Source organism: Spirulina sp. CCNP1310 (assembly GCF_034932185.1).
In the GTDB taxonomy this organism is placed as follows: Bacteria; Cyanobacteriota; Cyanobacteriia; order Cyanobacteriales; family Spirulinaceae; genus Spirulina.
The window spans coordinates 1-55,345 of the sequence record NZ_JAYGHW010000042.1; the positions used below are offsets into that span (position 1 = coordinate 1).

A 55,345-nucleotide genomic window follows, 5' to 3' on the forward strand; every position below is an offset into this window, starting at 1 on the left:
CGCTGAATTGCTGGGGCTTTCCGTAGGCTTTAAACTCTAGTACAATCATGGCTATATCCTAGCACACAATATAAGCCGCCCTGCAAGGACGGCGACTAAAGTCGCCCTGTCGTCTTTCATCCCCGCGCTAAAGCGACGGGGCTTTCAGACTCCCGCACTATTTTCGTAACGACTTTAGTCGTTATCCGCCTCGACCGTGAGATTCACCAAGATTCCACAAATTAGGCAGCCCGCAGGAAAAAACCCTTGCCATAGGCCCGCTCTAAGCAATCGGGACACATCACCTCTTTTTGCGTTCCAGAGGCGATCAAGGTTTGATTGAGCAAGAGAAATTGATCATAGTGGGCGAGGTGATTGCCCAGATCATGGCTAATCACCAACAGGGTTTTGCCCTCCGCCTTGAGTTGGGCAAAAATATCAAAGAGAACTCGTTCCGTTTGGGGATCAATGCCCGTAAAGGGTTCATCAAAAAAGAAAATATCTGCTTCTTGGGCTAAAGCACGGGCAATAAAAACCCGTTGCTGTTGCCCTCCGGAAAGTTCCCCGATGGGGTGGCGGCGATAGTCGGCCATGCCAACCCGTTCTAGGGCTTGATGGGCGATCGCCTTCCCCTGGGGTGACAAATCCCGCAACCAACCCGTTTGCCGCACCCGCCCCAACCGCACCACATTTTCCACGGTAATCGGATAGTCCCAATCAATGGCACTGCGTTGGGGGACATAGGCGACGCGGCGCAGATGTTGCCGCAAGGGGGTTTTATGCCAAAAAACTGCACCACTGCGCAGGGGAATCAAGCCCAGTAAAGCCTTAAGCATTGTACTTTTCCCCGCCCCATTGGGCCCCAATAGGTTCGTCACCTGGCCCGGATGCAACACAAAGGAAACATCTTGGAGGGCTAAGTGGTTGCGATAACTGGCGGTGAGGTGACAGACTTCGAGCATGGTCAGTGTGGGAGGGTCAGTGTGAGAATGACTATCATTAATATAACCCGTGGTTGTGGCACAATCCTGGTTAAGCTAAAGTGATAACGATTCTCATTCTAATTTATCATGCCTCTATTCGCCTCTAATCCCACCAAAACCCCCCTTTTGAAGGGGGGCAGGGGGGATCATCGTCCCTTGCTCGCACTGATCCCGCTGCTTTTAGCCAGTTGCACCGCCACCTCCCCCACAGCGGAACAATCCCCAACAACGGAAAAAGCTCAAGTCATCGTCTCCAGCGATATTTTGTGTAATCTCACCCGTGAATTAGCAGCAGCAACGGTTGATCTCACCTGCTTGATGGATGCGGATCAAGATCCCCATACCTATCAGGCAACGCCATCGGATCGACGGGCGATCGCCCAAGCTTCCCTCTTCCTCTACGACGGCTACAACCTTTCAGCGGGGACGGCGGGATTGGCAGAAAGTGCCGAGGCGGGGGTGAAAACGCTGGCGGTTTATGAGCAAGCTGTTCCCGATCCCATTTTGGCGATACATCGCCATGATCATGATGATCATGACCATGATGATCCTGATGATCATGATCATGACCATGATGATCCTGATGATCATGACCACGACCATGATGATCCCGATGATCATAATGATCACGACGATGACCCTGATGAGGAAAAAGTCCCCGATCCCCATGTTTGGCATGATGTTGAACACATCATCTCTGCTGTCGAGATCATCGCCACCGAACTGGCCACCGTTGCCCCGGATCATGCCGCAACCTATCAAGAAAATGCCGCCAATTTAACCGCCACGTTGAGCGCGTTGGATGATTGGATTGGCCAACAGATCGAAACCATTCCCGCCGGCCAGCGGGTCTTAGTCACCACCCATGGTGCGTTTAATTACTTTGTCGCTGCCTATGGCCTAGAGTCCAGCGCCGCCCTCCAGGGGGTGAGTACCGAAGAAACCCCCAGTGCGGCCACGGTGAAAGCCACCGTCGAAAAAATTCAAGCCACCCAAGTACCGACGATTTTCACGGAATTGACCGCCTCCAATCGGGCGATCGCCACTGTGGCGCGGGAAGCGGGCGTTACCATCGCTGAAACCCCCCTATTCACCGAAACCACCGGCACAGCGGGGAGCTATGTCGGGATGATGGCGGCCAATACCTGCGCGATCGTCGATGGATTGGGGGGCAATTGTACGCCTTTTGAGGCAGAGTAGGCAGCAGAGCCGCCGGAATTCGTGGCCTTGGCTCTGCCAAGGCACGAGGTTAATCAAATCCAGCGGCGATCGCATTTCTTGATAGAATCGAACTCTGGAAATCTATCCCCCTGCCTCCATGACCTCCGTTTCTGAATGCTTCCGCGCCCTCCGCGCCCAAGGTCAATGCGCCCTGATCCCCTTCATTACTGCCGGTGATCCGGACTTGGCTACGACGGGGGAGGCATTGAAAGTATTGGATGCAGCGGGAGCAGATTTGATTGAATTGGGTGTACCCTATTCCGATCCCCTCGCGGATGGCCCGACGATTCAAGCAGCAGCCACCCGCGCTTTAAAACAGGGTGTCACCCTTCAGGGCGTGCTGGATGTGGTGCGATCGCACCATCACCAAATCAAAGCCCCGATCATCCTCTTCACCTACTACAACCCCATTTATCATCGCGGCGTGGATGCCTTTATGGCCCAGATTGCCGATGCGGGGGTGAAGGGTTTGGTGATCCCCGATTTGCCCCTCGAAGAAGCGGACGGGGTGCTAGAAACTGCGAGTCAGTACGGCATTGAGGTGATCCTCCTCGTTGCCCCCACCAGCCCCCCAGCGCGGATCGCCGCCATTGCTGCCAAATCCCAAGGCTTTATTTATCTGGTCAGTGTTACCGGGGTAACGGGGGCGAGAACTCAGGTGGCCAGCCAAGTCCAGGATTTATTGCCCCAATTGCGGCAATATACGGATAAACCTGTTGGGGTGGGGTTTGGCGTATCTGATGGGGAGCAGGCGCGACAGTTGCGGGCTTGGGGAGCCGATGGCGTGATTGTGGGGAGTGCGATCGTCAAGCGGTTGGCGACGGGGGAACCGGCGGCGGCCTTAGGGGAGATCGGCGCATTTTGCCAAACGTTGAAAGCGGCGATCGCCTAAATGGAGCAACCCCTCCCCCAGATTCCCGCTGCCTTTATTGATCCCAGGGGTGGCAATGTTGCCGAAGTTCAGGCCCTACTCCAGGAGGGCCTAGATTTGCTGCTCAAACTGATGAGCGAGGCCACAGGGCGATCGCCCCTCCCTCCTTTAGAGTTGGATTTAAAGGCGATCGCCACCCTCCCCGCCGATCCCCAAACCGATTGGCTTTCTAATCTTGAATCCCTCTGTCACGCCTCCATGAACGCCGCCCATCCCGGCTACATGGGCCACATGGATTCCTTGCCCACAACGGTTTCAATCATCGGCGATCTCCTCGTGGCGGCGTTGAACAATAACCTCCTTTCTGTGGAAATGTCGCCGGTTTTTTCCCGGCTGGAGGCGTTGCTCTTGGCAGAAGTAGCGGGTTTATTTAGCCTTGGCCCCCAAGGGGGGGGATTGCTCACCAGCGGCGGCACATTGGCGAATTTAGCGGCCCTCACCGCTGCCCGTAATCGTGCTTTTCCCGATGCTTTAACCAAGGGAATGATGGGCATGGGGCGGCCCGTGATCCTCGCTTCGGAGTTAGTGCATACCTCGATCCACAAGGCCGCGATGATTTTAGGGTTGGGAACTGAGGCGGTGATTGCCCTCAAAACCGATGAGCGGGGGCAGGTGGATTTAAACGATCTTCAGAACCAACTGAAAACCGCCCGCGCCCAAGGGCAAACCCCCTTCGCCCTGGTGGGGATTGCCGGAACGACGGTGACAGGGAATATTGATCCGTTAGGGGCGATGGGGGCGATCGCCCATGATCACGGCCTTTGGTTCCATATTGATGCCGCCTATGGGGGGGCGTTAGTTTTCTCCGAAGCCCAAAAGCATCGTCTGGAAGGAATTGAGCAAGCCGATTCGATCACGTTCAACCCGCAAAAATGGCTCTATGTGGCCAAAACCTGCGCCATGGTGCTGTTTCGGGCCTTTGATCGCCTCCCGGAACAGATCCAAATCCCCGCCCCCTATATGGATCACGCCCCCGACTGCCCCAATTTGGGAGAAATCTCGATCCAGGGAACGCGCCACGCCGATATTCTCAAACTTTGGTTATCGTTTCAACATTTGGGGCGATCGGCCTATGGGGCCTTAATTGACCGCAGCTATGATCTCACGGGCTACTTTTTAGATCACATCGCCCAACGACCGGATTTAACCCTGGCCACAATCCCGGATATGAATATCCTTTGTTTTCGCGCCACCCCCGCCCATCTACCCCCCACGGCTTGGGATGATTGGAACCGCCAACTTCAGCAATTTTTAACCGCTCAGGGGGATTTTTTCCTGTCCCTACCCCGCTATCAGGGCAATTTATGGCTCAAGGCGGTGTTATTGAATCCCTATACAGAGCGATCGCACCTTGACCACCTCTTTGCCCAAATCGATCAATTCACCACCCAGAACAAAAAGCCCCACTCCTAGGGGAATGGGGCATGAGCAGGGGGCTAACCTTAGAAGAGGCCGAGAACGCCTAAGCCAATGGTCAGGAGGTAGGCCACAAAAGCCCCACCAGAGCCGCCCACAAAAAAGCCTTTTTTGAAATCCTTCCAACCCGCTGCGGTGCTGAAGCATTCGGGAGGATTGGGGGTGGTGAAGGTGGCAATGGGTTTGCCCACACCGACGCGGCTATAGAGGCCAAGGCAGATTGTCAAGATCAAGACCAAGCCCAGCGTCGAAATCAAACCTACCCCCAAGGCTTGAGCCGTATCCCGCAACGGCCCCAACACCGTAAAGGGGCCATAGAGCAAATAACCATGGGCCATGCCCACTTCTAGGCCACGGCGTTTCGCCACCAGGCCGGGGCGATAGGCGGGAAGGTTATTAATCCAAGCCCGGACTAGGCCCGAGGAATTGATCGGCGTTGCCAGATTCCCCACTTGAGGATCACCGCCGGAACTCACGAATTGTAATGCCATGAAACACTCCTCTCTCTAGAGATGCAAAGTTTTTGCGCAATTGGGGAAAAACCCCCATGGTTAACAAACCACAATGTTGCCCATTATCGCTATATTTGCCGAGGATGGGACGCTGATGCGCTGAAATCGGTTGTTCATCGCCCTCAGGATCGAGGTTCTTCTCTGCTAGCGTCCCTTTGCGTCTTATAATCTATTGAAATTGCGTCATGGATGGGGCCACAGTTCCCTTGAGCCATCATCGGCGGGAGTGAGTTCGGTTACTCCCTTTGGTGAGGAGCGATCGCCCCGATCCTCGACCAACCTGCTGTATTGCTGAATCAATATTTTAAGACATGGATCACAAATCACTTTGGAGGAGAATGATGCGTCCTGTGAGATTAATCTTAGTGGCGATCGCCACCCTAGTTTTTAGCTGGCAACTGGCTGCGGCCCCAGCGGCTGCCGTTGATGTGGATGAAGCCTATCGGCTGATCAAAATTAACCCAGCCGGCGAAACAGCAGTGATCAGCAATGCTGATCTCGAACATGGTAAACGCCTCTTTAACGACACCTGCTCCCAATGTCACATGGCAGGCCGCACCAAAACCAACCCCAACATTACCCTCCGTTTAGAAGACCTCGAAGGGGCTGAACCCCCATTGGATAACGTGGCGGCTTTGGTGGACTATGCCAACAGCCCCACCAGCTACGACGGGGAACTCGATCTCAGTGATTTGCACCCCAGCACGAAACGAGCCGACCTCTGGCCGGAAATGCGCAGCTACACCCAAGATGATCTCCGGGATATTGCCGGTTACATTTTGGTGCAACCCAAGCTCCAAGGCTATATGTGGGGCGGTGGTAAAACCGTGAACTAGGGGATTTATGCCCTCATCCCCCTACCCCTTCTCCCAAAAAGGGAGAAGGGGAGCCAGATTCAAAGTCCCTCTCCCAAGTTGGGAGAGGGATTTAAGGCGAGGGGGGAGAGGGTCAATGGACAAAACCAAGGGGCATGATCCCCTTGGTTTTTCGCTGTTTGGGAAAAAGGGGGCGAATTTCGACGGCTTGTCTTGGTTTTCGCGGCGTGGCGTTATAGAATCGAGTACAGCAAAATTCGACGACCCGTAGAACCCCATGTTAAAAAAATTAGGTTTAATGCTTTCCGCTGTGCTGTTGGCGATCGCCTCCTTCGCCCTCACCGCTCAACCTGCCAACGCCGCCGAATACACCATTAAAATGGGTGCAGACAGTGGCCTGCTTAAGTTTGAACCCAGTGAACTGACGATCAGTACTGGGGACACCGTTAAGTTCCTGATGAATAAACTCGGCCCCCATAATGCTGTTTTTGATAAAGGCCCCGATGGCGCAGACTTAACCAAACTTTCAAAAAGTCAACTGCTGTTCTCCCCTGGTGAATCCTACACCGCTGATTTCGCAGGTGCGCCAGCAGGCGAATATGACTACTATTGCCAGCCCCACCGTGGCGCAGGCATGATTGCTAAAATCATCGTCGAATAATCCCAAGCCTTGTTAGAACTCCCAACTTTGGGAAAAATCCTGTCCTGAAAAGGGCAGGATTTTTCGATCCTTAGGGGCCAATGGAAGCAACTGCCCATCAGCGGCACGGTTGAGGGCGGGATCGGTTTGAATGGGTAATTATTGCTTTCCTTGGGTTCTATGCGATATTGGTTTGCCTTGCTCCTTGCCCTCAGCCTTTGGGTCATCACTCCAGCCCCTGCCTTTGCCGCAACGGTGACGCGGGAGGCGGCCATTGAGGTAATTAACGACCTCGAAGCCCGTGAGGTGATTACGCCACCCGTGGCCGCCCGCCAACGCCGTTACTATCAAACCCATGCCGATCCCGGTCTTTGGTCAAAATTGCGGGGGGTGGTGACATTTGCCAACGTGATTTGGGCGATCGCCTCTGTCCTCCTCCTCCTCGCCCTCGCCTGGTTGGGGGGAATTTATCTGATTGCCCTCCTCGCTCTCATTCCCCTTGTCGCCTATGAAGCCCTGGCCTATCTGATCTCAGGGGCGGCCATGGTTTTAAGTCCGGGGGAATTTGGCGCGTTGCCCGGTTGTTTGGGTTTAGCCGGTTGCCTCGCTTGGACGCACGGGGCGCACGAAAAAAGCTTAGAACCCCGCTACCAAAAACTCCGCCTCGATCCCTGGATGGTTTGCACATTCTTACTGACCCTCGCTTGGGGAGCCTGTGCCATTGGGCAAGAGAGCCAGGTTTTAGGCTTTATCACCGTGATCATGCTGGAGGCGTTTTTAGGGTTTGCGATCGCCTTTCTCCCCGGCCGCTATACCCTCGGTTTCACCTCAAAAACCGCCCTTCCCCGCGCTGTTTTCACCTCTTTTGCCCTGATCTGCTTCTATGTCCCACTCCATCAAAGCTGGTGGGTGATTCCCTTTGCCCCCCTGTTTCAGCCGGGGGTGTTATTTGTTGGCACATTTGTTTATTTTATTGGCCTACTGATTTGGTCTTCGCGATGGTATGGCCACAGTCGCCCCTGGGTTTATGTTGTCCTCCAAGGCTTAACGATTTTCTCTGGATTAGCAGCAGTATATGGGGGCGGAATCTTGCAAATTCAACAGTTTCAAGCAATCGGCGGCACATTTTTCGTGTTGTATTTATTAGAAAAATATGCCGAAATTCCTTGGCAAAAAGAATGGGCCGCTTGGGGTTTATTGGGGTTAGCCCTCTTATTGGGGGGCATTGCTTGGCTAATGCGAACCTATCCCCAATATTTCCTAATTTAATGCCGTGCCTGCTGCCTTTGGCACTGGTCTCTTAAAGTTGAATAACTGGTTTTTCGTTCACTGAAGCCCTTGTGCAGAAGACTTTTCAGAAATCATCCTACTCTAACAAGCCAGTGCCTTGCAGTGGTTCCGCCCCGTCGGGGATTGAAATCCCCACCTCATCAGAATTTTGTAGGGGCGAAAAATTTTTCGCCCTCCCCACTGAGAGATTAACGTGCTAATAAACCAGCTTGGATCGTACCGAGCCAATCGATTAAATTACTCAATTGTTGCTCCGGTTTTAATACCCCCAGCCCTCGCACCGTTACTTTTTTGGGAGCATAGACAAAGCGCGATCGCAAGTGTTGGGGGAGATGTTCAATTAAGAGCCGCCAAGCCGGTTCCTCCATCGGTGTTTCTAACACAATATGTTGGGGGCCATCAGGTTTGATGCGGGAAAAACCGAGGGATTTGGCGATTTGTTTGAGCTTCACCACTTGGATTAACTGTAAAGCCGGTTGGGGGATAGAACCGTAGCGATCGCCCCAAGCCTCTTCAATTTGTAACAATTCCCGCTCCGAAAGCGAGGAGGACACCGCCCGATAGGCCGCCATTTTTTGCTCCAGATCGGGGATATAGTCCGCCGGAATAAAGGCCGTGAGTTTGAGGTCGATCTGAGTATCCTCCACCTTGGGGATTTCCTGACCCCGTACCTCTTGGAGAGCCTCCTGCAACATTGACATATAGAGATCAAAACCAATCTCCAACATCTGCCCCGATTGTTCCGCCCCTAAAATATTGCCCACACCGCGAATTTCCATATCTCGCGTTGCCAACTGATACCCCGAACCCAATTGGGTAAATTCTTGAATGGCCCGCAGTCGTTTTTGAGCCGGTTCTGACAGAGATTGAGTCGCCGGATAAAGTAGCCAAGCATGGGCTTGCACCCCAGAACGCCCCACCCGCCCCCGCAATTGATACAACTGCGATAGCCCAAACCGTTGGGCATCTTCAATAATGATCGTGTTCACACGGGGAATATCTAAACCCGATTCAACAATCGTTGTACAGACAAGAATATCCGCCTCGCCATTGTTAAAGGCGAGCATTGTTGTTTCTAATTCCCCCTCTTCCATTTGGCCATGGGCGATCGCCACTCGCGCACTGGGTAACATCGTCTCCAACTGAGCCGAAACGGTTTCAATCCCCTCCACACGGGGAACCACATAAAACACCTGGCCACCGCGATCTAATTCATTACGGATCGCGGTGCGGATCACATCGGGATTGTAGGGGGAAAGGTGGGTTTGAATGGGCCGGCGCGAAGGGGGAGGCGTGGTGATCAGGCTCATTTCTCGAATGCCAGAGAGGGACATATAGAGCGTGCGGGGGATCGGTGTAGCGGTGAGTGTTAACACATCTACCTGAGTTTTTAACGCCTTAATTTTCTCCTTTTGATTCACCCCAAACCGCTGCTCTTCATCAATCACCAACAGCCCCAAATCGCGAAACTCGACCCCCTTACCTAAAATTTGTTGGGTTCCCACAATCACATCCAATTCGCCGGTTTTGAGTCGTTGGAGGAGTTCTTTCCGTTCCGATGCGGTGCGAAAGCGATTTAACAGGCCGATTTGAATGGGGTAGGGGGCAAAGCGTTCTTTGAGTGTGTGGTAATGTTGTTGGGTGAGGATGGTGGTGGGGGCGAGGAAAGCCACTTGCTTATTCCCCGCTGTAATCGCTTTAAAAATCGCCCGGATCGCCACCTCAGTTTTCCCAAAACCCACATCCCCACAAACGAGGCGATCCATGGGGCGATCGCTCTCCAAATCCCTTTTCACATCCTGGGTCGCCTTGAGTTGATCCGGCGTGGGTTGGTAGGGGAAAGAATCCTCAAGTTCCGCCTGCCAGGGTTCATCGGGGGGATAGGCAAAGCCGGTTTGTTGCGATCGCTTCGCATACAATGCCAACAAATCCACCGCCACCTTTTGAATCGCCTTTTGTACCCGTGCTTTGGTACGTTCCCAGGTTTTCCCCGCCATTTTGTTCAATTCTGGCGGCCGTTTTCCGGTTTGTTGGAAGCGTGACAAACTATCGACGGAATCAGCGGGGACGCGCAAAATGCCATCATCATATTTAATCGCTAAATAATCCCGCCCTTCTAAGGTTTCCAACTGCAAAAACTTACCAATCCCATGGTTGCGATGCACCACATAGTTACCGGGGGAAAGTTTATTGAGATCAACTTGTTTAGAAGCAGCGCGGCGGCGTTTGCGGATATAGGTGGGGCTGGCCAAACTATGCTGGCCAAAAAATTCCCGGTCTGTGACCACCACAATCCGATAGGTGGGCAGAATAAACCCCTCTAATTCCGCCAAACCGGAATATTTCAAACCCACAGCGCAATGCTGTTGGTGCGATCGCTCAATGGCGGGATAATCCTTCGGATTGGGGATAAATTGGGCGTTGCAGTCGTGTTCCTGAAGGAGGGAAACCGTGCGGGAGGGTTGGGCAGAAATCAGCCATTGGTGATAGTTTTGCAGGTTCAAACCGCTGGACACCTCCCGTTGACCCCGGAGAATTTCAGCCAGTTTGGGGAATTGGTGGGGGGTGGTGGGGATGGGACGGCTGGATAGATTAATCCCTTGGCCTTCAATCACCAATTCTGAGAGTAAAACCGTGGTGAATTCTGTCGTGATCGCGCTTTGAATCGTGGCAAAATCCTGATGCAAAGGGGGCAGGGATGGCTGGGCCTGCCATTGCACCGTGACATATTCCACCCAGCGGCTACAGTGGGCGCGGCATTGCTCCGGCTCATCAATGACAACGAGGGTATGAGCGGGGAGGTAATGGAGGAGATTGGCGGGTTCAGGATAGGCCAAGCCCAAATAGCGGCGTAGGCCGGCGGGCCATTCCCCCGCTGCGAGGGCGGCTTGTTCCGTTTCAGAAAGTTCTGCACAATCCTGAAGGGCGGCGGCTAGGAGGGGGGTGAAGGAGGTGGGGGTGAGCAGGCAGGTTTGAATCGTATCGAGCGATCGCTGGGTTGCCGGGTCAAATTCCCGCATTCGCTCAATGTCATCCCCATACCATTCCAACCGCAGGGGCAATTCTGTCGATACCGGGAAAATATCCACCAAATCGCCGCGACGGCTCCATTGCCCCTCACTTTCCACCAAGGCCACCCGCTCATACCCCAAACTGGCCAGGTGTCGATCCAAATCCTGGGGGGCGATGGTCATGCCGGTGCGGAGTTCCCGCAGTTGGGTTCCTAGGGCATCTGGGGGGGGGAGATGGGGCTGTAAACCGCGCTCGGTGGTGACGATCGCCCCTTTAAAATCGGGATTGCGTACCTGCTCACTGAGGATCGCCAACTGGCCCCAGACCATTTCTGATTCTGGTTCGAGGGCTTCATAGGGGGAGGCCTCGGAGGTGGGATAAAAGCGCACCGGCTCCCAACCCATCACTTCCAACTGGGCGGCCCAGCGGCCCGCTTCTTCGAGGGTGGGGCAGACCACCAACAAGGGCCGCTCTAGCTGTTGGGCGATCGCACTACTGACTAAACCCTTGGGGAGTCGTGCCACGCCCGTGAGGTGCAGCGGGGCAGCATGGTTAAGTTTTTGGATGAAATCCTGGGTCAAGGGCGAGCGGGAAAGCGATCGCACCACGGAAGAAAGAGCCATAGCCAACAAGGAAAAGCAGCGGTCAGTTGTTCCATCATACGCTGAATCTCGAAAGCCGGGGTCTTGGCCCCATCCGGATTGAGGGGAACGGAGCAGAATAAAATAATTTGGAGAGCGCCCTTACCAGCAGAAATGACGGCTTTTACCGATCACATCCAGCGCAACACTGAGTATAGTCACTCAGTTGAGGGACAGACTAAAGTTTGCACAATGAACCACAACTGTACCTCATCGTCAAGGCAAAGGCTGTATGCTGCAATGGTTTGGGAAAAGATGCAGTGATCTGTGGTTGGATTTGCAGTTTGGGTCAGCATTTTTTGATGGTATGCCTTCAATAGCGTTTTCTTAAATACAAATTTCACGGCATTCGTTCAATCTTTTGGAGTTACTTGGAGTTATGTTGAAAACGTGGAAATTTCGCCAAAAAATTCTCTTGGGGTATGCTTTGCCAATTATGGCATTGTTTGGGGCTTCAGGCTTTGGGTGGGTCACGGCTCAAAATATTTTACAAGCATTCAAAACCATTGAACAAGCTGAAGCAATTCTCGACAAATCTAATGACATTGAAGTTGCGAATATGGAGATGATCAAAACAGTGCGAGGCTATCTTATCTCTCCAGAAAATAGTTATTTACAGGAATATGAGCAAGCAAAGCAAGATTTTGAAGTGACGATGAACATGATTCGCAATGATTTTGAATTAACCACAAACCAGCAAGAACACTTGAAGGAAATTGAACGATATACCGATGAATATCAAGAATTGGCAGACCAGATGATTGCCCTGAAGCAGGCGGGAGAGACGGAACAGGTTTTAAGTTTATTTCGTCTTGATTCGGGGCGACAATTAAGTAAACGCTTTACCGAATTAGATCAGGAATTCGAGGCGGAAATTCGCAGTTTAATCTCGGAATATCAACGGGGAGCAACGGGAATTTTAAACCTGTTGATTATGGGGTTGTTGATCAGTGCTTTGGTGTTGGGTACGGTGGCGATCGCCCTTTCCCTGTGGATTACCAATAATGTCAGCCGTACCATTCAGCAGGCCACCCAGGCGATCGCCGCCTCCTCCAATGAAATTGCCGCCACCACGGAACAGCAGGAACGCACCGCCAGCCAGCAGGCCGCTTCGGTGAATGAAACCACCACCACGATGGATGAATTGGGGGCCTCCTCCCAACAATCCGCCCACCAAGCGGAACAGGCCACCCTCACCGCTCAAGATGTGCGCCAATTGGCGGATCAGGGTAATCAATCCGCTGCCCAAACCTTAAGGGAAATGCAGGCACTGCGGGAACAGGTGGGGGCGATCGCCATCCAAATTAGCAAACTCAATGATAAGGCTAATCAAATTGGTAGTATTTCCCAATTGGTGAGCGATATTGCCAACCAAACGAATTTATTAGCCCTCAATGCAGCGGTGGAAGCGGTGCGGGCGGGGGAGCAGGGGAAAGGGTTTAATGTGGTGGCGACGGAAATTCGCAAACTGGCAGATCAAAGTAAACAATCTGCTTCCCAAATCAATACCCTGGTTGCCGATATTCAAAACGCCGCTAACTCGACGGTGATTGTCACCCACACCGGCACGCAAACTGTGGAAAGTAGTATTACTATCACTCAAGCAACGGCAAATACATTTGTGCAAGTAGCGGAAGCAATTAATCAAATTGTGATGAATAATCAGCAGATTTCTTTAAATGTTAAACAACAGGCGATCGCCACCCAACAGGTTGCCGATGCCATGCTAACACTGAACAAGGGCGTACAGGAAACCGCCGCCGGAATTCGCCAAACGCAGGTAGGCACGCGGCAGTTAAATCAAGCGGCATTGGATTTGCAAGCTTTGGTTTAGGGGCAGGGGATTGTTGGGGTGTGCCGTAGGGAGAGTAATGGTATTGGGCAGTCGGCAGGGGCTTCTAGGGTATTTTATGCAGTGTTGGGTTTTCCGTCTCTAATCAGTCGGGGGTTTGCTCAATCCACTGTCGAACTTGAAGGGATGCGCCCTCTGCGTTTCAGAGCCTCGATCCCCCCTGCCCCTTTAGCTCACTTTCCGCAGGTTGACATTTTATTTTTATAGCAATCCGACGTGATTGCTGAACAAAAAGATAACTGAAAGCCTTGCCCAGTAACAATAGTTATTTCATGAATCAAATGGGATTGCTATACTACACATTACCAACTATAGCAATCCGACGTGATTGCTATACACTAATCACCTCAAATCCAGAAGAGGCCGAATATCTAGCTCTTGACCACGACCTCGTTCATCACTGAAGATATATTCACCCCGACCGATCATCACTTCTCGCAATGATTCCAGATTAGATTGAGCATTAAGCAGTTGCACAGCTTCTAAAATTGAAGTTTTGCCACTATTGTTAGTCCCCACAAGCAAATTTAACCTGCCAAGCTGCTGAAGCTCAAACTTTGGGAGACAACGAAAATTTTCAATTTTGAGTGACTTCAGCATAGTTGGCAATTGATAGTCCAGTGTTCAGTTCAATATCTAGCAGCCCATCCTCAGAGAGGGATGGAATTCAAATTAACCGCCCCAAAATCGTCCTAAAATCCCCTAACACGATCGCCCGATTCAATGGCGTTAACAATGGCACATGAACAAACAAACCAAAACAAGGCCAATCCAACTGGGGCAACACCTCTAAAACGCCATAATACAGCCCCTCACAGACAAACAGCCCCGCATCCTCACTAATCCCCGTCATCGCTAAACCTGTGATCAGTTTCGGTAAATCCAAAGCCGTCCAATGGCAAGCGGTTCCCTCCCGCGCCCGCGCTTCCACAGTGAGGAGCGATCGCCCCTCCGCCATCCCACAACACACCACCCCCGCCGGCCGCACCTGCGCCATCGTCGCCAACACCGCCCGCCGCGCCAAAGCCGTATCCACCGGCAACTGACGCAGCAAATGATAACGATCATCCGGGGGCAATAGCCCCAGGAGATCATCGGCAGCATTGGAGCGATGATGAGCCAACCAAGGCGCAAAGGAAGTCAGGAGTAGCTTACTCATCCTCATCAAAATCGGAATTCACCGCCGCACTACCGCCGCTGACGGTGACAAGATCAATTTGTTGACGGTAATAATCCACACTCTTCACCTGTACCTCAACGCGATCGCCCAAACGGTAAGCGGTGCGATTTTTGCGGCCCACAAGGCAACTATGGCGGGAACGGTATTCATACCAATCATCCTTGAGGGAAGAAACATGAACCAACCCCTCCACCATTAACTCCTCAATTTCCACAAAGAAACCATAGGACTGCACCCCCGTAATCCAACCCTTGAAGACATCCCCGGTGCGAGCCTTCATCTTCTCCGCTTTTTTCAACCCTTGCAGATCATTCTCGGCATCTTCCGCCAACTTGAGCCGCTCATTGAGATGATGAACCACCTCGTGCATATCCGCTTCCCATTGGCTTTGGGTTGCCGGAGCCAACACATTCCAAGTCAGTTCATCATAGGATTCACTACTGCCGAGATTCACCGCCTTGCGCGATCGCGTCGTGCGGCGATCGCGCCCCTCCGTAAACAGCGTATTTAACAACCGCTGCATCAACAAATCCCCATAGCGTTGCCCCGGAGCCAACACCTGACAATAACCATCATTATAGGCCAACCCAAAATGAGGCACAGGTTTTGTCGCATAATGCACCGGCTTAATCGTTTTCTTGAGGAACTCGGTGAGAATTTTCGGAGCAGGAGAATTGGCAATTTCCTGGGTAAAGGTTTGATAATCTCCCGGTGTCAATTCATCCTCAGAATCGAGATCCAAATTGAGATCTAAATTTGTCCCCAACTTGATAAAATCCTCCAACTCCATCACATCCGGCTCCACATGACCACAATAAAGCGCTGGTAACTCCAACTTGCGACAATGATCAGCGATCACCTTCCCCGCCAAAATCCCCACATCCATCAACATTGACCGTAGCGGCACAGTGGGATCCACCGTAATCACCCCTAAACGACTTTCATCCTTAAAGGCATGGGAAAGGGGCAAAGTATGGAGGTCAAACCCACCCCGCTGCAACCGTTGCGCCTTCACCAAAGGCGCAAGGGTGAAAAACAATTGCTCCAGCATCGCGTTCGCTTCCGCCAAGTCCGATGGCGTATCCTCTTGCTGGCCTAAATAGGCCTGTACCTGTTGATAACTGAGTTGATGATCCACCTTAATCACACTGGGTTGAATATCAAACTCAATCACCTGGCCTGTTTTATCCAATGTCAGCAAAATACTAATCGCCAACCGCTCATGATCCATCACCAACGAACAGCGACGGGTAATGATATCGGGAAACAACGGTACAACAAAATCATCCAAATAGACCGCTGTGCCGCGTTTTTTCGCCTCATTATCCAAGGGAGAGCCTGGCTCAATATAATGGGCAAAATCAGCGATGTGAATCCCGAGTAACCATTGGCCATCATCCAGGGGTTCTAAACTAAAGGCATTCTCGATCAATTCCGGCGGCTTGCTTTTGAGGCGCTCCTCATCTTCGAGGGTAATGGTCAACACCGATCGCAGGTCAAAGCGTTTATTAATTTCCGCCTTGGCGATTTTGCCATTGGGGGCCGGTTTGGGGGTCAATCTGGCAAATTCCTGTACCTTCTCGCTAAAGCCTTGGGGTAGGTCATGTTTACAGGCGACAATATCCGTATCCGCTGCGGTTTCGGCATCGGAGCCGAGGATTTTTGTCACCCGACCCAGGGGTAAACTCGTACCGATGGCATAGCGGAGAATTTCCACATGGACGAGGTGATCAATGGCTTCTGCCAGTTCCTCCCCTGTGGTTTGTAGTGCAATTTCAAACAGCAAGCGGTCATCGAGGGGAACGGCGCGATAGCCCTGAGCGGTGTGTTTAATCCGGGCAAGGAGGGAGGGATTAGCCCGGTCTAAAATCACCTGAACTGCCCCCTCCGGAGAGCGGCGACGGCTGCCTTCCTTGATGATTTTAACGAGGACGCGATCGCCATTCCAAGCATTGCTTAAATAGCTTTCCCGCACATAAATATCATCCGCCCCCTCTTCATCCTGAATCGCAAAACAAAAGCCCTTACTTGAGCAGCGTAGCTTTGCCTCCACCATCCCTTCCGGAATCACCCGCCGATACTTACCCAACTCCTTATTCAGCAGGCCAATTTTTTCCAAGGCATCCAGGATGATCTGGAGCTTTTCGATACACAATTCATCTTCACAATCCAGCTTTTTTTCTAAAAATTTGGCCGCAACCAATTTCTCTGGACTGAATTGAGCTAATAATGTAGCGATTGAAAATTCCATGTTTTTAAATGAGGAACCAAAGGTGAACAAGGGAAGGGAGAAAGCATCATGTCTTGTGGTGTAGCCATGATGGAGGTTGGGTCTGCATCAAGTCCGATTGCAATGGGAACTGTGTTTATCCCTCGGATCAGGTCAGGGGGGAAATGGCAACAGCGTTTTAGTCTCTTGACAAGCGAAGAAGACAACAGAGGCAGCAAACACCGGCAGCATTGCCACGATCACTGGACGGGGGAGGGCTGACGAGGATCAAACGCTGGGATGCGTAGATCATCAAAATCCGTGAAGGCAGATAACCCTGCCATCATTTTAGGTTTAATGGGAACTTTCGCAACGGATTCGGGCAAAAAAGGCTACAATATTGCCCTAAACTTGTTCTTTTTGAGCTGTTTCCCGGCTCGATTCAGCCGCATTTTTGCCCCTCAGCCCCGCTGCTCTCTTGACATCTTCCCCTGTTCATCCCCTCCAACGTTTGCTCCATTATGGTCGCCGCTATCGCTTGGCCATTGGGCAGGCCACCACTTGTTCTATCCTGAATAAACTCTTTGATCTCGCGCCCCCGGTCTTAATTGGGGCGGCGGTGGATGTGGTGGTGAAACAGCAGGATTCCCTGATTGCGGGCTGGGGTGTGCGGGATCCGGGGGCGCAATTGGTGCTGTTGAGCGTTTTATCGGCGGTGATTTGGGGATTAGAATCGCTGTTTGAATATGGCTACGATCGCCTCTGGCGCAATTTAGCCCAACGGATGCAGCATGATCTGCGCCTTGAAGCCTATGATCATGTCCAAAATTTGGAGATGCGTTTTTTTGAGGATCGCAGTACTGGCGGGCTGTTGGCAATTCTCAATGATGATATTAATCAGTTGGAGCGGTTCCTCGATATTGGGGCGAATGAAATTCTTCAGGTGACAACGACGGTGATTGTGGTTAGTGGTGGTTTCTTTCTGCTTGCGCCGGAGGTGGCTTGGCTGACGATGATCCCGATTCCGATCATTATTTGGGGATCGATCGCCTTTCAAAACCGTTTAGCTCCCCGCTATGCTGCGGTGCGGGAAAAGGTGAGTCTCCTGAGTACGCGCCTCGCTAATAACCTCAGCGGCATTGCGACGATTAAAAGTTTTACCACCGAAGCCTACGAACTCGATCGCCTCCGCCAAGATAGTGCCGCCTATGGCCACAGTAATCGCCATGCCATTGCCCTTAGTGCGGCCTTTGTGCCGTTAATCCGGTTCGTGATTTTTGGTGGGTTTATTGCGACGTTGTTGTTGGGGGGGCAGGAGGCGATCGCCGGTCGTCTCGCGGTGGGAACCTATAGCACCCTCGTATTCATGACCCAGCGGTTGCTCTGGCCCCTCACCCGTTTAGGGCAAACCTTGGATCAGTACCAGCGGGCCATGGCTTCCACCCAGCGGGTGATGAATCTGCTCGATACACCGATCCGTATTGCTTTGGGGGGCCGGGTTTTACCCCAGGTGCAGGGGGCGATCGCCTTTAGTCAAGTTCAGTTTAGTTATCAACCGGGCTATCCCATTCTGCGGGGCTTGAGTTTAACGATTCCCGCCGGCCAAACCATCGGCATTGCCGGGGCGACGGGTTCGGGGAAAAGTACGCTCGTGAAACTCCTGCTACGATTCTATGAAATTGAGGGGGGTAGTATTACCATTGATGGCCTGGATATTCGCGATATTCAGTTAGGAGATCTGCGGCGGGCCATGGGTTTGGTGAGTCAGGATGTGTTCCTGTTCCATGGCACAGTAGCGGAAAATATCGCCTACGGGAGTCCAGGGGCCAGCGTTGCGGAAATTGGCAATGCGGCCAAATTGGCCGAAGCAGAAGACTTTATCGCCCAACTACCCCAAGGCTATGAAACGATTGTGGGGGAGCGGGGGCAAAAGTTATCGGGGGGACAGCGACAACGGTTGGCCATCGCCCGGGCCATTTTGAAAAATCCCCCGATTCTGATCCTCGATGAGGCTACCTCGGCGGTGGACAACGAAACGGAAGCGGCCATTAGTCGCGCTTTGGCCCATATTACGGAAAACCGGACGACGATTGCGATCGCCCACCGTCTTTCCACGATCCGCCACGCCGATCGCATCTATGTCATGGATCAAGGCCACATTGCCGAAGCGGGGGATCATGATACGCTCCTTGCCCAAGGGGGGATTTATGCCAATTTGTGGCGCGTCCAAACGGGGGAATAGCCTTATTCTGGCGTTTCCGTTTGGCGACGTTGGGCGGCTAATTTGAGCATGATTTCACTGTGAACCGCGCCCAAAGCGCGATCGCGTCTGGTCACTCAACCACCCCACCACCGGATCCAGCACCCCATCCCACACCCGCGCAATCAATAACACCGAACCGGCCTGAACCGGGGGCAACCCGACGACATTGGTTAAGAAGTAGAGCCAAAAAAAGACGAGAATACTCCCGGTGATCTTGCTGCTCCTTCCCCAACGCCATAGCTGAGTTGGGTTTTGAGCGTCAGCGGCACAGTTGGCCCTAGGGGCTGGGACTCAGGATCAAAGGTGGGTTTAAGGCTCATAACACCATCCAAACAGGCGTTAGGTCATTATGTTGCCAATGGGGCGGCGTTGGGCGGGCTATCTGACAGAGGACGGAGATTTGATCGCGAGGCGATCGCCCTCCCGATCCCTTCCATTAAGAAAATGTAACGAAACACCAATTTTTGCCCCTGTAATGGGGATAAATCCCGCTACAGTCTTAATTAACCTTGATATAACCCCCATAGCGTAAATCCTATGCATCTGAGCGAAGTCACCCATCCGAACCAATTACATGGCCTCTCCATTCGCCAACTGGAGGAAATTGCCCGTCAAATCCGTGAAAAACACCTAGAAACCATTGCCGCCAGCGGTGGCCACCTGGGCCCAGGCTTAGGGGTGGTGGAATTGACCCTTGGCCTTTACCAAACCCTGGATTTGGATCGGGATAAAGTCGTCTGGGATGTGGGCCACCAAGCCTATCCCCATAAACTGATCACCGGCCGTTACCACGATTTCCACACGTTGCGGCAGAAAGATGGGGTGGCGGGGTATTTAAAGCGTAGTGAAAACCGCTTTGATCATTTTGGGGCGGGCCATGCTTCAACGAGTATTTCCGCTGCCTTGGGGATGGCGATCGCCCGCGACCTCGCCGGCGATGATTACAAATCCGTTGCCATCATCGGCGATGGCTCCCTCACCGGGGGGATGGCCCTAGAAGCCATCAACCATGCCGGCCACCTCCCCCACACCCGCCTCATGGTCGTCCTCAACGACAACGAAATGTCCATCTCCCCCAACGTCGGGGCCATTTCCCGCTACCTCAACAAAGTGCGCCTCTCCGACCCCATGCAATTCCTCTCCTCCAACATCGAGGAGCAACTGCGCCATCTGCCCTTCTTTGGCGATAGCCTCAGCCCCGACATGGAGCGCCTCAAGGAAAGTATGAAGCGGCTCACCGTTCCCAAAGTAGGGGCAGTCATTGAAGAATTGGGCTTTAAATACTTTGGCCCCGTCGATGGTCACAATCTCGAAGAACTAATCGACACCTTCAACCAAGCCCACAAAATGCCCGGCCCCGTCCTCGTCCATGTGGCCACCACCAAGGGCAAAGGCTACGAAATCGCCGAAAAAGACCAAGTGGGCTACCATGCCCAATCCCCCTTTGACCTCACCACCGGCAAAGCCTACCCCAAGAAAAAACCCACCCCCCCCAGCTACTCCAAAGTTTTCGCCCATACCCTCACCACCTTGGCGGCCAATAACCCCAAAATCGTCGGCATCACCGCCGCCATGGCCACAGGGACGGGCCTCGATAAGCTTCAGCAAAAACTGCCGAAACAATATATCGATGTCGGCATTGCCGAGCAGCACGCCGTCACCCTCGCCGCCGGTCTAGCCTGCGAAGGCGTGCGCCCCGTCGTCGCCATCTATTCCACATTCCTACAACGGGCCTACGATCAAGTGATCCATGATGTCTGCATTCAAAAACTGCCGGTGTTCTTCTGTATAGACCGGGCCGGCATTGTCGGAGCCGATGGCCCCACCCACCAAGGGATGTATGACATCGCCTATCTACGCTGTTTGCCTAATTTGGTGATTATGGCCCCCAAAGATGAATCGGAATTACAGCAAATGTTGGTGACAGGGGTAGATTATACCGATGGCCCCATTGCGATGCGCTATCCTCGCGGCAATGGTGTGGGTGTGCCTTTGATGGAAGACGGTTGGGAGCCGTTGGAAATTGGCAAAGGGGAAATTCTCCGTCATGGCGATGATCTGCTGCTGTTGGGCTATGGCTCGATGGTACAAACCGCGCTCCAAGTGGCGGAATTGCTGGGTGAGCATGGCATTGGCGTGACGGTAATTAATGCCCGCTTTGTGAAGCCCCTCGATACTGATCTGATTGCGCCTTTAGCGCGTCAGATCGGCAAAGTGGCAACCATTGAAGAGGGTTGTTTAATCGGCGGTTTTGGTGCTGCGGTATTAGAAGCCTTACAGGATCATGATGTCCATGTGCCGGTGAAACGTTTTGGTGTACCGGATATTCTGGTGGATCATGCCACACCGGATCAATCCAAAACTGATCTGGGCCTCACCGGCTCCCAAATCGCCGAGCAATTACGGGCCACATTCTTCGCGGCTCAACAGCCCTCTGCCGTCCTCTAAATTCCTCACCCGGCCACATCACTTGTGGCCGGGTCATTCATCCATAGATTGCTTTGTTTTGCCTTGATTAAGTGAGCATAGTTGTTGACAAAAAAATCTTCAATAACCGCTTTGATCACTGGCACAGAAACTCCGTTTCCCATTTGCATATACACTGCATTTTCATCACTGATTAACTGATAAGAATCAGGATATCCTTGCAATCGAGCGCACTCACGTGGGGTAAGTCTTCTCGCAATCCCATGATGAACAACACCAAGCCGGTTTGCATCTGATGCTGTCAGCGTAATTGAAATCCGATTGGGGTCTAAAAATTTAAAGACTTCAAAAGACATATTACCAGCAACTGGATTATATTTACCATCGTAACAGCTAATATATCCCTTTGATTCGAGCGAACACAATAATTCAGGCAAATCTTCATTGTTATAGAATGTTTTGATCTGATCAACTGTTAAGGCTTTTCCATCTTGATGGATTCCAAATTGTTTTTTTCTTCGGTTAGCAATGAGAAGATTCATAAAAGCAATTTCTTTCCTTGTACATTCTCCTTTCAGTCCCAATTCCCAGGAATGAATGGACTGACCACCCCGATAATCGATGAGTCTGTAGCCATGTAGCACTGACAGATCATTTCCAACAACCTTCTTAAGTTTTTTGACAAATGCTTCTGTACAGTAATACCTTTGATGCACATCTGTTTCAAGAATATCACGTACTAAAACTGTTTTTTGGGGCTGTTCAAATAAATTTCCCTGAATATGATTGGCATCGTATTTATGGGAATCAGCAGGCCCTGGATCAGAATATAAATTAGTCTTGATAGAACCCCAGCGAGAGCCGAGGATATAAATCCTTACTCGATTTTGAGGTACGCCAAAATTACTACTATTCAGCAATAAGTGATGGACTGAATAGCCGAGATCTATTAAGTGTGTTGTGATGGTTTCAAATGTTCGCCCTTGATCATGGGTGGTGAGTCCCCTGACATTTTCTAGTAAAAAAAATGATGGCTTATATAGCTTTAGAAGCCTTTCAACTTCAAAAAATAGTGTGCCACGAGTATCTCCAAAGCCTTTTTGTTTTCCAGCATAAGAAAATGCTTGGCAAGGAAAACCCGCTAAGAGAAAGTCAAATTGTGGCAATACTTCCAAATCACGAATATCGGATTTGGGATTAACTTCATAATTTAATTCATATGATTCACAAGCTTTTTGATCAATTTCACAGGAATACACACATTCAGTTTTGATGTCTTGTTCACTACAAGCCCATTCAAATCCAAGCCTAATTCCACCGGTTCCTGCAAATAAATCAACGAAACGCATTATAATTGACTCTCTATCCATTGTGACAGTACCTCAAACTCTTCTAAACTATAGGCAATCGTGCAATCACTATGAGTGCAAATGGTTGAAATGGCAGAAGACCGTTGGAAATTTCCCGCTCCATCTATGACATAAGCTATCCTATGTCCTTCTGCACTCATTAACCTCCTGCGGTCAGCAGCTTGTCCTGCTTTTCGCTCAATTGTGCTGTTAGTAGTAACCTGAAAACTGACTTCAATGCCAATCATTGTATTGCGTTTACTAACCACAATATCAAAAGGCATACCCTGGGAATTTTCGTGATTTTTGAGATGTATCGTTCCATTGTTCACCACAATAAATTCACTTCCCAGTCTCTTTTGTAAGAAATCTAGCAGTTCAGTTTGGGCAAGCTGCCCTAATTTGTTTGCAGTTGCTCCACCTGTTATACGACTAACTGTGATATAGCGCTGCTTTACAAAAGATTCTAGTGCCTCTGAATTTCCCAATAAAGAGCCAATATCACAAGCATCAAGTCTGGCTTGATTTGCCACATTAGATGTGGCTGCAAAAAGCAGAATTGCAATCATATCAGAAGTTAGATCATTAAGATCATTTTCTTTGGTGAGGCCATCTCCATCAATTTGTAGTCTCTTGTTGTTAAGATTTTTTACTGGCATCGCTTTAAATCGATATTCAAAGCTTTTTCCACGCCATATAAATTCAAAAAAATAGCCATCTTGATCTTTTGGGAAAATATCTGAAAATGATTTTCCTAAACGCTGAATAGGTTCTCCGCCATAATCTGCCAATACCACCAAATGCTTGAGAAAAAGGTTAGCTGGATAACCTGCGGATTTGATCAAGTCAAATAATTGAAATGGGTTTTTCTTGCTCAAATGCAGTAGACGAAGAAAGTCATCTTGGGTTCGTAAGAGCAAGGGCAGCACGTTGGCTAAAGCATTTTTTTCTTTGAGGCTTTCTGGCCACCAAAGGGTGGCATGGGTTTTAAGTTCTGATAGATCACGTTTGTAGTTCATGTCTTATTTCGTGGATAAAAATCCACACTCCGAACAATGAACATTTTACTGCGCTGCAGATTGTTGCATTTCCTGGCACAAGCGGCGGAAATGATCGCCTCTTTCCTCGAAGCTGCGGTATTGGTCGAAGCTGGCACAGGCAGGGGAGAGTAAAACGGTGGTGGCTCCGTTGGTTTGGGCGAGGGTGAGGCTGCGAGGGATGGCACAGTCGAGGGTTTCGACGATTTCGTAAGCGGTGTAGCCGACGCTGGCGAGGCGATCGCCAAATTGCGCAGCCGCATCACCAATCAGGAGGACAGCGGCGGCTTTGGTTTGGATCGCCTCGATCCAGGCGGTATCATCCCCCACTTTGGGATCGCCCCCAGCGATCAGGATCGTGGGGGTGGGGACGGCCATTAAGCCTACCCAGGCGGCATCGTAGTTGGTGGCTTTGCTGTCGTTGATGAATTGGATGCTTTGATGGGTGCAGATATATTCTAAACGGTGGGGTACGCCGGGAAATTGAGTTACGGCATGGGCGATCGCCTCTCCCCCCACCCCTGCTAATCGGGCCGCACCAATGGCCAGCAACAAATTCTGCTGATTGTGATCCCCCAACATTTTTAAATTCCCTAGGGGCATGATCCGTTCCCCAAAGGCGATCGCCTCTCCATTTTCCACATAAATGCCCCGCTCAGGAGGACAGGGTAAGGCATCACTGCCCCGAACAGAAGTCCAATAGGCATCGGGCCAATCGGCGGCACGACTGCGTAAATAGGGATCATCACTATTGAAAATTTGCTGCTGGCTGCGGTGGAGGAGGCTGGCTTTAATTTGGTAGTAGTTTTCGAGGGTGTAGTGGCGGGCTAAATGGTCGGGGGTGAAGGTTGTCCAGATGCCAATGTGGGGGGCGAGGGTGGCGGAGGCTTCAATTTGATAGCTACTGACTTCAGCAATCACCCAATCCGGCGCGGTGGGGTTGAGGGCTAATTCACAGGCGGCATTGCCGATATTGCCGCAGGCGGGGGCATTGTGGCCAGCGGTTTGGAAGATGGCGGCGGTGAGGGCGGTGGTGGTGGTTTTGCCGTTAGTGCCGGTAATACCGACCCAAGGACTATTCTGGAGTCGTTGCCAAGCCAGTTCCATCTCACCCATGATCACAACGCCCGCTGCACGGGCAGCCATGAGGAGGGGACTATCCCAAGGTACGCCGGGGCTGACAATGATTAAATCCGGGTGGCCTTGGCTGAGATCAAGTTCTGCCCCCAGTTGGACGGGGATATTGGCGGCGAGGAGTTGGGCTTGGAGGGGGTGGAGGGCGGGGTTGGTGCTGCGATCGCTCACCTCTACGGCATACCCCTGTGCTTTTAATACCCGTGCCGCTGCTACCCCAGAACGGCCCAGTCCGATAATATGTGCTTTTTTCATCCCACTACCTCAATTTCTGGTGTCCCTTCCCCATCCACCCAAGCCAAGCGACGGATGCTGCTGGCGCGGGCATAATCCCGGAGTTGGGCAGGCGATCGCCCCCCTAAATCCAACTCCACCCGGACTAAATGCTCCGATTGCCGCAACTGCTGGGCATAGGTGAAGGCCATGGCTTCCGCTGCGGGAGTTTTGGGAATCACGAGCCAATCATTGACGGGCATGGTTTGGGGCAGTTGGGGGGCGGCTAAGAGGGCGGCGTGGAGGTCTTCGAGGTTGAGGGCAAAGCCGATGCCTGCGCCCCCTTCCCCATTGGGATCGTAAAGGCCCAGCAGTTGATCATAACGCCCCCCCTTACCGACGACACGGGCATAATTTTGGCGAGAAGCGACCACTTCAAAGACAATACCCGTGTAGTAATCGATGGTTTCCAACAGGCTGAGATCGAGGATTAAGGGGAGTTCCTGGGGGGAACTGTGGCGCACCCGCTCGATTAAGGTTTTTAAATTTTCCACAGAGGCTTGGCCCGTGGCATCAAGGTCTAATTGGCTCACCCGTTGGAGGACATCCTCGGGCCGGCCCCGCAGGTTCAAGATCAGCAGGGCGCGATCGCGCAGTTCCGGCGTAAGGTCGAGGGCTTCAAGGCCAATGCGATCGAGATGGGCGATCGCCTCTCGCACCGCCCCCCGTTGTTCAGGGGGGAAAGGAGCCAGGAGCGATCGGGTCAATTCCGCCTGACCCAAGAGCAAATGCCAATCCTTTAACCCCAACGCTTGCAAACAATCCACCACCAACAGCAGAATTTCCGTATCTGCCAAACTGCCCCCGGTGTAGAGTAATTCCACCCCCATTTGGTAAAACTCCACCTGGCGGCCGTGGTGACTCTGGGCCGCCCGCCGAAAGACATTGGCATTGTAATAGAGCCGGAGGGGATGCTTATCCCCCGCCATCCGGGTGACAGCAGCACGGGCAATGGAAGCCGTAAGTTCCGGCCGCAGCCCTAGCCGTCCCTGGGCCGTTTCCCCCACCTCGATCACCGTATCCGGTTGAATGGCTCCCCCAGCGGTGAGAGTATCCAGCCATTCCAACGTTGAGGTAATAATGCGCTGATACCCCCAGCGCTGAAAAACAGCCTGTAAACGGTCAACAATCCAGCGTTTCTGCGACACCTCCAAGGGTAGAATGTCGCGGCTTCCGGCGGGGGGCTGGTGAATCATCATCAGGGGGGGTTAAAAGAGTTTATACAGAACAGTCCCAATCGGCGGGATCACACTACTTTTTTTTACCACCAAACAGCCCCCCAAACATACCACCCCCATCCGCCTTGGGATCGGATTTGCCTTTAGCTTTCTGCTTGGCATCTTCCGCCGCTTTGTGCTTGGCATTGGCCCCCCCACTGGAGTTGGAGCCAGCACTGTGGGCGGTGAGGGGCTGACCCAGTTTTTTCTCGATCACGGCCTTACATTGCAGGGCGATCGCCTCCTGGGGATTCGACTGGAGGGATTTGAGAATATGCACCTTGGCCATGCTGACCTGATTTTGCTTCAGGTAAGCCATCCCCAAAAGACCATGACAGGTACTATTCTTCGGATCTAGTTTTAGGCCATCCCGCAGTTCTAAAACCGCTTTGGCAAAATTATTTTTACCGATATATTCCTGGGCGCGGCGGACGTAGGTCAACACCGGCGAGGCTTCTTCTGGCGCTGCCGTGGGTTTGGCCGCTTGGCTGGATGTGGATGGGGCTACCGTGGGGGCTGGTTTCGCCGTCGGGGGGGTCTGCCGTAGCCCTTGGCCCGCTTTGAGCATCAAATAAACTAGGTTTAACTCGCTCAATTCGCCAATATTTTGCTCGCAAGCAGCAATGGATTTGTATTGGTTTTCTGTCAGAGCCTTGAGGGCTTGGGCATAGGCGAGGTCAACATTGCCCCCAGCCTTGAGGAGATTTTTCGCCATCTCGCTATGGAGGTTGGGCGTATTGCCTTCGCTGGCTAATCGTTTACCCGTTTGTTCCAGAACAATTTGATGCTCGTGGTGGGTTTTGCCCTTGAGGGTTTCGTAGGCGGGGTTAATCAATTTGGAAAGCAGTTCGCTGGCCTGTTGCCGCTCTGCATCACTGTTGACTTTCACCGTATCAGGATGGAGGAGCCGTGCCAGTTTAAGATACCGTTTACGCACGGTATTGGCATCCGCTGTGACAGGTATGCCCAGCACAGCATGGTGATCCGTCAAATCATATTTAAAGAGTCCATACTTAATGGTTAGGGACATAGTGCTTCACCGAAAACATCACTCATAATCTCTTAGTATCCTCTAGATTCCCCTGGATGAGGGCATTCTGCGACGGAGCTTAATGTTATTAATCATCAAGGCGATAACTGGGCCATTTGAGTGGCATCACTCCAAACGGCAATGGGGGGGGTTTGGGCGAGGGCCTGGCTCAGGGAGTGGTGGATCGCGCCGTTGGTGGCTAAAAGGCGACCTGATTCAATGTTAAAGGGGGTTTGATCGTAGGCAGTGACTCGGCCCCCCGCTTCCTGGACTAAGACAACCCCAGCGGCTAAATCCCAGGGTTTTAGGCCCCGCTCCCAATAGCCATCGAGGCGACCGCAAGCCACTAAGGCGAGATCGAGGGCGGCGGATCCCCCTCGGCGTACCCCTTGGGTGAGGTGGGTGAGGTAGCAGAATTCGGCGTAGTTATTGTCGGTGGTGGTGTGGCGATCGTAGGCGAAGCCGGTGACGAGGAGACTATTGCGCAGTTGGGCTGTGGTGGAAACTTGGATCGGTTGGCGGTTGCAGGTGGCTCCTAGGCCTTGGGCAGCACGGTAGAGGCGATCGCCCCCCGGATCATAAATCACCCCTAACACCGGCTCCCCCCCAATGAGCAGGCCAATGGAAACGGCGGAGGCGGGGTAACAGTGGGCGTAATTCGTCGTGCCATCGAGGGGATCAATCACCCAATGGTAGCGATCGCTCTTCCCCTGTTGAAACCCCGATTCTTCCGCCAAAATCGTATGATCCGGCAGGTGGCGGGCGAGGGTAGCCAGGATCACCGCTTCCGATTGTTTATCGGCTTCGGTGACTAAATCTCCAGGGCGGCCCTTTTCTTCAATGGTTTCTAGTTTGCCCCAATGGGCTTTGAGAATCGCACCAGCAGCTAAGGCCGCTTCAGTGGCAATATCGAGGAACGTTTGCAGCGGTTCGGCTTGGGCCATGGGTGAGGAAAGATTGCAACAACAAAAATGAACGGCGCGTTAACGGCGAAATTCTGCCGGAGTTTGGCGCAGGGGCTGATCCGGTTGCCAAATGCCCACACCTTTTATTCTTGCATAGTCTTGGGCATGGCTCAATCGCTGCTGAATCGGCGAGGGGCTATCACTCCCCTGAGCCAACACATAGCCCTCTGCCACCAACCACCGATTCATCCACAAATCCCCCTGCCACAGATGCCCCCAATAGCGATCGTATTGATCCGGTTCGGGGCGATCTAGGGCGAGGGTAACGGTGGGGCTTTGTTTCAATTGATTTTCGAGAGCGGTTTGAGCCGCTTCCCCCCAAGGAGCCTGTTCTAGATCCGGGGCATTAATCCCACTGAGGCGTAGGGTAATGGGAGCTTGGGGATCGTAGGGAAAGCCCCGCAACACAACAACTTGACCACTAATTACTCGGTCAATGGTCACGGTTAATCCTGGGGGGGGTGGGGGTTCCGGTTGGCAACTGCTGAGGAGGAGGAGGGCGAAAATCCATAAAATTTTGCTGATCTGGACAAACACCCTAAACACCCTAGGGGAATCAACAGGGCAGGAACGTTTAGGCATCACAGCCATAAACCCTTATCGCGTTAATCGTCATCCAGGGGGAGACCGATGCGCACCGGCCCCTTGCCAAAATAGCGACCAAATTGCAGTTCATAGACCTCATCTTCATCCTGAGTCTCCACCACCAGATCGGAGCGGGCATAGCTCACACAGAGGAGGGCATAGCCCTGGGCTTGGAGGTCGGGGGAAAGGCCCATCGCTTCCGGTTGCACTAAATCCCCCTGTTTGACGCGGACGGCGCAGGCAGTACAGGCCCCATTCCGGCAGGAGAAGGGAAGGATATACCCCTCAGCTTCGAGGCTGTGGAGAATATATTGATCATCAGGGACTTGGGCGGTGAAGGTTTGGCCCCGTTGGCGATCGTGGACTTGGATGGCGTAGTAATTGGGCATAGTTCCCCCGGCAACAGCCCCCCTATTGTACAAAAATTGGTGGAAATGTTGATCCCTGTTTTGACGATGTGCTCTTATGCTGCTACAATGGAAAACTGCAACGCACCTGGAGAGGTGGCCGAGTGGTCGAAGGCGCAGCACTGGAAATGCTGTAATGGGGTAACTCATTCGAGGGTTCGAATCCCTCCCTCTCCGTACCTACCGTTTATATACGTCTTAGTCCCTCCCTCCGCCGCAGTCGGCATGATCCCCCCGGCTACGCCGACCCCCTTGAAAAGGGGGTTTTTGGTTTAAACGGGTTTTTTGATTTTGGGACAAGGGTTTGGGGGCGAAAAATTTTTCGCCCCTACGGGGGGAGAGATTGGATTATATTGGCTTAGAGTTTGACTAGGCAAATGGTGATGAAAGCGTTGGTAACGGGGGCAAATGGCTTTACGGGTTCCCATTTGGTGCGGGCCTTGGTGGCCCGGGGTTTTGATGTGGTGGGATTGGTGCGGCGGACGAGTAATTGCGATCGCCTCGCTGACCTCCCCCTCACCTTCGCCTATGGGGATATCACCGATCGCCCCAGCCTTGATCCGGCCATGGCGGGGATAGATTGGCTGTTTCATACGGCGGCGGATGTGGATTTGGGGATTGTGGATGGCGATCGCATGGCCCGGGTCAATATTGAAGGGACACGCAACGTTCTCGCCGCAGCCCAAGCGGCTAACATCCAAAAAATGGTCTATTGCAGCACCATCGGCATCTATGGCGATACCCAAGGGGAAACCATTAACGAAACATTCCAACGCCGCCAACAGGGGTTTTCCTCCGCCTACGATCGCACCAAATATGAAGCTCAAGCATTAGTCAATCAAGCCGCAGCGGCAGGTTTTCCCGTTGTTAGTGTGATGCCGTCGGGGATTTTTGGCGTGGATGACCCCCATTTTGGCCCCGTGATTCAGTTATTTTTAAAGGGTAAACTGCCCTTTTGGGTGGGGGGCGATCGCATTACCGGCATTGTTCATGTGGATGATCTCGTTGAAGCGATGATTCTCGCCGCCGAAAAAAGCCAACCCGGTGAGCATTACATCATCTCCACCGCCGACCTTCCCACCCGCGAAATGTTCGCCTACCTAGGGCAAAAAGCCGGGATTCCCACCCCCAAGGAAGCTCCCAAACCCCTCGTTTACGCCCTCACCGCCCTCCTCGATCCCCTAGGGCATCTCTTCAACTGGAACCCCCCCTTGAGCCGCGAACGCCTCCACTACGTCTATGAACGCTGTGTGCGCGTCACGGGCCAAAAAGCCAAGGATCAACTGGGGTGGAATCCCCGCCCCCTCACCGCCATCTTTGATGAATTTCTCCCCTGAATCCATGCTTGATCTTGCCGGGTTAATGGCCCGCTACGGCCTTACCCGCCGTTCTCAACTCGATGAACGCCTTGAGGCGGTGGGGGAAACGCTCCACTACGATCCCCAAGTGGGCGACTATGCCGACGTTCCCCTAGTGCAACACCTGGATGATCTGGATCGTTGGTTAAGGCAAGGGAAAAGCTTGGGGGACTATACCGCCATGGGCAAAGTGCGGATCATTAGTTCTGTGGGGGAAGAAATGCGAGGCGGGGCGATCAATGTGGCTCCCGTTGCCGATCTGGTGAAAGAGCCAGAAAATCCGCTCACGCCCGTGGTGATCACGTTATCCGAAGCTTTAGCCGCCCAAACCCCCACCCCTGTTTCACCCCTGCAAGTGTGGCGAGAATTAGAAGAAGCCTGTAGTTGCGGTTGGATTCTCTCCACCTCCCAAATTCGCACCCTCACCGGCATTACACCCTATGGGGATGTTTATGAGTATGGTGCATTTCGTTTTAAGCGCAATGGCAAGATTGGCCGTGAGGCCGCTTGGGAAGTGTGGAAAAGTTCTTGAATGCCCTCACGCCTAGGGGGATCGAGAATTTTGGGCAAATTTTTGCCAAAAGACGACCTTTTTTGTAATGTTTCGTTACAAATATGACATAATGGGGCCATGGCAGTTGGTTCTGTTCTTGCCCAGATCAGCCTCAACGCCCCCCTGTTTAGCATTAGGAACATAAAAAATGCCCTATACCCAAGAAGAAGGCGGCCGGATCAACAACTTTGCCGTTGAGCCGAAAATGTATACTACTGAGCCTCCCACCACGACAGAAAAGCGCAATTACATTATCGCTGGGGTGGTTGCCCTCGCTTTTGTGACAGGGGTGGTGTTTGTGGCGTTCTCGGTGTCTTAGATTTCCTTGCTCTTGATCAACAAAGGGGGAGATGATTGCTCATTTCCCCCTTTATGGTTTTCTATTTTCAGCTTAGGGATCAGACTAAAGTCCGCACGACAGGCAACGGAGTTGAGGAGCCTAATATTGAGTGGTGGGAATATCCACCACTGGCCGGTCAATGGAAATGCTCAAATCTTTAACCATGGCCTCAGGGGCAAGGGGAATATCCACCACCGGCTGACTAACGGCAATCAGGAGACTGGTCGCGTCGGGTTCTGCTTCTGGGGTTTGGGCAAAGCGGGGAGCAAGGGGGGATTGGGGAGCGAGGAATGAGAGCGCACCAACCACCGTTGCGGCGATCGCCCCCCCACCCCAAGCCACCCAGCGGAAACGGCTATGGCGTTGCGCTTCATCGGCAAATACACCCGCTAACAGGTCATCAGCGGAGGTTTCCATCACGGGAATGGGGAGGGTTTGCAACCCGTAGCGCAGTTGCGTGAGGCGTTGGTGCAACTGTTGCATGGCGGGATCATGATCTAGCCAGTCCTGTACCTGCTGCCGCTCTGAGGGGCTAACTTCACCATCAAGGTAGGCACTGAGGAGTTCAAAGCGATCGCGTTGGTAAATGTCCATGGGTGAATCTAGATCCGATAAGTCAGAGAAATAGGTTTGATCCCCAAAGGAATCATCGAGATGGTGTGCGTGAGACTGATTGTGATTGAGTGTCATGATTCACCCCCTAGCGGCTTGACAAATCCCCAAAGTTGACTATTTTTTAAGTTTACATTCTAGCCCCTTTGATGAGCGATCGCTAGATCCTCCCGTCACAATCCGCGACGGAATTACTCATGGGTCAAATAGGGCGTTAACTCCTCTTGGAGTTTGAGACGGGCGCGGGCAATGCGAGACTTGACGGTTCCGAGGGAAACCCCCGTCATTTCGGCAATTTCCTCATAGGCTAGCCCTTGAATTTCCCGCAGGACAATCGTCGTGCGGAAGGCCTCGGGGAGATCGGCGATCGCCAACTGAAGCTTTTCATAAAACTCCCGCGTGGCCAACTGATCATCGGGGCGGGGCGCATCACAGGCGATTTCCCAGGTCATTTCCCCGTCATCCATGCGCCGAGGCGCATCGAGGGAGAGGGGAGGAGCATTCCGTTTCCGTTTCCGCAGTTCATCGTAAAACAGGTTGGTAGCAATGCGACCTAACCAGCCTTTGAACTTACTGGGTTCTTTCAAGCGGTTGATATTGCGATAGACCCGAATCCAAACCTCTTGCACCAAATCGGCACGATCTTGCCAATCGGGGGCGAGGTGGTAAAGGATTCGTTCCACATGGGGCTGATAACGACGCAGCAGTTCAGAGAATGCAGCGCGGTCCGGTTTAGCACCCTGTTGGCAACGCAAGATCAGGTCGTAGTTGGGTAATTTGTTAAACGACACCAAAGGCGAAGGTGAGTGAGCCTCAAGGGTTGACCAATGTGCAGAAACAGATTGACTCATGGGATCGTGCTGGAGAACGTTTTACCCTTCTTCCCGTTGGGACGCAGGGATTTCAGGAATGTTCCCCCCCCAACCCCCTAAGTTCAGCCAAACGACGGATCAACCCCAGCGGATGGATTACGGGAAATTAACTAGGATTGCTCGATTCATACTGGCGAGCATGGGATTGGAGCAAATGGTTCACCTGTCTAAGCACATCGCTACTCTTGAAGGCTTGGCGATCGGGATTGGGATCCGGCGCTTGTAAATTCCGGGAAATCGCCTCATTAATTTGCTCGCGAATTAAACCCTGTAACTCTTCTTTCGCTTTTTTGCGCTGATAGCTGGCCCCCTCTTCCGTCGTGGCATAGAGGGGAGGAAGACGATTGAGGGCATAGGCGGCGATATCCCCCACATCCAAGGGGGGATCAATGCTGGCATCTAGTTCCGCCACCCGGCCAATGGATTCACTTAACACCAGTTCCTCCATGACGTTAATAAATTGCTTGCGGGGAACGGCTACCACTTCCCCGGTGAGTAACGCCCCCATCAGACGATCCAACGCCATATATTCTTCAATGGACAATTCCGAAGCGGTATCACAAATCCGCCCCACCTCCGCCTCCATCGTGGGGGTCAGGTAGCCATCAGAAAGGGCTTGTTCAACAATTCGCTCTATGCTCATAACGTTACTTTATCGCTGTTGGGGCCGACGCAAGGGGGAGGTTTTCCTTCCTATCTTGCCGTAAAAACGGGACAAAGGGAAAGATTTTCCGTTCTCTAGAGGAGAATTCAGGGCGATTAATCCACGCCATCGTACCGCCAAGGGACAGGATCAATGGAGATGCCATTGACATATAAACCCCAATGGAGATGGGGGCCGGTGGATGCGCCGGTATTGCCCACCGTGCCAATGCGTTGCCCAGCTTGGACAAATTCCCCTTCGCGGACGGTGATCGTGTGGAGGTGGAGCATGATGCTTAATACCCCTTGGCCGTGGTCTATGCCGACGGTGTTGCCATGGATCCGGAAACCATTGGCTTCGCGATCCACCAGGCGGATATAGCCCGCAGCGGGGGCGACAACGGGTGTACCAGTCCCGGCGGCATAGTCTACGCCGCGATGATAGTAATCCTGGGCAAAGACCCCGTTATAGTACCGCCGGATGCCGTAGGTGGTGGAAACCCGGCCATTGGTGGGGCGGAGGAAGGGGCCGCGCCAATGTTTTTCGGGGGAGACGATCGCCTTAAAGGCAGCGACGCGCTCCAATTCGTAGGGGGTTGCGCCATTACCGCCGCCCCGGACGGTGATCCGTTGGGTGGGAAAGCTGCGGCTTTCAAGGGTAATAGGCAGGGTTTTGGTTTCGCCATCCCCTTGGACTTGGAGGTTCATTGTACCGGGGCGATCCAGGGGGGAGGTGGGGAGGAAGGCCCGGTAACGGCCGGGTTGGAGGGGAAAGGCGGGGAGGGTCGTGCCGTTGTGGGTGATGGTGGGGGCTTGGCTGGGGTTATTGACCTGGACGTTAATCGCAACCGTTTCCCCCAGTTTGGGACGGTTAGGATTGATTTGGACTTCGAGGGCGATCGCCGGGGCAATGGCCGTGAGTACCGTAACACAGGCAGTGGCGAGGGTAAATAGGGGAAAGGTGCGATTCAAAAGCATTTTAGATCATTCAAACAGGGCAGAGGGTTAGGCCGTGACCGCTTTGTGATAGGCGATCGCCTGCCGCCAGGCGACGATCTGTTGGCCACTGGCATCAGTGAGGCAAAGACAATGGGGATCTTGCCATAGTAGTGTTCCTACTAAAATATCCCCCGTCAGGAGTTTAATTTCCACCCCCTGTTTATCGGCAACCCATTGTTGGATTTGGCGCACACTGGGGAATCCAGTTTCAAATTCAGCCATAATGAAATACGCTCAATTGATTAAGAACGGCGAACCCCGCCACTGTTGGATTTAACGTCTGCAAGGATTCCCATGCCCATCGAGTTTAGCAAGTATCACGGCCTTGGCAATGATTTTATTCTCATCGACCATCGTCACAGCCCAGATTTAACCTTGACCCCGGCGCAGGCGGTGGCACTGTGCGATCGCCATTTTGGCATTGGGGCCGATGGCGTGATCTTCGCCCTACCGGGTCAGGGGGGAACGGATTACACAATGCGGATCCTCAACTCCGATGGTTCGGAGCCGGAAATGTGCGGCAATGGCATCCGTTGCCTGGCGCGGTTTTTAGCCCAATTGGAGGGACTGCCCCCCGAAGCAGATCAAACCTATCAAATTCATACCCTCGCGGGGGTGATTGCCCCCCAACTCCAACCCGATGGTCAGGTAACAGTGGATATGGGCCTGCCCCGTTTACAGGCGGAGGACATTCCCACGACGTTAGTGGCAGCGGGGGAAAAGGCGATCGCCCAACCCCTCAGCGTCAAGGATCAAACCTGGGAAGTTACCTGTGTGAGCATGGGCAATCCCCATTGCATCACCTTCGTTGCCGATGTCGCCGCCATCTCCCTCGCCACCCTCGGCCCCCACTTTGAACACCATCCCGCCTTTCCCCAACGGATCAATACAGAATTTATTGAAGTGGTGGCACAGGATTATCTCAAAATGCGCGTCTGGGAAAGGGGGGCGGGGATCACCCTCGCCTGTGGGACGGGAGCCTGTGCTGCTGTGGTGGCAGGGGTGTTAAATGGAAAATGCGATCGCACCACCACCGTTGAACTCCCCGGCGGCAACCTCGTCATCGATTGGAACCCCAACAATCAGCGGATCTACATGACCGGCCCCGCCCAAAACGTGTTTACGGGAACCTTCAACCTTTAAAATAGCTGCAAATCTCGTCGTCCACCACAAAAACTGCTAACCGATTCACTAACGGACACCAAACATTATGAGCGGTGGGATCTATCTTATTCAAGGCGACAATCAACTGGTTGCCATGGCTGAAAAACCCTACGATTCGGAAGCCCTGCTCCAAGAACTCTTGGAAAAATACCCCAATTTATTGGGGATTGACCACCATGATCAACGGTTTAACCAATGGTTGCTAATTAAACGCACCGGCACAATTCCCACCGATGACATGGGCATGGAGCGCTGGTCATTGAACCATCTTTTCCTTGATCACCAAGCCATTCCCACCCTCGTCGAGGTACAGCATGAGGGGGAATATCGCCCCCGGCGGGAAATCATCGGCCAAATGCTCGACTATGCCGCCAATGCCGTGCTCTATTGGCCCGTAGAATCAATTTTGGATCAGTTTGAAATCAACTGTCGTCGCCAGAACCGTGATCCAGAACAGGTTTTTGAGGATTTCCTTGGGGAAAATGCCGACGAAGAGCAGTTTTGGCAGCAGGTGAAAACCAATCTCCAAGCGGGGAAAATTCGCTTAATTTTTGTGGCGGATCACATTCCGGCGGCGATGCAGCGGGTGATTGAATTCCTCAATAAGCAGATGGATCCGGCGGAAGTGTTGGCGGTGGAAATTAAACAATACGTCAGTTTGGAAAATGGCTTAAAAACCCTCGTTTCCAATGTGATTGGCCAAACCGCCGAAGCTCAACAGAAAAAATCCAGCACTGCCCGGGAGCGGCGACAGTGGGATAAAACCTCCTTTCTGTTGGAGTATGCGGCCCGCTATGGCGAGGATGAAATGGTGCTGGTGCGGGAGTTGTATGACTGGATTGAATCCCATCCCAATGATCTCTATCTCCAATGGGGGACGGGGGATGTGTATGGCGGTTTTACGGCGCGGTTAAAATTTCCTTCCCCCTTGGTGGAATTGTTTGCGGTGGGGATTAATGGCACGTTGCAAATTGCTTCGGAGGGCTATGCGGCTAGCCCACCCTTTAATGAAGAGGAGGGTTGGTATGAACTGCGCAATCGCTTGAGTGGCATTGGTTTGGCCCTACCGACGAACCCCTTAGAGCGGCGTTTACCGAATTTTCAGCTTTCGACGTTGCCCGATGATAATGCCCTGGAGCCGGTGTTAGAGCGGTTTGATTGGGTGTTGCAGCAATTGCGGAAAGCAGCGGGGGTTTAATGGCCTGTTAACTTGGCTCTTTTAGAATGGGACTATTGCCTCCATGGATAGCCGGTCATGATTCAGCGATCGCCCTCATCTCAAATGCAAAAATTTTGGCGATCGCCCGCCATGCAGGCGGTGCTGGTCTGCCTTTTCCCCTTTTTGCTGGCCCTGTTTTTAGCCCTCTTGATTGATCGTCCCCCAATGCCCTCTGCGATTAACCCTGAGCAACTGCTCACCGACCCCTTTTTACAACTCCCCACCCAGGACTCGGTGCGGGTGGTGTGGTTTACGGAGTTTGCCGGCACCGAGCATCAGGTGTGGTATGGCGATCGCCTCCAACACCACCAAAAGGCTACCAGCCGCCCCCTCACCCGCCTCCGGGAAGATGCCAAATCCCCCATTGCCAACCCCCCCGCTACCCCCACATTTCGGACGGTGTGGCGACATGAAGCCCTGATTCCCGGTTTAACGCCGGATCAACGGGTTCCTTATCAGGTGCGGAGCCTGCGGGAAACTGGGGAATGGATCCAGAGCGATCGCTTTTCCCTCTCCCCCGCCCCTAGTCCTGGCCGGGGCTTAAAAATTTTACTCACTTCCGATCATCAACTAATGCCGATGACAGCGGCGAACCTGGAAAAAGTGGTGGAAACCCTGGGGGCTGTTGATGGTGTGTTTCTCGCGGGGGATTTGGTGAATATCCCCGATCGCGGCTCAGAATGGTTTGATAGTGCCAAGGGCAACGCCTTTTTTCCCTGTTTACAGGGGCGGGCGGGGTTTGCGATCGCCCAAGCCGCTGGTGGGGAAAAAGTCTATCGCGGTGGCCAAATTATTCAAAACGCCCCCCTCTTCCCCGCCCTGGGCAATCATGAAGTCATGGGCCGGTTTAGTCAGACCCTCACCCTTTCCGACCAATTCAGCGACCCCTATCCCCGGCCCCAGGCGGCGGAATTTTTCCCCGTACCGGGGGGCGATCGTACCCTTGATCCCGGCCTCCAAGCCGCTTGGCTCAAGGCCCACAGCTTCAACAGCGACACCTACGAAGAAATCTTTACCTTGCCCCAAAATAGTCCCGGCGGGAAACGCTACTACGCCGTCAGTTTTGGGGATATTCGCCTGATCAGCCTTTACGTCACCAATATTTGGCGCGTCCCCACCGTGGAGGATGGACGGGTGAGTCGTTACCGCGAACCCCAAGCCACCGCCGCTGATCCCAGTCAGTGGAGCTACGGCCAACATATTTTTGAACCCATCACCCCCGGTACTGCTCAATACGAATGGCTCAAGGCAGAACTGGCCAGCCCTGAATTTCAGCAGGCCAAATATAAAATCGTCATGTTCCACCATCCCGCCCATACCCTCGGGGGCAATATTGTCCCCGCCTACACCGACCCTCAGGCGGTCATTGAGCGGGATGGCACAGGGGCGATTACCGCTGTCCGCTACGAATACCCCCTCGATCAGGACTACATCCACAAATACCTCGAACCCCTCTGGGAGCAAGCAGGAGTGCAACTGGTGTATTACGGTCATTCCCATTTGTGGAATCGTTTTCGCAATACAGCGGGGGTCAATTTCCTCGAATCCTCCAATGTGGGCAATACCTACGGGGCCTATTGGAACGGCACAGAACCCCGCTTTGTCCCCCCTGGTTATCAGGAAACCTACGTCCCCCTGGGTGATCCCTATGGTTTGGAGCCGATCATGCCCACCCTCGCGCCTCTGGTGGATGAACAAAGTAACCAACCCCTGCCCTATATTGCCAGTAACAGTCTGACGGTCTTTAGCATTTTGGATACAGCGACGGGGAACGTCACCAGCTATCGTTTTGATACCACCATGGGTGAGAGTGAGGCGATCGCCTTTGATCAATTCTCCCTCCTTCCCTAACAACCCTCAACATCCCCCGTGGATCACCCCCTACCACTAGATTACAAAAGATGACAATTGAGGCATTTTTAGCCTTTTATTAAAAACATGGCAGGAATAGTACAGGGATGAATCACGATAATGTTATGGTGAGGGGTCTCTCTTTTTCATAAGAGTCGCAAGGATTAATGGTGATGGCATTTAAACAACACGATGATTCTAGCCATTCATTCCATCGGCTTGTTCCAGACCAGCGAGATTTACGGGATGCCCATGCCCTCGGCTTTAGTCGGGGTAGTATTTTTGGTGTGTTGCGGATTTTGCTCTTTATCATTCTGGATGCGGGAATGGTTATTTTAGCCTGGATAGCCGCCAAACGCATTCCAGCGATGATTCCGGGGTTACAAGTGGTGGATGGCTTTTACCTCCTGCCTCACTCCGAGCAGCACCCTGGATTTCTACTCCCGATTATCGTGATCAATACTGGCGTGTTAGTGGCAGCAAATCTCTATGGCCCTCGGTTTCAGCGGCGCAGTTATTTCAGCCTGATCACGAAATTGAGTTTGGCCCAAGCCATCTTAGTGATGATCACATTTTTGTATCAACCAGGGCTGAACTTTTCCCGTTCCACATTTATTTTGGGCTGGCTATTCACAATCCTATTTGTGCTCTTGGCCCGTCTGGGGGCAGAAGGGTTAATCACGCTGTTACGAGAAGAAGGGGCCGTTCGGCGCAAAATCATGCTGGTGGGCCATGGGCAAGATATGGAGCGGGCCCGCCTGTTAATAGAATTAATTAATAAAAAAGAATTCGATATTGTGGCCATGGTGTCCTTAGAAGCACTTGCTGATATGGAGCATTGGCAATCCCGATTAGATGAGGTTTATTTTCAGGGAGCCGGAGAAGTTTTTGTCTGTTCCTGGCAATCGATCAATCATCCCATGGAGTTTTATTGGAGTATTAAATCTTCTGGGCTAAATTTGCGCATTTTGCCCATTGATCTGGAAATTCCTGCCCAACGGCCGCAAATTGAAATGATTGGTGGTATGCCCAGTATTGTTTTTGTGCCGCCGACGTTGGTAGGCAGTGATTTTCTGCTGAAACGCTCCTTTGATGTGGTGATGTCGGCGTTGATTTTAATTTTGGCCAGTCCCCTCTATGTGGCGATCGCCCTCTTGATCCGCTTTGATTCCCCAGGGAAAATTTTCTATAAACAGCAACGGGCGGGCCTGCGGGGCAAAACCATCCAAGTTTGGAAATTTCGCACCATGGTAGAAAATGCCGATCAACTCCAAGCCCTACTAGAAGCCCACAATCAAACCGATGGGGTCTTATTTAAAATGAAAGATGATCCCCGCATTACCAAAGTGGGAAAATTTCTCCGCCGCTACAGTTTAGATGAAATTCCCCAAGTGATTAATGTCCTGTTTGGTACGATGAGTTTAGTGGGGCCGCGGCCCCTGCCCCTGCGGGATGTGGAGCGGTTTCAAGATCATCATCATTTGCGCCACAATGTCATGCCTGGCATTACCGGCCTTTGGCAGGTTTCCGGTCGCTCCGATATTACCGATTTTGATGAGGCATTTAAGTTAGATATTGCCTATATTCAAAACTGGTCCTTAGGGCTAGATTTTCAGATTTTATTGCGGACGATTAAAGTGGTGTTGGGGAAAGAAGGAGCCTATTAAGGGAGAAGGCAACTGTGGAGGGTTTTGAGGAGATCATGGGTGTGGATCGGTTTATCTAAAAAGGCGGCAAAGCCTTGGCGTTTGGCATTTTGGGCCGCTTCGCTGGCATTGAGGCCACTCATGGCGATCGCCTTCACCGCTGGATTAATTTGTTGCAGCAGGGGCAGCGTTGCCCCCCCATCCATAATCGGCATCATTAAATCCACAATCACCGCCGCAACTTCTTCCTTTTGCTCCGCATAGCGGGCAATGGCATCTAAACCATGGCTAGCAGTAATCACCCGGTATTGATAGGTCTCTAACATTGTTTTAATCACCTCCCGAATCGCCACCTCATCATCCACCACTAAAATTAACTCCCCTGCTCCAGAACAATGCTCCATCTCATCCGTGGGCAGAATTAAGGCAACGGTGGTGGCGGGTAAATAAATATGGAATTGGCTGCCGCCATGGATTTGACTTTGCACATCAATAAATCCCCCATGGCTTTTGACAATCCCTAACACGGCGGATAGGCCTAATCCTGTCCCCTTGCCAATTTCCTTAGTGGTGAAAAAGGGGTCAAAAATGCGCGGCAACAGGGCCGGCGCGATGCCCATGCCGGTATCGCTGATCGTGATTTCCACATGGGGGCCGGCGATCGCCTCTAAATGGTGTCGCGCTAAAACCTCATCCACCATCACATTCGCCGCCGTAATACTGAGGCTACCGCCGTGGGGCATGGCATCACGGGCATTAACACAGAGATTCATCAACACCTGATGCAATTGGGTGACATCCCCATGCACCATCCACAAATCCGGGTCTACTTCTACAAAAATATCAATGGATTTAGGCAGCGTTTGGCGAATAATATGGCGAATTTCCGTAATTAGGTGATTAACCTGTAAACAGACACGTTTCCCCTCAATCCCCCGCGCAAAGGAAAGGATTTGCTTAATTAAATCACTCCCTCGCCGCGCACTGGTTTCCAGGATGGTCAACAGGTTGCGGGTCTGTTCATTGAGGTCGGGAAACTTGAGGGGCAGCAATTGGGCAACGGAGAGAACGGGGGTGAGGATATTGTTAAGGTCGTGGGCAATGCCGCTGGCGAGGGTTCCTAAACTTTCGAGCCGCTGGGCCCGCAAAAATTGCGCCTCCAATTGCTTTTTCTCGGTGATATCCATATGCAGGCCGATCATCCGTTGGGGTTGCCCCTGCTCTGCTTTGAAAACCGTGCTGGTGATGGCAATCCAATGGAGTTGGCCATCGGGCCAAATAATCCGAAATTCCAAATTTAACCCTTGGCCATGGGTTAAGACCTCCTCAATGGCCCGCTCGACTTTGCTCCGGTCTTCGGGATAAATACGCTCTAACCAAGGGAAAGGGCGATCGCTAAAACTCCCCGGTGCTAATCCATAGAGGGCCTCTAACTCCGCCGTCCATAACACCCGATATCCCGGCAAAAGCCATTCAAAAGTACCAATCTTGCCCACCTGTTGCGCGAGGGCAAGGCGGTCTTGAATTTGTTGCCGCCAGGCAATTTCCTGACGGAGGGATTCATTGGCCGCCTTTAATTCCGCCGTGCGTTGTTGCACCCGCAACTCTAGGGTTTCATTGGCAATGCGCAGCGCTTCGGCGCTTTGCTTGCGCTCAATGGCATAGCGCAACGCCCGCACCAAAATTTCTGGGTTAATTTGGCGCTTAATCAGATAATCCTGCGCCCCATGGCGCACCGCCCGCACCGCCAATTCATCATCATTGGTATTGGTGAGGACGACAATGGGCAAATGGGGAGCCACTCCGGTGAGGCTATCGAGGGAAGCCAAACCATAGCTATCCGGGAGGGTCAGATCCAATAAAATAACGGCAAAATCTTCATTAGCCAAACGGGCCATGGCCGCCTGTAACCGCTGCACATGAACCAAATGGCTCTTTGTTAAAGCACTGCCCTTGAGCACTTCCTGTAAAAGTCTGGCATCGGCCAAACTATCCTCAATCAAAAGGATTGCCAATTGATCGGTGCTTAGGACTGACGGGGGGGTAGGGTGACAGTTTCTAACCAAAATGCCTCAATGCCCCGGACAATTTTGAACAATTCGCTCAAATTCCGGGATTTGGAAATGTAGCAGTTGACATGTAGATCATAACTTTTAATGATGTCATCATCATTGCGAGATGTGGTTAAAACCACGACGGGAATCCGTTTAAGTCGCGGATCGGCTTTGATTTCCGCCAAAACTTCCCGGCCATCCTTGCGGGGGAGGTTGAGATCCAACAGGATCAGATCCGGTAAGACCGCCGGTTGATCCCCTTCGCCCCGCAGGCAGGCCATGGCTTCCACCCCATCACGGGCGATCGCCACTTCATAATCGACAGCACTCCCCTTGAGAGCCTCTTGAATGAGGCGAATATCGCCCCAATTGTCCTCAACTAAAAAGATAATTTTGCGCTTTACGTCGGTTAACATGATGGCGATCGCGACCTCCCACTGGCAATGTGAAATAAAATGTAGCACCTTGCCCGAGTTCAGACTCTACCCAAATTCGGCCCCGGTGGCAATCAACAATTTTTTTGCAAATTGCCAAACCCATGCCAGAGCCATGATATTCATCACGGGTATGGAGACGTTGGAAAATTACAAAAATGCGATCGGCAAATTGGGGATCTAGGCCAATGCCATTATCTCGCACGGCAAACAGCCAATGATCATCGTGACGCTCCACGCCAATATGAATCTGGGGAGATACATCAGGGCGTTGAAACTTAATGCCATTGCCGATCAAGTTTTGGAACAGTTGCATCAGTTGTGTGGCATCGGCCACCACTGTGGGTAACTCATCCCAGGTGATTTCCGCTTGGGTTTCATGGATACGACTGCGCAAATTGCCCACCGCTCGGTTCACCGCCGTTTCTACTGCCGTTAACTCACAGTCAATCCCTTGGAGATCCACCTTAGAATAGGCCAACACATCATCAATCAAGGTTTGCATTAAGCTCACCCCATCGACAGCAAAATTAATAAACTCCTTGGCATCCTCATCTAAGGCATGGTCATAGCGCATTTCCAACAACTGCACATAGTTGGCCACTTGGTTCAAGGGTTCTTGAAGATCATGGGAAGCCACATAGGCAAACTTTTTCAACTCGGCATTAGAACGTTCTAAATCCTGGGCCAGGAGGGCTAAATCCTCCGCTTGTCGTAGGACAATATTGACAATTGCCTTACGCAATTCCAACGTTGAGCGAATTTCCACCTCTTGCCAAGGCAACGAGGTCAGTTGTACGGTTTCTTTCCAGAGGGCAAAGGACTGCCGGGGACAAAGCTTGATGTTACCGTCTTGATCTTCGAGATAATAAGCTTCACCGGGATTGCCCCCCCAATTCACCGTTTGCAACACTTCTGGCCGGAACCAGAGGAGAAAACTGTGTTTAGCAATGGGAATGGCCAATAAACCACTGGCTACGGCTTTAAACCGCTCCGCTTCAAAATACACCGAGGGTAAAGAATCGGTGACAAAAACTTCATCGGTGACGGTTTTCGTCAACCATTGCAGCAAATAGTTCAATTCTTGCTGATCGGGGGTTTTACCCAGGGTTGTCCAATGGCCGTTAAAGCAGATGGCGGCCCCGCTAGCATTGGCTAAATCTAACAGTGTGACCGGCCCAGTCACCAAACCTTGGATAAAATCATCGGCTTCGGACATCGCTTCAATGAGCGTTGTTTGTACCCGCGCCAACTTCATCCGGTAATGGTAATCTGCCTCTTCTTCACGGTTGGCAATTTCAGTGAAGACGACGCGACCGAGGAATTCGCAGGCTTTACGGAGTTCGTAGGGGACTTGTTTAGGGGTGCGGTGGTGGCAGGCGATTAACCCCCAAAGCCGCTGATCTTTAATCAAAGAAATAGTCAGAGATGCGCCCACCCCCATGTTTTGTAAATATTCCAAATGGCAGGGGAAGGGGCTGCGGAGGATCGAAAGGGTTAAATCCGTGGGTTGGTGCGATCGCGGATTAACATCGGGATACAGGCGCACTGGCTCGGCGGTGCTATCGGGGATCATCCGAATCCAGTTAGACAGGAAGAGATGACGAGCCGGGGCGGGAATATCCGACTCGGGGAAATGTAGGCCGAGGTAAGATTCTAGTTCAGAAACTTTCGCTTCAGCCAGAACTTCGCCGTGGTTATCCTGGTCAAAGCGGTAGAGCATGACCCGATCAAATTCGGTCATTTTTTGCACTTCCTGGACAATCACCTGACAAAAATCCTGAAGATTGGCGGTGGATTCAAGGCGGTGAATGGAGGCTTTGGCGAGATGGTAAAAACTTAAGAAGGGGATTTCTTCCTGAACAATGGCCGGTTCACATTCCATCACCAGTTGCTGATCCGCTGTGCGATGAAACACCGCATCAAACACTTGATAATCATCACCGTGACGACGTATCCAAATTTTACTGGGGTTAATGCTATCTAGGTTGGAGCCGTACAAGCCTGCTTTAATGCGATCCACTTGGAACGAATCGAGAATCACTTCTAAACTTTGGCCGAGGAGTTGCTCCGGGGCCATGCTGAGGAGCAACTGTGTATTTTGGCTCACTTGCAAAATCGTTAAGTCATCTTCCGCCAATACCAAAAGGATCCCATGGGGTTGGACTTGGGTGAGAGTATGAATAACCGGTTGCTTAAGCTGATTGAGATCGTAGTCTACGGTTGTAAAATTGAGGTTTCCCATAATCACCTGCTCCACACGGGATCGAGAATCATTGCGATCGCCCCCGTTTTGCTCATTTAGCCGAATTTGCCAAGATTGCAGCGAATTTCTAAGGGGTCTCTTCTTTGACGTTAATCGATTTTGTCGAAAAATGTCGCCAAAACAACATTAAATAAAGCCTCAATTTAAAGACTTTTGTGACGGAACGTCATGATTAATCACAGAAGAATACAAAACGTTAAAAGTCGCGATGGCTGCCAATCCTCTAAGGTGAGCTTTCTCGCTCCCCGGATTAAGATTTATTGCGGACAGCTTGCCCCCTTGGCCCAAGTCGGGGAAATCCATGGGCAGGGGAGAGGCGATCGCCCCCCATCACCCCCACAACATTCACCGTAATATTTCTTAATATTTCCCCTCCTCAGTGAATAATGGTAGTTCAGACTACAAAAAATCTGGAACTAGGGATCTACGATGATTGCTCTTAATCTTGCGGTTTCCCTGCCTACCTGCTCAGAAACTGCCGGAACCAACTTGTGAACGTGAGGTAACGAACGGAAATGGTACAACCTAACTTTGGGCGACGGAAATTCCTGCTCTACGGTACAGCCGCCCTAGGAACCAGCATTTTATTGAAAGCCTGTGGTGCTCCCCCCGAAGAAGGAGGCACCACAACTCCCGATGAGGGTGGCACAACATCCACCCCTAGCGGTGACGGAGACACGATTAAAGTCGGCATTCTCCATTCCCTCAGCGGCACAATGGCCATCAGTGAGACCACCGTCGTTGATGCTGAAAAGCTCGCCATTAAAGAAATCAACGCCGCTGGTGGTGTTTTAGGCAAGCAAATCGAAGCAATCATCGAAGATGGCGAATCCGATTGGCCCACCTTTGCGGAAAAAGCCGGCAAACTCATCGACCAAGACCAAGTTTCCGTCGTCTTTGGTTGCTGGACTTCCGCCAGCCGTAAAGCCGTCCTGGATGTGTTTGAGTCCAAAGACCATATGCTTTGGTATCCCGTCCAGTACGAAGGCCAAGAATGTTCTCAAAACGTCTTCTACACCGGAGCCGCCCCCAACCAGCAGATCGAGCCAGCGGTGGAATGGCTGCTGGAAAATAAAGGCAAGCAATTTTTCCTCGTCGGTTCGGACTATGTGTTCCCCCGTACCGCCAACACCGTCATTAAAGAGCAACTCAAAGCCCTCGGTGGCGAAACCGTTGGCGAAGACTACCTCCCCTTAGGCAATACGGAGGTTACACCGATCATCACCCGGATTCAGCAGGCCCTCCCCGATGGCGGCGTGATCTTCAACACGCTCAACGGCGATAGTAACGTCGCATTTTTCAAACAAATGCAGGGGGCAGGCCTTGGCCCCGATAAATACCCCGTCATGTCTGTGAGTGTGGCAGAAGAAGAAGTCCGGCAAATTGGCCCCGAATTCCTCAAGGGTCACTACGCCTCCTGGAACTATTTCCAAACCGTTGAAACCCCTGAAAATGAAAAATGGGTGGCGGATTTTAAAGCGGAATACGGCGACGATCGCGTCACCAACGACCCCATGGAAGCCGCCTACATCATGGTTTACCTTTGGAAGCAGGCCGTTGAAGAAGCGGGAAGCACCGATATTGAAGCCGTGCGAGCAGCAGCAGTGGGGCAAACCTTTGATGCTCCCGAAGGCAAAGTCACGATGAACGCCAATCATCACCTTTCCAAAACCGTGCGCATTGGTGAAATTCGTGAAGACGGGATGTTTGAAATCGTCTACGAAACCGATGGCCCCGTTGATCCTCAACCCTGGAACCAGTTTGTGCCGGATACCAAAGGGTATGGCTGCGACTGGACTGATCCCGCCAAGGGCGAACGTTACAAGGTGGAGGCATAACTAGAGGTTAACTCAACGGTCATCGCCCTGATGACCGTTGATTTGTCACTCTATTCAGGAAAACCCACTATGGCTGATTTTGCTCTGCAATTGTTCATTGGTGCGTTTAATGGCATCAGCATTGGTGCAGTTCTCTTGATCGCGGCCCTGGGCTTGGCGATCGTCTTTGGGTTAATGGGGGTGATTAATCTCGCCCATGGAGAACTGATGATGCTGGGGGCCTATGCCACCTTTTTTGTTCAAAATATTTTCAATAGCTGGGGCGACCCTTGGGCCCAGATGTATACGATCGCCGCCATTCCCGTCGCCTTTATCGTTGCGGCCTTGGTGGGGTTAATTCTTGAACGAGGGGTGATCCGCTTCCTCTACGGCCGGCCCTTGGAAACCCTCCTGGCCACCTGGGGGGTGAGTTTAATTCTGCGGCAATTTGTCCGTACCACCGTTAGCACTCGTAACGTCGATGTCACCGCGCCCGCCTGGTTACGAGGGGGGATCCAAATTCCCACGGGGGCCGTGCCGATTCAACTGCCCTATGCGCGGATTTTTATTATTATTCTGACGATTATTTGTGTGGTGGGGGTGTATTTCTTCCTCAACCGCTCTAGCTGGGGGCTGCGGATTCGCGCCGTCACCCAAAACCGGCCCATGAGTGCCTGCTTAGGGATTCCTACAGCCCAAGTAGATGCCCTCACCTTTGCCCTGGGTTCTGGTTTGGCAGGGGTAGCGGGTTGTGCGATTACGCTGTTGGGATCAGTGGGGCCGAATACGGGTCAAAACTATATCATTGATACGTTCATGGTGGTGGTTGTGGGCGGTGTGGGTAATCTGTTTGGGTCAATTATTTCCGCTATGGTGATTGGCATTGTCACCTACTTGATCGGTTCGGGAACCTTTGCCACCTTGCTTAACCCGGTGGAATGGTTGCAGCCCGTGGTAGGTTTTTTCAACTTTTTTGCCGATTCGAGTATGGCCAAAGTGATGGTTTTTGGTTTGATTATTGCCTTTCTCCAGATTCGGCCAGCGGGAATTTTTCCGCCCAAAGGCCGCGCTGTCGAGCTATAACCCTAATCCTCCCTTTGATCAGGGGGGCTAGGGGAGAATTTTTCCCCTCTTTACTTTCTAGATAAAAACGTTATGACCGCTGAGGGCTTGAGTTCCATTCAACAAAAAAAGGCGATCGCCACCCGCCGATTGCTGATCGAAGGGATTGCCATTGTCGTCTTTGGCATCGTCCTCATGGGGGTGATTCCTTCCCTGTTACCCGCTTTTCAACTGAAGCTGTTGGGGCGGTTTCTATCCTTGGCGATTGTAGCGTTGGGGGTTGATCTAATTTGGGGTTACACGGGCCTATTGAGTTTGGGCCAAGGGATTTTCTTCGCCCTAGGGGGCTATGGCTTGGCCATGCACCTGAGCTTGCAACTTCCTGAAGGCCAAATTCCCAGCTTCTTTAGCCTCTATGGGGTTGAGAAACTGCCGTTTTTTTGGTATCCCTACTATTCCTTTCCCCTGACGCTGATTCTGATCGTACTCGTGCCGGGGATTGTGGCAGGAATTTTAGGTTATGTGGTGTTTCGTAACCGGATTAAGGGGGTGTATTTTTCCATTCTCACCCAAGCGGCATTACTGGTCTTTTTCAACTTTTTTAATGGCCAGCAAAAGCTGATTAACGGCACCAATGGCTTAAAAACCGATACAGCAGAATTGTTTGGTCAGGTGGTGGGTTCTCCCCGCATGCAGTGGATGTTTTATCAGTACACCGTCCTAGCGTTGATTGCTGTTTACCTGCTTTGTCGGTGGCTCACCAGTGGCCGGTTTGGGCGGCTTTTGGTGGCGATCCGGGATGATGAAAACCGGGTGCGGTTTTCAGGGTACGATCCCACTTGGTTTAAGGTGTTGGTGTTCGCCGTTTCAGGGGCGATCACCGGCATCGCAGGTGCTTTATCCACAATTCAATCCGGGATTATTACCCCAAGTGAAATGGAGGTAGCCTTTTCCATCGAAATCGTGATCTGGGTAGCGGTGGGGGGCCGGGCAACCTTGGTGGGAGCGCTGATCGGTACATTATTGGTGCAATATGCCCGCGTTACGTTGAGTGCCAAATTTCCAGAAGCTTGGCTCTTTTTCCAAGGCTTTTTATTCCTGTTGGTGGTGACGGTGTTACCCGATGGGATTATCGGGTGGTTGACCGCGTTTGTCTGGCCAAAGGTGCGATCGCGCTTTGGTTTTGCGCCACCGCTGATGACCTATCCCAGTTTGGAAACGGATCCCGAAGTTTTGGCTGAACGGGAGCAATTAACCAAACCCAAATAACTCCTCAGAACTATCCTTTAAGACTGATGATCCCCCCGGCTACGCCGACCCCCTTAAAAAGGGGGTGAAAATTCAAAAACTCCCTGCAAGGCTGATGATCCCCCCGGCTACGCCGACCCCCTTAAAAAGGGGGTGAAAATTCAAAAACTCCCTGCAAGGCTGATGATCCCCCCGGCTATGCCGACCCCCTTAAAAAGGGGGTGAAAATTCAAAAACCCCCCTTTTTAAGGGGGGCGGGGGCAGGGGGGATCCCTTCCCATCTCTCAGTGATCAACCACCATGGCTGCCCCTATCCTTGAAATCGAAAATCTCACCGTCAGTTTTGACGGATTTAAAGCCCTCAATAACCTGACTTTTGCCATGCAACCCGGTGAATTGCGGGTGATCATTGGCCCCAATGGTGCCGGGAAAACCACATTTCTCGACATCATCACCGGCAAAGTCCAACCCACCAGCGGCACGGTGCGGTTTAAAGGTAAGGATCTGCGCAAAATTCCCGAACACCAGATTTCACGACTGGGCATTGGCCGCAAATTCCAAACCCCCCGCGTTTACCTCAACTTGACGGTGCGGGAAAATCTTGATCTGGCCACTAATCGACGGAAAAATGTCTTAGCAACGTTGTTGCGGAAACCCACGGGAGGCGATCGCCAAACCATCATTCGCCTCTTAGAAACGATCAGCCTCAGCAGCAAAGCCGATTTTCCTGCTAACCTCCTTTCTCACGGCGAAAAGCAGCGGCTAGAAATTGGGATGTTAGTGGCTCAATCTCCTGATTTACTCTTAGTAGATGAACCTGTAGCGGGTCTCACCGATGAAGAAACGGAACGAGTGGGGGATCTGCTCATTTCCCTCGCCCAAAGTCATTCGATCATTGTCATTGAACATGATATGGAGTTTGTGCGGCAAATTGCCCGCCAAGTGACGGTATTGCATCAGGGTTCTGTCCTCTGTGAAGGCACAATGGATGAGATCCAAGATGATCCCCGCGTCATTGAAGTGTATTTAGGTCAAGCTCCAACGGTGACACCGGATCAGATGCGGATCTTGCGGATTGCGGCGGCGATGGCTTGGGCCGATGGCAATTTTGCCCCGGAACAAATGCGGGTGATTTTAAACCGTCTCAGTCAACAGTTTTCTAATGATCCGGCCCATCAAGCGGAATTGCGGGAGGAGTTAAAAAATTATCTCGGCAAAGAAATTTCTCTCGAAACCTTAGTCCCTCAAATCACTACAGAAGAGGAGCGGGAAACAGTGCTGCGTCTCAGCTATGAAATTATTCGCTCGAACAGGATTAATGAGGCGGGTACTGTGGTTTATCAAAAACTGTTGGAATTCTTAAATCTGCCGCCGGCAATGGTTCAAACCATTGAGGCGGAAATTGAAGCCCAATATGCTGAAGTTGCTCCAGTACAAGACATGGCTTCATCCCAGGATACGCCTCCCGTAGAAACTGAAGATCTTCCCCCGTCCGAAACCCGCTAAAAACCTTCAAGTACAAAACCCCCCCCTTTTTAAGCAGGGGGGATCCCTCCCCCATTGCAAACTTTCACACCCTTTAAACCCATGACCCAAACGACCCCCCAATCCCCTACTACTGAACGGAGCGATCGCCAAATTCTCAACATCGCCGATTTAAACGTCTATTACGGTGAAAGTCACATTTTACGCAATGTGGATATGAGTGTCCGGCCGGGAGAAATGGTCTGTTTAATTGGTCGCAATGGGGTTGGTAAAACCACGCTGTTAAAAACCCTGATTGGCCTGTTAAAACCCCGTACCGGAACCATTCAATTTATGGGGGAATCTTTGGCGAAAAAAACACCGGATCAGCGGGCGCGGCTGGGTATTGGCTATGTGCCACAAGGTCGGGATGTGATTCCGAGGGTGACAGTGCGGGAAAATTTGCTTTTGGGTTTGGAGGCGCGACCAAAGGGGAGCCGCAAATTAAACACGATCCCAGAGGAGATTTTCGAGTTATTTCCGGTACTAAAGACGATGTTAAACCGGATGGGGGGGGATTTGAGTGGCGGGCAACAGCAACAGTTGGCGATCGCCCGTGCCTTAATGGGCAAACCCCAGTTATTGGTTTTGGATGAACCCACAGAGGGAATTCAACCGTCAATTATTTTGGAAATTGAAGCGGCGGTGAAAGGCATTATTGCCAATACCGGCATTTCGGTGCTGTTAGTGGAGCAGCATCTCCATTTTGTCCGCCAAGCGGATCGGTATTACGCCATGCAAAAGGGAGGCATTGTCGCCTCAGGACGCACCCAAGACCTCAGCCAAGAAGTGATTCAACAATTCTTAGCCGTTTAATTAAAAATGGAGCTAAGCGGATTCGAACCGCTGACCCCCTGCATGCCATGCAGGTGCTCTACCAACTGAGCTATAACCCCTTATTGTGCATTATTGATTATGCCGGACGGTTGCCAGGGTTGTCAAGGGGATTGGTACAAATAGGCGGGATAGTGACTGGTGGTGAGGTACGTGATGCAGTTATTCATCAGAAAGTAGACCACCATTAAGGCCGCCGCAGATAGGGACACGAGGGTTCCTGCCAGCATGAGGGAAAATTCCTGTTTCTGCACAGCCTCCTGCATGAGGTGAAGTGACCATGCAACGAGGGCCACATCAAAGATGAGAATAGGAATGAGCATATCTTACGATTTGTAACAATCTACTCCATTCTAATACAGAAAATTAAGAACGGTAAGGTGAATTTACCAGGGCAAGGGGGGATAACCCTACCGCCGTACCGGGATCCGGCATTCCTGAAGATAATCTTTAATTTCTGTAACAGTCAATTGGCCGTAGTGCAAAAGAGATGCTAGCAGGGCCGCTTCGGCTTTACCCTCGCTAAAAGCTTCGTAAATATGCTGAGTCGTCCCCGCGCCCCCGGAGGCAATCACCGGCACTTCCACCGCTTCAGCGACTTGGCGCGTTAGCTCCAGATCGTAGCCTGCCTGAGTGCCGTCAGCATCCATACTGGTGAGCAAAATTTCCCCCGCGCCATATTCTGTAACTTGCTTGGCCCAGGTGAGGGCATCTAAGCCCGTATTTTCCCGCCCGCCGCGAATATAGACATCCCAGCCGGGATTTTGGGGATCGGTGCGGCGTTTGGCATCGATCGCCACCACAATACATTGCGACCCAAAGCGATCGCTCGCCGCTTTAATAAAATCGGGATCCCGTACAGCGGGGGAGTTCATGCTCACTTTATCGGCCCCAGCCCGCAATAATTCTTTAATTTTCTCTAAGGAGCTAATCCCACCCCCCACGGTGAGGGGAATAAACACCTGTTCAGCGGTACGGTAAACCACATCCAGGATAATATCCCGGTCTTCATGGGTGGCGGTGATATCCAAAAACACCAATTCATCGGCCCCTGCTTCGTTATACACCTGGGCTAACTCGACGGGATCGCCGGCATCTTGGAGGTTGACAAAGTTCACGCCTTTGACGACGCGGCCCGATTGCACATCTAAACAGGGGAGAATGCGTTTCGCTAACATGATGGCTTGGCTAGAAAAGGATTAGGGTCTCTTTTAATGTACCGGAGATTGAGGCGGGAGGCGATCGCATCGGTGCGGTCTACAATTTGTTAGGAGAAAAAAGCCAAGCACGGGAGTCTTTAAACCAAGCCTTGCCCCCTGATCGGGTGGTGAGCGATCGCGCCAACTCCACCCCAAACAATTGAGCTAAACCGACAAACCCAATGGACAACCCCCTGAGCGCCCAATATCTTTGTTACATACATTTGTATCTATTCGTCCTCAGTTCAAAAAATCCGACATATTGACAATGCTGTAATAATCTGGCTGTGAACCGTGAAAATTGAGATAAAATCTGCTCCATAGACCCGGGGAGAGAGACAATGATTATAACGTGGCTATTCAATCGAAAAATCGGGACAAAATTGGCAATATTGGGCATGACGGTCATTGTGCTAATTTTCATGAATATTGTCGGGATGATAGAAATCGGTAAAACCGGATATTTTCAATTTTTAGAACGTGAACATATTGAGTTTGTCTTGTTAATGCAGACTAAGCTCGGACAAATACAAGACACCATACAACAGACTAATGGGGTAGACAAGAGGCTAATTAATGCTCCCTCAACCGAACGCCTAGAAATGGGTTTACAACCTCTCCTCAACAACACATTAGCTCTACCGATTGCCTGTCTTGATGCCGTCAATGGCTTTGAACGATCTGCATTTACGTTGCTTGGTTTTGGTGAGGTGTTTGAACTTTGCGAAAATGATATTGTTGATCTCACCGAAGCTAACGAGATCATTGAAAACTACTTAGATGAAAATCTGTCACCCATGTCCTTTGTCGCGGCCTTTCAAGATTATCTAAGCACGATTCAAAAGAATTCCCGTCGATTCTCGATCCTCGTTCCTAAAGCCCGCAATACTGTCACCCATCTGATTTTGATTGCTACCACAATTCTATCTTTTTTCGTTTTGGGTTTATTTGTGGTCGTTGCAAATATGTTAAGAGCACCAATCATGGCGATGGCTGCAAGGATTAAGGAGATTGCTAGGGGTGAGGGGGATTTAACCCGACGATTTAACATCACCTCACAGGATGAGATCGGAGATGTGGCCTATTGGTTTAACCTGTTCATCGAAAAACTCCAGGGGGTGATGATCAATGTTAAGAATGTGACTCGCCATCTGGCGGAAGGAAGTGATGGGATGCGTGTTAATGCAGCGGCGATGTCAGTGGGGGTAGGCTCCCAGGCGGCGGCGGCTGAACAGGTTTCTACCTCGATGAAAGAGATGGCGGCCACGATTCGTCAAAACACCGAAAATGCCCGCCAAACTGAGCAATTGGCCCTCCAGGCGGCTGCGGATGCGAGAGACAGTGGGCAGGCGGTTGCTGAAGCGGTGCTGGCGATCCAGCAAATTGCTCAAAAAATTTCCGTGATTGAGGATATTACGCGCCAAACCCAGATGCTTTCATTCAATGCTTCTATTGAGGCGGTTCGAGATCAGGTCAATGGCCGAGGATTTGGGGTGGTGGCATCGGAGGTGCGGAGATTGGCGGAACGAAGCCAAACTGCGGCGATCGCCATTACAGATCTGGCCAATACTGCTGTAATTGTGGTGGAAAAAGCGGGGGCAATGTTGCGGCGACTGGTGCCAGATATTCAAAAAACTGCTGAGTTAGTCCAGGCAATTAGTGCAGCAAGCACAGCCCAAAATACGGAAACTGAACAAATTAACCGAGCGATTCAGCAATTAAACAATGTCACTCAACAGAATGCGGCAACCTCGCAACAATTGGCCTTAACAGCGGCAGAACTTTCTACCCAATCGGAACAACTCCAGCAAACGATCGCCTTTTTTAACACCGAGGGAACTCGCCAAAAGCGTTACGAAAATAGTGCGAGAGTCTGAAAGCCCCGTCGCTGTCTTCGCGGGGATGAAAGACGACAGGGCGACTTTAGTCGCCGTCCTTGCAGGGCAGCTTATATTGTGTGCTAGGATATAGTCATGATTGTACTAGAGTTTAAAGCCTACGGAAAGCCCCAGCAATTCAGCGCCATAGACGAGGCGGTGAGAACAGTCCAGTTCATCCGAAACAAAGCCATCCGTTATTGGATGGACAACCGGGGAACTGGACAGAACGATCTGCAAAAGCTATGCGCTCAACTGGCTCAGGAATTCCCTTTCGCTGCTGAACTCAACAGCATGGCTCGCCAAGCATCCGCAGAAAGAGCCTGGAGTACAATCTCGCGATTCTACGAAAACTGCAAGCAGGGTATCCCCGGAAAAAAGGGATTCCCCTCCTTCAAGAAAAATA

At 51.9% G+C, this 55,345-nt stretch carries 48 protein-coding genes, 2 tRNA genes and 2 pseudogenes; 24 read left to right on the forward strand and 28 right to left on the reverse strand.

Going from position 1 to position 55,345, the window contains the following annotated elements; translation table 11 throughout:
* Window positions 1–221: 221 nt before the first annotated feature.
* Complete coding sequence (locus tag VB712_RS09020) at window positions 222–941, reverse strand: metal ABC transporter ATP-binding protein (RefSeq protein WP_323254231.1); 720 nt, start codon at window positions 939–941, stop codon at window positions 222–224.
* Between the two features lie 177 nt (window positions 942–1,118).
* On the opposite strand from VB712_RS09020, the gene VB712_RS09025 reads away from it, so the two are divergent.
* The 3 genes from VB712_RS09025 (at window position 1,119) to VB712_RS09035 (ending at window position 4,527) form a co-directional block, all read left to right on the forward strand.
* Complete coding sequence (locus VB712_RS09025) at window positions 1,119–2,162, forward strand: metal ABC transporter solute-binding protein, Zn/Mn family (protein WP_323254232.1); 1,044 nt, start codon at window positions 1,119–1,121, stop codon at window positions 2,160–2,162.
* A 118-nt stretch (window positions 2,163–2,280) separates the two neighbouring features.
* On the forward strand, window positions 2,281–3,075 hold the full coding sequence (gene trpA, locus VB712_RS09030) for a tryptophan synthase subunit alpha (protein WP_323254233.1): 795 nt from the start codon (window positions 2,281–2,283) through the stop codon (window positions 3,073–3,075).
* Window positions 3,076–4,527 carry a pyridoxal phosphate-dependent decarboxylase family protein gene (locus VB712_RS09035; protein ID WP_323254234.1) on the forward strand — a complete coding sequence of 484 codons (1,452 nt, stop codon included), beginning with the start codon at window positions 3,076–3,078 and terminating at the stop codon, window positions 4,525–4,527.
* A 29-nt stretch (window positions 4,528–4,556) separates the two neighbouring features.
* On the opposite strand, the gene VB712_RS09040 is transcribed toward VB712_RS09035, so the two are convergent.
* Window positions 4,557–5,021 carry a photosystem I reaction center subunit XI gene (locus VB712_RS09040; protein WP_323254235.1) on the reverse strand — a complete coding sequence of 155 codons (465 nt, stop codon included), beginning with the start codon at window positions 5,019–5,021 and terminating at the stop codon, window positions 4,557–4,559.
* Between the two features lie 362 nt (window positions 5,022–5,383).
* On the opposite strand from VB712_RS09040, the gene psbV reads away from it, so the two are divergent.
* The 3 genes from psbV to VB712_RS09055 all read left to right on the forward strand — a co-directional run bounded on the left by psbV (window position 5,384) and on the right by VB712_RS09055 (window position 7,766).
* The gene (gene psbV, locus VB712_RS09045; RefSeq protein WP_323254236.1) at window positions 5,384–5,878 is read left to right on the forward strand and encodes a photosystem II cytochrome c-550; all 495 of its coding nucleotides are present in this window, start codon (window positions 5,384–5,386) and stop codon (window positions 5,876–5,878) included.
* A gap of 256 nt (window positions 5,879–6,134) precedes the next feature.
* Window positions 6,135–6,518 carry a plastocyanin gene (gene petE, locus VB712_RS09050; protein ID WP_323254237.1) on the forward strand — a complete coding sequence of 128 codons (384 nt, stop codon included), beginning with the start codon at window positions 6,135–6,137 and terminating at the stop codon, window positions 6,516–6,518.
* 159 nt (window positions 6,519–6,677) lie between these two features.
* Complete coding sequence (locus VB712_RS09055) at window positions 6,678–7,766, forward strand: hypothetical protein (protein ID WP_323254238.1); 1,089 nt, start codon at window positions 6,678–6,680, stop codon at window positions 7,764–7,766.
* Between the two features lie 209 nt (window positions 7,767–7,975).
* On the opposite strand, the gene mfd is transcribed toward VB712_RS09055, so the two are convergent.
* Entirely contained in the window at window positions 7,976–11,422 is a 3,447-nt protein-coding gene (mfd, locus tag VB712_RS09060) for a transcription-repair coupling factor (RefSeq protein ID WP_323254239.1), read from the reverse strand.
* Window positions 11,423–11,819: 397 nt separating this feature from the next.
* Here mfd and VB712_RS09065 point away from each other — a divergent pair, with 397 nt between their 5' ends.
* Complete coding sequence (locus VB712_RS09065; protein ID WP_323254240.1) at window positions 11,820–13,274, forward strand: methyl-accepting chemotaxis protein; 1,455 nt, start codon at window positions 11,820–11,822, stop codon at window positions 13,272–13,274.
* Between the two features lie 375 nt (window positions 13,275–13,649).
* On the opposite strand, the pseudogene VB712_RS09070 reads toward VB712_RS09065, so the two are convergent.
* From VB712_RS09070 to VB712_RS09080, 3 genes and pseudogenes are all read right to left on the reverse strand, one after another.
* Window positions 13,650–13,892, reverse strand: a pseudogene (locus tag VB712_RS09070) (AAA family ATPase); the annotation flags it as partial.
* Window positions 13,893–13,959: 67 nt separating this feature from the next.
* Entirely contained in the window at window positions 13,960–14,451 is a 492-nt protein-coding gene (locus VB712_RS09075; protein WP_323254242.1) for a peptidase C15, read from the reverse strand.
* Window positions 14,444–16,723: a ribonuclease R family protein gene (locus VB712_RS09080; protein WP_323254243.1), complete on the reverse strand. Its 2,280-nt coding sequence runs from the start codon at window positions 16,721–16,723 to the stop codon at window positions 14,444–14,446. The genes VB712_RS09075 and VB712_RS09080 overlap by 8 nt, the downstream gene beginning before the upstream one ends.
* Window positions 16,724–17,159: 436 nt before the next feature.
* Here VB712_RS09080 and VB712_RS09085 point away from each other — a divergent pair, with 436 nt between their 5' ends.
* Entirely contained in the window at window positions 17,160–18,923 is a 1,764-nt protein-coding gene (locus tag VB712_RS09085) for an ABC transporter ATP-binding protein (RefSeq protein ID WP_323254244.1), read from the forward strand.
* Between the two features lie 54 nt (window positions 18,924–18,977).
* Here the strand turns inward: VB712_RS09085 and VB712_RS09090 are convergent, their stop codons facing one another.
* Complete coding sequence (locus tag VB712_RS09090) at window positions 18,978–19,100, reverse strand: MFS transporter (RefSeq protein ID WP_323254245.1); 123 nt, start codon at window positions 19,098–19,100, stop codon at window positions 18,978–18,980.
* 14 nt (window positions 19,101–19,114) lie between these two features.
* Window positions 19,115–19,264, reverse strand: a complete 150-nt coding sequence (locus VB712_RS09095) for a hypothetical protein (RefSeq protein WP_323254246.1) — start codon at window positions 19,262–19,264, stop codon at window positions 19,115–19,117.
* A gap of 217 nt (window positions 19,265–19,481) precedes the next feature.
* Here VB712_RS09095 and dxs point away from each other — a divergent pair, with 217 nt between their 5' ends.
* Window positions 19,482–21,392, forward strand: a complete 1,911-nt coding sequence (gene dxs / locus VB712_RS09100; protein ID WP_323254247.1) for a 1-deoxy-D-xylulose-5-phosphate synthase — start codon at window positions 19,482–19,484, stop codon at window positions 21,390–21,392.
* 5 nt (window positions 21,393–21,397) lie between these two features.
* On the opposite strand, the gene dcm is transcribed toward dxs, so the two are convergent.
* The 8 genes from dcm to VB712_RS09140 form a co-directional block, all read right to left on the reverse strand.
* Window positions 21,398–22,720, reverse strand: coding sequence for a DNA (cytosine-5-)-methyltransferase (dcm, locus tag VB712_RS09105; RefSeq protein WP_323254248.1), 1,323 nt, complete (start codon window positions 22,718–22,720; stop codon window positions 21,398–21,400).
* On the reverse strand, window positions 22,720–23,739 hold the full coding sequence (locus tag VB712_RS09110; protein WP_323254249.1) for a hypothetical protein: 1,020 nt from the start codon (window positions 23,737–23,739) through the stop codon (window positions 22,720–22,722). Before VB712_RS09110 ends, dcm begins: the two co-directional genes overlap by 1 nt.
* Window positions 23,740–23,784: 45 nt before the next feature.
* On the reverse strand, window positions 23,785–25,146 hold the full coding sequence (murD, locus tag VB712_RS09115; RefSeq protein ID WP_323254250.1) for a UDP-N-acetylmuramoyl-L-alanine--D-glutamate ligase: 1,362 nt from the start codon (window positions 25,144–25,146) through the stop codon (window positions 23,785–23,787).
* Window positions 25,143–26,360, reverse strand: coding sequence for an ATP phosphoribosyltransferase regulatory subunit (locus tag VB712_RS09120; protein WP_323254251.1), 1,218 nt, complete (start codon window positions 26,358–26,360; stop codon window positions 25,143–25,145). Before VB712_RS09120 ends, murD begins: the two co-directional genes overlap by 4 nt.
* A gap of 55 nt (window positions 26,361–26,415) precedes the next feature.
* A complete protein-coding gene (locus VB712_RS09125; RefSeq protein ID WP_323254252.1) occupies window positions 26,416–27,411 on the reverse strand; it encodes a J domain-containing protein in 996 nt (331 codons plus the stop codon).
* Between the two features lie 95 nt (window positions 27,412–27,506).
* A complete protein-coding gene (locus VB712_RS09130) occupies window positions 27,507–28,355 on the reverse strand; it encodes an inositol monophosphatase family protein (RefSeq protein ID WP_323254253.1) in 849 nt (282 codons plus the stop codon).
* A 39-nt stretch (window positions 28,356–28,394) separates the two neighbouring features.
* Window positions 28,395–28,958 (reverse strand): thermonuclease family protein, encoded by a 564-nt coding sequence (locus tag VB712_RS09135; RefSeq protein ID WP_323254254.1) that lies wholly within the window; start codon window positions 28,956–28,958, stop codon window positions 28,395–28,397.
* Window positions 28,959–28,981: 23 nt separating this feature from the next.
* On the reverse strand, window positions 28,982–29,350 hold the full coding sequence (locus VB712_RS09140; protein ID WP_323254255.1) for a 2Fe-2S iron-sulfur cluster-binding protein: 369 nt from the start codon (window positions 29,348–29,350) through the stop codon (window positions 28,982–28,984).
* A 108-nt stretch (window positions 29,351–29,458) separates the two neighbouring features.
* On the opposite strand from VB712_RS09140, the gene VB712_RS09145 reads away from it, so the two are divergent.
* The 4 genes from VB712_RS09145 (at window position 29,459) to psb34 (ending at window position 31,598) form a co-directional block, all read left to right on the forward strand.
* Window positions 29,459–29,545, forward strand: a tRNA-Ser gene (locus tag VB712_RS09145).
* A gap of 206 nt (window positions 29,546–29,751) precedes the next feature.
* Window positions 29,752–30,705 carry an NAD-dependent epimerase/dehydratase family protein gene (locus tag VB712_RS09150; RefSeq protein WP_323254256.1) on the forward strand — a complete coding sequence of 318 codons (954 nt, stop codon included), beginning with the start codon at window positions 29,752–29,754 and terminating at the stop codon, window positions 30,703–30,705.
* A gap of 4 nt (window positions 30,706–30,709) precedes the next feature.
* Entirely contained in the window at window positions 30,710–31,258 is a 549-nt protein-coding gene (locus VB712_RS09155) for a hypothetical protein (RefSeq protein ID WP_323254257.1), read from the forward strand.
* A gap of 169 nt (window positions 31,259–31,427) precedes the next feature.
* On the forward strand, window positions 31,428–31,598 hold the full coding sequence (psb34, locus tag VB712_RS09160; protein ID WP_323254258.1) for a photosystem II assembly protein Psb34: 171 nt from the start codon (window positions 31,428–31,430) through the stop codon (window positions 31,596–31,598).
* Window positions 31,599–31,718: 120 nt separating this feature from the next.
* Here psb34 and VB712_RS09165 read toward each other — a convergent pair whose 3' ends face one another.
* The 5 genes from VB712_RS09165 to VB712_RS09185 form a co-directional block, all read right to left on the reverse strand.
* A complete protein-coding gene (locus VB712_RS09165; protein ID WP_323254259.1) occupies window positions 31,719–32,213 on the reverse strand; it encodes an anti-sigma factor family protein in 495 nt (164 codons plus the stop codon).
* A 209-nt stretch (window positions 32,214–32,422) separates the two neighbouring features.
* A complete protein-coding gene (locus tag VB712_RS09170; protein ID WP_323254260.1) occupies window positions 32,423–33,082 on the reverse strand; it encodes a sigma-70 family RNA polymerase sigma factor in 660 nt (219 codons plus the stop codon).
* Between the two features lie 127 nt (window positions 33,083–33,209).
* Window positions 33,210–33,746 carry a late competence development ComFB family protein gene (locus VB712_RS09175; protein ID WP_323254261.1) on the reverse strand — a complete coding sequence of 179 codons (537 nt, stop codon included), beginning with the start codon at window positions 33,744–33,746 and terminating at the stop codon, window positions 33,210–33,212.
* 116 nt (window positions 33,747–33,862) lie between these two features.
* Window positions 33,863–34,723, reverse strand: a complete 861-nt coding sequence (locus VB712_RS09180) for a M23 family metallopeptidase (RefSeq protein WP_323254262.1) — start codon at window positions 34,721–34,723, stop codon at window positions 33,863–33,865.
* A gap of 27 nt (window positions 34,724–34,750) precedes the next feature.
* Window positions 34,751–34,966 carry an Hfq-related RNA-binding protein gene (locus VB712_RS09185; RefSeq protein ID WP_323254263.1) on the reverse strand — a complete coding sequence of 72 codons (216 nt, stop codon included), beginning with the start codon at window positions 34,964–34,966 and terminating at the stop codon, window positions 34,751–34,753.
* 72 nt (window positions 34,967–35,038) lie between these two features.
* On the opposite strand from VB712_RS09185, the gene dapF reads away from it, so the two are divergent.
* The 4 genes from dapF to VB712_RS09205 all read left to right on the forward strand — a co-directional run bounded on the left by dapF (window position 35,039) and on the right by VB712_RS09205 (window position 40,645).
* On the forward strand, window positions 35,039–35,887 hold the full coding sequence (gene dapF / locus VB712_RS09190) for a diaminopimelate epimerase (RefSeq protein WP_323254264.1): 849 nt from the start codon (window positions 35,039–35,041) through the stop codon (window positions 35,885–35,887).
* Window positions 35,888–35,954: 67 nt separating this feature from the next.
* Window positions 35,955–37,106: a hypothetical protein gene (locus VB712_RS09195; protein WP_323254265.1), complete on the forward strand. Its 1,152-nt coding sequence runs from the start codon at window positions 35,955–35,957 to the stop codon at window positions 37,104–37,106.
* Between the two features lie 57 nt (window positions 37,107–37,163).
* Window positions 37,164–38,978: a metallophosphoesterase family protein gene (locus tag VB712_RS09200; RefSeq protein WP_323254266.1), complete on the forward strand. Its 1,815-nt coding sequence runs from the start codon at window positions 37,164–37,166 to the stop codon at window positions 38,976–38,978.
* Between the two features lie 173 nt (window positions 38,979–39,151).
* Window positions 39,152–40,645, forward strand: coding sequence for a sugar transferase (locus VB712_RS09205; protein ID WP_323254267.1), 1,494 nt, complete (start codon window positions 39,152–39,154; stop codon window positions 40,643–40,645).
* Here VB712_RS09205 and VB712_RS09210 read toward each other — a convergent pair.
* The 3 genes from VB712_RS09210 to VB712_RS09220 are packed head-to-tail and all read right to left on the reverse strand — an operon-like array spanning window position 40,642 to window position 45,357.
* Window positions 40,642–42,639 (reverse strand): response regulator, encoded by a 1,998-nt coding sequence (locus VB712_RS09210; RefSeq protein ID WP_323254268.1) that lies wholly within the window; start codon window positions 42,637–42,639, stop codon window positions 40,642–40,644. The two genes, VB712_RS09205 and VB712_RS09210, sit on opposite strands and share 4 nt — an antisense overlap.
* Window positions 42,640–42,650: 11 nt before the next feature.
* On the reverse strand, window positions 42,651–43,094 hold the full coding sequence (locus VB712_RS09215; protein WP_323254269.1) for a response regulator: 444 nt from the start codon (window positions 43,092–43,094) through the stop codon (window positions 42,651–42,653).
* The gene (locus tag VB712_RS09220) at window positions 43,054–45,357 is read right to left on the reverse strand and encodes an ATP-binding protein (protein ID WP_323254270.1); all 2,304 of its coding nucleotides are present in this window, start codon (window positions 45,355–45,357) and stop codon (window positions 43,054–43,056) included. Before VB712_RS09220 ends, VB712_RS09215 begins: the two co-directional genes overlap by 41 nt.
* A 536-nt stretch (window positions 45,358–45,893) precedes the next feature.
* On the opposite strand from VB712_RS09220, the gene urtA reads away from it, so the two are divergent.
* The 5 genes from urtA (at window position 45,894) to urtE (ending at window position 51,845) form a co-directional block, all read left to right on the forward strand.
* Entirely contained in the window at window positions 45,894–47,216 is a 1,323-nt protein-coding gene (gene urtA / locus VB712_RS09225) for an urea ABC transporter substrate-binding protein (protein ID WP_323254271.1), read from the forward strand.
* Between the two features lie 69 nt (window positions 47,217–47,285).
* Complete coding sequence (urtB, locus tag VB712_RS09230) at window positions 47,286–48,278, forward strand: urea ABC transporter permease subunit UrtB (RefSeq protein ID WP_323254272.1); 993 nt, start codon at window positions 47,286–47,288, stop codon at window positions 48,276–48,278.
* A gap of 72 nt (window positions 48,279–48,350) precedes the next feature.
* Window positions 48,351–49,526: an urea ABC transporter permease subunit UrtC gene (urtC, locus tag VB712_RS09235; protein WP_323254273.1), complete on the forward strand. Its 1,176-nt coding sequence runs from the start codon at window positions 48,351–48,353 to the stop codon at window positions 49,524–49,526.
* A gap of 279 nt (window positions 49,527–49,805) precedes the next feature.
* The gene (gene urtD, locus VB712_RS09240; protein ID WP_323254274.1) at window positions 49,806–51,011 is read left to right on the forward strand and encodes an urea ABC transporter ATP-binding protein UrtD; all 1,206 of its coding nucleotides are present in this window, start codon (window positions 49,806–49,808) and stop codon (window positions 51,009–51,011) included.
* Window positions 51,012–51,092: 81 nt separating this feature from the next.
* Window positions 51,093–51,845: an urea ABC transporter ATP-binding subunit UrtE gene (urtE, locus tag VB712_RS09245; protein ID WP_323254275.1), complete on the forward strand. Its 753-nt coding sequence runs from the start codon at window positions 51,093–51,095 to the stop codon at window positions 51,843–51,845.
* A 7-nt stretch (window positions 51,846–51,852) separates the two neighbouring features.
* On the opposite strand, the gene VB712_RS09250 is transcribed toward urtE, so the two are convergent.
* From VB712_RS09250 to VB712_RS09265, 4 genes are all read right to left on the reverse strand, one after another.
* Window positions 51,853–51,925, reverse strand: a tRNA-Ala gene (locus tag VB712_RS09250).
* 42 nt (window positions 51,926–51,967) lie between these two features.
* Window positions 51,968–52,186, reverse strand: coding sequence for a hypothetical protein (locus VB712_RS09255; RefSeq protein ID WP_323254276.1), 219 nt, complete (start codon window positions 52,184–52,186; stop codon window positions 51,968–51,970).
* An 87-nt stretch (window positions 52,187–52,273) separates the two neighbouring features.
* The gene (gene hisF, locus VB712_RS09260; protein WP_323254277.1) at window positions 52,274–53,041 is read right to left on the reverse strand and encodes an imidazole glycerol phosphate synthase subunit HisF; all 768 of its coding nucleotides are present in this window, start codon (window positions 53,039–53,041) and stop codon (window positions 52,274–52,276) included.
* Window positions 53,042–53,120: 79 nt separating this feature from the next.
* The gene (locus VB712_RS09265) at window positions 53,121–53,252 is read right to left on the reverse strand and encodes a hypothetical protein (RefSeq protein ID WP_323254278.1); all 132 of its coding nucleotides are present in this window, start codon (window positions 53,250–53,252) and stop codon (window positions 53,121–53,123) included.
* Window positions 53,253–53,664: 412 nt separating this feature from the next.
* Between VB712_RS09265 and VB712_RS09270 the strand changes: the two genes are divergently transcribed.
* Both VB712_RS09270 and VB712_RS09275 read left to right on the forward strand, forming a co-directional pair.
* Window positions 53,665–54,939 carry a methyl-accepting chemotaxis protein gene (locus VB712_RS09270; RefSeq protein ID WP_323254279.1) on the forward strand — a complete coding sequence of 425 codons (1,275 nt, stop codon included), beginning with the start codon at window positions 53,665–53,667 and terminating at the stop codon, window positions 54,937–54,939.
* A 96-nt stretch (window positions 54,940–55,035) separates the two neighbouring features.
* Window positions 55,036–55,345: pseudogene (locus tag VB712_RS09275) on the forward strand (RNA-guided endonuclease TnpB family protein); the annotation flags it as partial.

Coding starts and splice junctions, on each gene's coding strand:
- urtB (WP_323254272.1), top strand. CDS start 47,286: ATGGCTGATTTTGCTCTGCAATTGTTCATTGGTGCGTTTAATGGCATC.
- VB712_RS09075 (WP_323254242.1), bottom strand. CDS start 14,451: ATGAGTAAGCTACTCCTGACTTCCTTTGCGCCTTGGTTGGCTCATCAT.
- VB712_RS09040 (WP_323254235.1), bottom strand. CDS start 5,021: ATGGCATTACAATTCGTGAGTTCCGGCGGTGATCCTCAAGTGGGGAAT.
- petE (WP_323254237.1), top strand. CDS start 6,135: ATGTTAAAAAAATTAGGTTTAATGCTTTCCGCTGTGCTGTTGGCGATC.
- hisF (WP_323254277.1), bottom strand. CDS start 53,041: ATGTTAGCGAAACGCATTCTCCCCTGTTTAGATGTGCAATCGGGCCGC.
- VB712_RS09200 (WP_323254266.1), top strand. CDS start 37,164: ATGATTCAGCGATCGCCCTCATCTCAAATGCAAAAATTTTGGCGATCG.
- VB712_RS09150 (WP_323254256.1), top strand. CDS start 29,752: ATGAAAGCGTTGGTAACGGGGGCAAATGGCTTTACGGGTTCCCATTTG.
- VB712_RS09195 (WP_323254265.1), top strand. CDS start 35,955: ATGAGCGGTGGGATCTATCTTATTCAAGGCGACAATCAACTGGTTGCC.
- VB712_RS09215 (WP_323254269.1), bottom strand. CDS start 43,094: ATGTTAACCGACGTAAAGCGCAAAATTATCTTTTTAGTTGAGGACAAT.
- VB712_RS09020 (WP_323254231.1), bottom strand. CDS start 941: ATGCTCGAAGTCTGTCACCTCACCGCCAGTTATCGCAACCACTTAGCC.
- urtE (WP_323254275.1), top strand. CDS start 51,093: ATGACCCAAACGACCCCCCAATCCCCTACTACTGAACGGAGCGATCGC.
- VB712_RS09130 (WP_323254253.1), bottom strand. CDS start 28,355: ATGGCCCAAGCCGAACCGCTGCAAACGTTCCTCGATATTGCCACTGAA.
- urtC (WP_323254273.1), top strand. CDS start 48,351: ATGACCGCTGAGGGCTTGAGTTCCATTCAACAAAAAAAGGCGATCGCC.
- VB712_RS09175 (WP_323254261.1), bottom strand. CDS start 33,746: ATGAGCATAGAGCGAATTGTTGAACAAGCCCTTTCTGATGGCTACCTG.
- VB712_RS09055 (WP_323254238.1), top strand. CDS start 6,678: ATGCGATATTGGTTTGCCTTGCTCCTTGCCCTCAGCCTTTGGGTCATC.
- VB712_RS09165 (WP_323254259.1), bottom strand. CDS start 32,213: ATGGACATTTACCAACGCGATCGCTTTGAACTCCTCAGTGCCTACCTT.
- VB712_RS09155 (WP_323254257.1), top strand. CDS start 30,710: ATGCTTGATCTTGCCGGGTTAATGGCCCGCTACGGCCTTACCCGCCGT.
- dxs (WP_323254247.1), top strand. CDS start 19,482: ATGCATCTGAGCGAAGTCACCCATCCGAACCAATTACATGGCCTCTCC.
- VB712_RS09110 (WP_323254249.1), bottom strand. CDS start 23,739: ATGAACTACAAACGTGATCTATCAGAACTTAAAACCCATGCCACCCTT.
- VB712_RS09205 (WP_323254267.1), top strand. CDS start 39,152: ATGGCATTTAAACAACACGATGATTCTAGCCATTCATTCCATCGGCTT.
- psbV (WP_323254236.1), top strand. CDS start 5,384: ATGCGTCCTGTGAGATTAATCTTAGTGGCGATCGCCACCCTAGTTTTT.
- VB712_RS09220 (WP_323254270.1), bottom strand. CDS start 45,357: ATGGGAAACCTCAATTTTACAACCGTAGACTACGATCTCAATCAGCTT.
- VB712_RS09035 (WP_323254234.1), top strand. CDS start 3,076: ATGGAGCAACCCCTCCCCCAGATTCCCGCTGCCTTTATTGATCCCAGG.
- murD (WP_323254250.1), bottom strand. CDS start 25,146: ATGAAAAAAGCACATATTATCGGACTGGGCCGTTCTGGGGTAGCAGCG.
- VB712_RS09135 (WP_323254254.1), bottom strand. CDS start 28,958: ATGCCTAAACGTTCCTGCCCTGTTGATTCCCCTAGGGTGTTTAGGGTG.
- psb34 (WP_323254258.1), top strand. CDS start 31,428: ATGCCCTATACCCAAGAAGAAGGCGGCCGGATCAACAACTTTGCCGTT.
- VB712_RS09095 (WP_323254246.1), bottom strand. CDS start 19,264: ATGAGCCTTAAACCCACCTTTGATCCTGAGTCCCAGCCCCTAGGGCCA.
- dcm (WP_323254248.1), bottom strand. CDS start 22,720: ATGCGTTTCGTTGATTTATTTGCAGGAACCGGTGGAATTAGGCTTGGA.
- VB712_RS09080 (WP_323254243.1), bottom strand. CDS start 16,723: ATGGAATTTTCAATCGCTACATTATTAGCTCAATTCAGTCCAGAGAAA.
- VB712_RS09065 (WP_323254240.1), top strand. CDS start 11,820: ATGTTGAAAACGTGGAAATTTCGCCAAAAAATTCTCTTGGGGTATGCT.
- urtD (WP_323254274.1), top strand. CDS start 49,806: ATGGCTGCCCCTATCCTTGAAATCGAAAATCTCACCGTCAGTTTTGAC.
- VB712_RS09270 (WP_323254279.1), top strand. CDS start 53,665: ATGGGTTTACAACCTCTCCTCAACAACACATTAGCTCTACCGATTGCC.
- VB712_RS09120 (WP_323254251.1), bottom strand. CDS start 26,360: ATGATTCACCAGCCCCCCGCCGGAAGCCGCGACATTCTACCCTTGGAG.
- VB712_RS09180 (WP_323254262.1), bottom strand. CDS start 34,723: ATGCTTTTGAATCGCACCTTTCCCCTATTTACCCTCGCCACTGCCTGT.
- VB712_RS09170 (WP_323254260.1), bottom strand. CDS start 33,082: ATGAGTCAATCTGTTTCTGCACATTGGTCAACCCTTGAGGCTCACTCA.
- trpA (WP_323254233.1), top strand. CDS start 2,281: ATGACCTCCGTTTCTGAATGCTTCCGCGCCCTCCGCGCCCAAGGTCAA.
- VB712_RS09185 (WP_323254263.1), bottom strand. CDS start 34,966: ATGGCTGAATTTGAAACTGGATTCCCCAGTGTGCGCCAAATCCAACAA.
- mfd (WP_323254239.1), bottom strand. CDS start 11,422: ATGGCTCTTTCTTCCGTGGTGCGATCGCTTTCCCGCTCGCCCTTGACC.
- VB712_RS09255 (WP_323254276.1), bottom strand. CDS start 52,186: ATGCTCATTCCTATTCTCATCTTTGATGTGGCCCTCGTTGCATGGTCA.
- urtA (WP_323254271.1), top strand. CDS start 45,894: ATGGTACAACCTAACTTTGGGCGACGGAAATTCCTGCTCTACGGTACA.
- VB712_RS09125 (WP_323254252.1), bottom strand. CDS start 27,411: ATGTCCCTAACCATTAAGTATGGACTCTTTAAATATGATTTGACGGAT.
- VB712_RS09140 (WP_323254255.1), bottom strand. CDS start 29,350: ATGCCCAATTACTACGCCATCCAAGTCCACGATCGCCAACGGGGCCAA.
- dapF (WP_323254264.1), top strand. CDS start 35,039: ATGCCCATCGAGTTTAGCAAGTATCACGGCCTTGGCAATGATTTTATT.